Origin of the sequence: Arthrobacter sp. NPDC092385 (assembly GCF_044755105.1) — a bacterium.
Taxonomy (GTDB): Bacteria; Actinomycetota; Actinomycetes; order Actinomycetales; family Micrococcaceae; genus Arthrobacter_D.
This window is the reverse complement of record NZ_JBIVQL010000002.1, coordinates 226074-282240: the sequence shown is the minus strand read 5'-3', so window position 1 is coordinate 282240 and position 56167 is coordinate 226074. Positions and strand designations below refer to the sequence as shown.

The window sequence follows — 56167 nt, the reverse complement described above, 5'->3', positions numbered from 1 at the left end:
CCGCTTCCTCCAGCCGTCCCGCTGACGGCGGCCCGGCACGGCGGGGTGGCCACCACCGGGCGCGGAACCGGACCACAATGGGGACATGACTCCCGGTGCACCTGTCGCTGAACCGCTGCTCGGCGCCTGGGCCACGCTCGGCGAACCCCGACTGACGATCGAACTCGCCCGGTCCGGGCTCGCCTGGGTCGGCCTCGATGCCCAGCACGGGCACTTCGACGACCGCTCGCTCCGGGACGTCCTGGGCGGCAGGCCGGCGGACGGCGCCCCGATGCTCGTGCGGGTCGCGGCCAAGGACGCCGCACTGATCGGCAGGGCGCTCGACGCCGGGGCCGACGGCGTCATCGTCCCGCTCGTCGACAGCGTGGCCGATGCCGAGGCAGCGGTGGCAGCAAGCCACTACCCGCCCGGAGGATCGCGGAGCTGGGGGCCGCTGCACGGCAGCCGGCCGGCGTACCGTCCGGGCTCGGACGGCGGCGCCCACTCCGTGCCACTGTGTGCCGTGATGATCGAGACAGCCGCCGCCCTGGAAGCCGTCGAGGCCATCGCCGCCGTGCCGGGCGTGGACATGATCTTCGTCGGTCCGTTCGATCTGTCCCTCGCCCTGGGCCTGCACGTCGACGCCCTGCTGTCATCCGACGACGACGGCGCGCCCCTCGCGAGGATCGTCCGCGCGTGCAGCGCAGCCGGAATCCAGGCCGGCGCCTACGCCGGCACTCCCGAGCGCGCCGTGCTCCTCGCCGCCGCGGGCTTCCGCTGGATCGCCGCCACCACGGACGCCGCCCTGCTGTCCTTCGGCGTCGCGTCCGTCCGGCAGCACGTCCTCCCCGGCGGGCAGGGTCAGCCGGCCCAGGACGACCTCAAGGCGGGGAACGCCTCCTCGTAGCCCCTGAGCACCCGCGTGGCGGCGTGGAACGAGTCGACCAGGGGATGCCCGGCGAGGGCGCGGAGCGCCGCCGTCCGGTCCCGGTGCACCGCAGCCCGGACGGTGTCCTGCTCCACCGCCTTCACCGCCGACATGAGCCCGAGCTGGTGGGGTGTCAGCGGACCCGCCGATGGCAGCGGGCGGGCTCCCGAGCCGTCCACGACCGACGGCACCTCGACGATGCCGTCCTCCGGCAGGCCGGGGAACGTGGTGCCGTTGCGCACATTGAGGATCAGTTCCGCGCGCCGCCCCGTGAGCAGCGCACGCATGACCTGCAGTGCCACGCGTTCGTACCCGCCGCCGGCGAGGTCCGCCTCGTCGCGCTCCTCCTCCCGGGAACGTGCTTCGGCGAGGTAGCCGGATTCCCGCTCCAGCCGGGCGTCCTCCCACACGCCGAAGGGATCGGCGGATGCGGCCAGGCGCGGATAGAGATCACGCTGCTGGTCCCTGAGCACCTCCCCGCGCGTCCGGTCCGCGCCACCGATGGCGCGCAGCGCCTCACGGTGGAAGTAGTAGTAGAACAGGTACTCGTTGGGCAGGGCGCCGAGGACCCGGAGGAGGTCCGGACCGAACAGGCGGCCCTCCTCGAAACCGCCGAGGCGCACCGGATCCGCGAGCAGGCCGGGGAGGCGGTTGCTGCCGGGCTGTCCGTCGGGCCCGCGCCCCTTCGCGCCGTCGGAGAGCCCGCGGAGCCAGCCGAGATGGTTGAGGCCCACGTAGTCCACCCCGGCGAGGGAACCGCCGAGGTTCACGCCCGCCGCGAGAGCGGCCCGCGAGACGAGGCCCGACGCCGAGTCGCAGATGCCGATGACCCTGGTGCCGAGGACGGCCGAGAGCGCCTCGGTGACCATCCCCGCCGGATTGGTGAAGTTGATGAGCCAGGCGTCCGGTGCGAGATCCTGCATCGCCGTGGCGACGCGCATCATGTCCGGGATGGAGCGGAGGGCGTAGGAGATGCCGCCCGCCCCGACGGTCTCCTGCCCGAGCAGTCCGGCGGACAGGGCCACGCGCTCGTCGAGGATGCGCCCTTCCGCTCCGCCGCTGCGCACGGCGGCGAACACGATGTCCGCACCCGGCAGGGCGTCCTCGAGGCGGTTCTCCACGCGGACCGACGGCGCAGGCCGGCCCTCGGTGAGCGGCAGCGCGGAGAGCACCCGCGCGATGGCGTGCGCCCGCTCCGGCAGCGCGTCCAGCAGGACGACGTCGGACACGAGCCCGGCGAACGGTCCCTCGGAGAGCGCCCGGTAGACCAGCGGCACACGGAAACCACCGCCGCCGACGATCACCAGGGTGGCGCCTGTTCCGGTCGATGAGGTCAAGGAGGACCCGCTTCCGTGGTGGTGGGTGGATGCAGGCGGCCCGCATCCCGGGTTCTGCAAGTATTCTGCCGTACATGTCCCCACAGCACCGTTTCGATCCGCTGGCGGCCACGCGCGGCCCGGACGGACCCGAGTTCGACCTCCTCCTCGCCGGTCAGGTGTTCTTCGACATCATCTTCACGGGGCTCGAGCAGCTTCCCTCGCCGGGCACCGAGGTGTGGACCGACGGCATGGGATCAGGGCCGGGAGGAATAGCGAACCAGGCCATCGCCGCGAGCCGGCTGGGGCTCCGGACCACCCTCGCCGCAGCTTTCGGCGACGACGGGTACGGCCAGTCCAACTGGGACGTGCTGCAGGACCAGGAGCACGTGGACCTTTCCCGGTCGCGCGTCTTCGGGCACTGGCACTCGCCCGTCACGGTATCCCTCTCGGTGCACCACGACCGCTCGATGGTGACGCACGGTCATCCGTCCCCGCTCCGCGCCTCCGAGCTGATCGGCACGCCGCCGTCGTGCCGTGCCGCCGTCGTCAGCGTAGAGCGGGAGGTGGAGCCGTGGGCCCGGGACGTCGCGGCGCGTGGCACCAAGCTCTTCGGTGACGTCGGCTGGGATCCGGCGGGGGAGTGGGCACCGGAGACCCTCGCCTCGCTCGAGCACTTCTACGCCTTCATGCCCAATGCCGCGGAGGCGATGGCGTACACGCGGACCGACGATCCCTGGGCGGCCCTGTACTCCCTTGCAGACCGTGTGCCCGTGGCCGTGGTGACGGTCGGCCAGCAGGGGGCCATGGCCATCGACTCGGTCACGGGGGAGGAGGAGTGGGTGCCGGCGCTGCCGGTATCGGCCTACGATCCGACCGGGGCGGGTGACTGCTTCGGCGCGGCGTTCGTCATGGGCGACCTCGCGGGTTTCCCGCTCGCGGAGCGCCTCAGCTTCGCCAACCTGTGCGCCTCCCTCTCGGTCCAGCACGTCGGCGGTTCGCTGGCGGCTCCGGGCTGGGGTGACATCGCCGACTGGTGGCGGCGGGTCAGCGCGGGGCGCGACGGCGTGCGGAAGCAGTGGCTGCGCCGCTACGCCTTCCTGGAGGACCTGGTGTCCGACGTGCCGGTCGAGGCGGTACGGCGGGCGACGGCCACCATCGCACGGCACTCCGACGCGTCGCCGTCGGTGCGCCCGGCGACATGGCGCGGGGAGATGCCCGGAACCCTGTGAGGTGTGCGGGCCCTGTCGAGCGGGCTGCCCGCAGGCTCAACCGCATGGGCTCAACCGCATGGGCTCAACCGCACAGGCCTACCCGGGGAGGGCTACCCGCGCAGCCCCGCGGCCTCCCCGAGCCACCGCGCATAGCGCGCCCAGGGATCGACCACGCCTTCGGAGAGCAGGCGGATGTGGTCCTCGAGGTCCGGTGAGGGCCCGAACCACTCGGACCGGTCCAGGCGCGAGCCGGCGAACCGGACATGCCGGCGGTGCTCCACGAGGCGGTCGCCCCGCTCGAACGCGAGGACGTCGTCGTGCCAGATCCGGGCGAGCCGCTGCCGGGGGTTCGCCGTCGTCCCGATCTTGATGCGGTCCCGGAAACGGATGTAGTAGACGACGTCGACGCGTGGGGGCGGCAGGCCGCCGTCGAGGACGTCGCCGGTGCGCCACTCGCACGCGGCGCACGCCCAGCCGGACGGGTACCGCACCCCCAGCCTCGAGCCGCACGCGGGGCACGCCGAGGGCAGCACATCGGTGATGCCCTCCGTCGCCCCCGACCATTCCGCGACCAGCGCCACGTGCGCCGGGCAGAGCGCGAAGGGCGCCTCGCCGGTCGCACGACCGCAGGGCTGCCCGTCCTCCGTGGGCAGGACGCAGCCGGGGCCGGCGGGTGGAGTGTCGAACACGCCTTCGATTGTTTCCCTCCGCGCCTCCCGGCGCAACCCCACGGTGGACCTCCGCAAGCTGGCAGAATGGGCTGAGTGACTTCCACCGAACGCGTTGCAGAGATCGACCTCGATGCCCTGCGGCACAACATCCGGCACCTGCGCGACGTAGCCCACCCGGCCCGTGTCATGGCGGTCGTGAAGGCCAACGCGTACGGCCATGGAGCCGTCCCCGTCGCGCGCGCAGCCCTGGAGGCAGGAGCCGCCTGGCTCGGCGTCGCCCACATCAGCGAGGGTGTGGAGCTGCGGAGGGCCGGCATCGAAGCGCCGATCCTCGCCTGGCTGCACACCTCGCGGACCGACTTCACCGCCGGCGTGGAGCACGGACTGGACCTCGGGATCTCCGGGTGGGAACTCGAGCACGTCGTCGCCGCCGCGCGTGAACTCGAGCGCCCCGCCATCGTGCACCTGAAGATCGACACCGGCCTCGGCCGGAACGGCTGCCCTCCGGAGCAGTGGGACGCGCTGCTCGGCCGGGCCGTGCAGTACCAGGAGGAGGGACTGATCCGCGTGGTCGGGATCTTCTCGCACCTGGCGGTCGCCGACGAGCCTGCACGGCCCGAGACGGACCTGCAGGTGCAGGCGTTCCGCGAGGCCGTCGCCGCCGCGGAGAACGCGGGCATCGACGTGGAGGTCCGGCACCTCGCGAACACGCCCGCCACCTTCTCGAGGCCCGACTGCCACTTCGACCTGGTACGCGTGGGTCTCGGCATCTACGGCCTCTCGCCCTTCGCCGACCAGGGATCGGCCGATCTCGGCCTGCAGCCCGTCATGACCTTCAGCACCACCGTGTCCAACTGCAAGGAAGTACCCGCGGGGCAGGGCGTCTCCTACGGCTACGCCTACCGCACGCACAAGCCGACCACGCTCGGCCTCATCCCGGTCGGGTACGGTGACGGCGTCCCCCGCATCGCCACGGGTGCGCCGGTCCTCGTGGGCAACCGGATCTACCCCGTGGTCGGGCGGATCGCAATGGATCAGCTCGTCATTGATTTCGGCACCACGGGCCTGGCCGATTCGCCGGACTCCCCGCTGGGACAACGGGCCGTGCTGTTCGGCGGGGCCGGTTCTCCCGCCGTCGAGGACTGGGCCGCCGCGGCGCAGACCATCAATTACGAGGTGGTCACCCGCATCAGCGACCGCGTGGAACGCATCTACGTGGGATCACGGCAGGAGGAGCCGGGCGATGACCGCCGCGCCTGAGTGGAGCGTGGCCTACGATGTCGGGTCGGCCGCCCGCCTCCAGGCCCTCGCCGCGGGCCTCGCCCCTCACCTCCGCGCGGGGGACCTGCTGGTGCTGTCCGGGGAACTGGGCGCGGGCAAGACGACCTTCACGCAGGGGCTCGGGCGCGGACTCGCCGTCCAGGACCGCATCATCTCCCCGACCTTCGTGCTCGTCCGGCAGCATCCGGCGGCAGGCGGCGGGCCGGGCCTCATCCACGTCGACGCATACCGCCTGGAGAGCGCCGCTGCCGTCGACGATCTCGACCTCGAGGCGACCATGGGGGCCAACGTCACGGTCGTCGAGTGGGGTGCGGGCCGTGTGGAGCACCTGAGCGGGAGCCGGCTCCGCGTGGACATCGCACGTCCGCTCGGCGGCGGCGGGACCGGGGGGGCCGGTGCCGGCCTGATCACGGATTTCGACGACGACGGCGAGGACGAAGTGCGCACCATCACCCTCTCGGGCTTCGGCCCACGCTGGCACGGCGGCCCGCCGGCACTGTCGCTCGACTAGGCTTGCGGGGTGCTTCTCCTCGCCCTCGACACCTCCGCTGCCGCCACGGTCGCGCTGCTGCACGACGACGTCGTGCTCGGTCGGTTCGGCAGTGCCGATACCCGCTCCCACGCCGAGGTCCTCGCTCCCGCGGTGCAGCGCATCCTGGCCGACGCGGGTGTCACGGGACCGGAGCTCGACGCCGTCGTGGCCGGGGTGGGTCCCGGGCCCTTCACGGGACTCCGCGCGGGGCTCGTCACCGCACGGACGCTCGGCTTCGTCTGGGGCGTGCCCCTGCACGGCGTCATGAGCCTCGACGCGCTCGCCTTCGACGCCGTCGCGAGCGGCACGGTCACGGCCGGGAGCGAGTTCCTCGTGGGAACGGATGCGCGGCGCGGTGAGATCTACTGGGCCGCCTACTGTGCTCCGTCCGGCACCGCCGGGCTGCCTGCGTTGCTGGACGGCCCCCACGTCGACGCGGCCTCCGCCCTGCCGAAGGGCCTCCCGGTCGTGGGCCGCGCGGCGTCGCTGTATCCGGAGGACGTCGTCGGGGTCGCCGCCTTCGCCGGCTCCGATCCCGACGCCGCCTCGCTCGGCCTCGTCGCGCGGTCGGGCCTCGTCGCGGGGGAGCCGCTGCGGGACACCTCGCCCCTGTACCTGCGGGAGTCGGACGCCAGGGTCCCCGGCCCGCGGAAGCGGGCGACGGCGTGAGCTTCCTCCTGCGCGACCTCGTCTTCGAGGACATCGAGACGATCGGACGGCTCGAGAACGAGCTGTTCCCCACCGACGCGTGGCCGCTCGAGATGTTCTACTCCGAGTACTTCCAGCCGGACACCCGGCGCTACATCCTGGCGGAGGTCGACGGCCAGGCCGTGGGGTATGCGGGACTCATGGTCATCGACACGACGGCGGACATCCAGACCATCGGCGTGCTCTCCCGCTTCGAAGGCCAGGGGATCGGACGAGCCATGCTCACCGAACTGCTCGCCGAGGCCCGCCGCCGGGGTGCCGACAACGTGATGCTGGAGGTGCGCGCCGACAACCCGCGTGCGCAGAACCTGTACGCACGGTTCGGTTTCGAGAAGATCCACACCCGGAAGAAGTACTACCGCGACGGCGTCGACGCCTGGGTCATGCGGCTCGTCCTGCCGGCGGAAGGGAGCTGCACGCCATGAAGAACCCTGAGCCGCTGGTCCTCGGCATCGAGTCCTCCTGTGACGAGACCGGCGTCGGCATCGTCCGGGGCACGCAGCTGCTGACCAACACGGTGTCCTCCTCCATGGACGAGCACGTGCGCTTCGGCGGCGTGATCCCCGAGATCGCCTCGCGGGCTCACCTCGAGGCGTTCGTGCCGACCCTCCAGGCAGCGCTCGACGACGCCGGGGTGACGCTCGCGGAGATCGACGCCATCGCCGTCACGGCGGGCCCCGGCCTGTCCGGCGCCCTCATGGTCGGGGTCTCCGCCGCGAAGGCGCTCGCGGTCGCCACGGGCAAGCCGCTGTACGCGATCAACCACCTCGTGGCGCACGTGGGGGTCGGCGTGATCGGGGGCACCTTCGCCGACGGCCTGCCGGCCGGTCTGGGAGCGCTGCTGGTGTCCGGCGGCCACACGGAGATCCTCCGGGTCGGAAGCATCGCACGCGATGTCGAACTGCTCGGCTCCACGATCGACGACGCCGCGGGCGAGGCCTACGACAAGACGGCGCGCATCCTCGGCCTGGGCTATCCGGGTGGCCCGGCCATCGACAGGCTCGCGCGGGAGGGGAACCCGAAGGCCATCCGCTTCCCCCGGGGGCTGTCGCAGCCGAAGTACATGGGAACGGCGGAGGCGCCGGGGCCGCACCGCTACGACTGGTCCTTCAGCGGACTGAAGACCGCCGTCGCCCGCTCCGTGGAGCAGTACGAGGCAGCGGGGCTCGAGGTCCCCGTCGCCGATATCGCGGCGTCCTTCCAGGAGGCGGTGGTGGACATCATCACGTCCAAGGCCGTCCTCGCCTGCCGTGAACACGGCATCACCAACCTCCTGCTGGGAGGGGGAGTCGCGGCGAACCGACGGCTCCGCGAGCTGACCGCCGAGCGCTGTGCCGCAGCCGGCATCACCCTGACCGTCCCGGCGCCGTCGCTCTGCACCGACAACGGCGCCATGGTCGCGGCCCTGGGCGCGCAGATCGTGCTGGGCGGCGGTACGCCGAGTGGCATCGCGTTCGGAACGGATCCGTCCCTACCGGTCACGAGCATCCTGCTTCCCGATTCCGGCAACGAGAATCATCAGAGGGCTGAAAGTTAGACAATCTAGCTTTACAGGAATCGAACGAAAGGTTAGGTTGGAAACGGGTCGAGACAACGGCCCACTCCTCCTGACCTGAAGGTCACGCCATGACGATCACCGCCCCCGCCGCCTTGTCTGTCTTCCCCCCTGTCTTCCCCTCCGTCGATGACGACGGCATTTCCGCACACGCCACGCGCAGCGACGACGCCGCCTACGATTCCTGGCCGGGTATGGCGACCACCGGTCAGCTCGGCGCCGTGCCGCCGGAGGCCGACCCCATGGCCATCCCCCGGCTGCTCGACGACGCGACCACGCGGCAGCTCCGGCGCTGGGTCAACCATCTGTACAAGCAGCTGGACACGGAGTTCCCGCGATTCGGCGCCCGTGAGGACTGCGACCGCGTCCTCGACGAGCTGGAGCGGCGCCGGCAGCAGGAGCTCGAGGGTTCGACGCCGAGCCGGCGCCGGGATGCCTTCCGTGACAACCCCCTCAACGGGCGCTTCGAGCTGTTCCAGAACGGGATGCTGGCCGGCTACGTGACCTACTCGATGCGGGCGGGGAAGCTCCGCCTGCACCGCACGGTCGTGGCCGAAGCCTTCGAGGGGGCGGGGATCGAGCAGTTACTCATCCGGAACGTCCTGCTCAACGCCCACAAACGGCGTCTGGCCTCGCTGCCCTACTGCGCCCGGATCCAGGCCTTCCTCGCCGGAAATCCGCAGTATCGGGCCCTGCTCGGAGTGTAGGCGGCAGGGCGCACGCCCGGATCACCGGCCACGATGCGGCCGTGATCCTCGACGCCGTGATCCTCGACGCCGTGACGGAAGCCGCCCTGCGCGAGCAAGGGTCGCGCGATGCCGCGGCACGTTGGGGCAACATGTGCGCATGTCTGCACCTATAGTGGAGGGACCTGTCCCCGGCGAAACGGCTCATGCTCATGCTGTCTGTCCTACGGTGTCCTGCCTACCGTAATCTCTTCACCGCCCAGATCGTGGCGCTCCTCGGCACGGGGCTCCTGACCGTGGCGCTCGGCCTCCTGGCGTTCGATCTGGCCGGCGACAGGGCCGGAGCGGTCCTGGGCACGGCCCTCACCATCAAGATGATCGCGTACGTCTTCGTCGCGCCCGTCATGGCTGCGCTGATCGAACGACTGCCGCGCAAAGCGGTGCTCGTGGGTGCGGATCTGGTGCGGGCCTCGATCGCGCTCTCCCTGCCGTTCATCGACCAGGTGTGGCAGGTCTACGTGCTGGTCTTTCTCCTGCAGTCCGCATCGGCGACCTTCACGCCGGCTTTCCAGGCGCTCATACCGGTCGTCCTGCCCGCGGAGAAGGACTACACGAAGGCCCTGTCCCTCTCACGGCTCGCCTACGACGTCGAATCCCTCGTCAGCCCGCTGCTCGCGGCGGTCCTGCTGTCCGTGCTGTCGTACTCCAACCTGTTCCTGGGGACCATGGTCGGCTTCCTCGTGTCCGCGCTCATGGTGGTGGTCACCCGGCTCCCTGCCCTCCCCGCGAATGCGGGCCAAGGTTCGCTGCTGCACCGCACGACGCTCGGTTCTCGGATCTTCCTGCGGGAGCAGAGCCTTCGGGGACTCATGGCGCTGAATCTCGTGGTCGCCTCGGCCACCGCCCTCGTCCTGGTCAACACCGTGGTCTTCGCGCGGGATCTCTTCGACGGGACCAACGAGGATGTCGCCTTCGCGCTGGCGGCCTACGGGGCCGGATCGATGCTCGTGGCGTTCATCGCGCCTGCTGCGCTCGAGAGGATGCGGGACCGGACCTTCATGCTCGTCGGAGGCGGGATCCTCCCGGTCGGCCTGCTCTGTGCCGCCCTGATAGCACGTTTCGGATCCCCGTGGTGGGCGCTGCTCGCACTGTGGGTGGTCCTCGGGATCGGCACGTCGATGATCAGCACGCCGTCCTCGAGGCTGCTGCGACGCCTTGCCACGGACGCCACCCGGAGCTACCTCTTCACGGCGCAGTTCTCCCTCTCCCACGCATGCTTCATGCTGACTTACCCCATCGCAGGCTGGGTGGGGGCCCAGGCAGGCCAGCCCGCAGCAGCCCTCTGCCTTGCCGTGATCGCTGCCGGCGGAACGCTCGCCGCGCTGGCCCTGTGGCCGCACTCCACGGCATCAGCTGCTGCACCTCGTGCCGCAGCGCGTCCGGGCCAGTAGCGTAGGAGGACACGCAGGCGGGTTTCGACGGGGGAGTGCGGCATCAGTACCAGCGACACAGCAGGGCGCGGCTCTGAGGGGCAGGGGCCCGACGACGGACGCGGGAACGGCCATCCGCACACCGGCGGCACCGAGGGCCCGAGCCTCGTCCACGCGGTAGCACCTGACCACGCCCGGCTCGAGGCCGGTGCCGCTACCTTCCGGATGCTCGCCGATCCGACGCGGCTCCACATCCTGTGGCTGCTCACGCACGGCCCCGCCGACGTCGGCACGCTCGTCGATGCAACGGGCGCACCGCGCACCGCGGTGAGCCAGCACCTGGCCAAACTGAGGCTCTCGGGGCTCGTGTCCACCCGGAAGGAATCACGCAACGTCGTCTACAGCATCATCGACGGACACCTCACCAGGCTGGTCCGCGAAGCCATGAACCACGCGGACCACCGGGTTACGGGGGAACCGGTCCACGAGGAATGATGCCGGCGCGCGCGGGTCGGCGCGAGGAGGGGCCCACATGGCGGTGGGCCGGACCCCGAAGGAATCCGGCCCACCGTGTCGGGCGACCCAGGTACTAGAGCGTGCCCCGGCGGTCCGTCGTGCCGTCGGTCAGGGTGCCGTCCTGCAGGCCCTGGCTGTCGGCCGGGATGCCGGTACCCGGTACGCCGTCCACCGCGGGCAGGGGATCGACGTCGACGACGTCCACCTCGTCCACCACGGGTGTGGTCTCGGGTACTACGGGTGTGGTCGCGGGAACCACCGGGGCGGAGTCTACGACGGTGGCCGTCTCCACCTCGGTGTCCTCCTCCTTGCTGCCCTTGTTCGCGGCCGCTGCGGCCACGCCTGCCACGGCGGCTGCCGCAGCGACGCCCACTCCCGCGGCCACCTTGCCGGACACGCCGGCCTTGCCGCTGTCGCCGCGCGACTGCTCGGCGTCCTCGACGGTGGGGGTCCCGGGCTGTCCGGCTACCGTGCCGCGCCAGGCGCCGGTCGCGTAGCTCTCGGACTCGATGAATTCCTTGAACTTCTGGAGGTCGGCCTTCGCCTGGTTCTCGACGACGTTCAGCTTGTCGCCGATCTTCTCGACGAGGCCCTCGGGCTCGTATTCGAGGACGAGATTGACGCGGGTGGTCCCGCCGAGGTCCTCGAAGGAGACCGTGCCGGCGTTGGTGGCTCCTTCGGTGGCGGCCCAGGACACCTTGCGGTCGGGTACCTGCTCGAGGACCCTGGCCTCCCACTGGCGGCGGATGCCGCCGATTTCTGCAACCCACTCGAGGCGGTCGTCACTCAACTGGGTGATCTGCTTGATCCCGCCCATGAAGTGCGGGAATTCCTCGAACTGCGTCCACTGGTTGTACACGGTCGTCACTGGAAGATTCACTACTACGGTTTCTTCGACCTTCGTGCTCATCATGCCTCCCTGGGCTTGTGGATACGGTCACTGAATCACATCATCAGCATGCTTAGCTTATGGTGTGTTCGGGATTGCCGCCAGTGCCGGCCAGGCGATGCGCGCCGTGTCCTCAGGAGGGCAGGTCCCCGACGACGGCGTATTTGCGCCGCCAGTCGAGGCCTTCCTCGCCGCCGTACAGTGTCCAGTACTCACGCCCCGAGGTGATGACGCCGTCGGCCACGGTCCAGATCGACACGACACGGAAGATCCCCACGTCCTCCTGCGGCACCTGCACCTCCGACACCACGACCTCCCCGGCGTCGTAGACGTTCAGGACGTCGATGCTCCAGCCGTTCGGGTGCTCGGAGTTGACCGCGACGACGTTCGACCTGCCGCGGATGATCTCGCGCGTGACGGGCCAGAACACCTCCACGTCCTCCGCGAGCACCTCGCCCACGCCCTTCCAGTCCCTGCTCCACACCGACGACCAGTAGCGCCGGACGACCTCGGTAGATTCCATACGCCGATGCTACCGGCGGACCTCCGCGCCGTGGCCGAGATGCGCGGCGACGGTGGCTTCGAAACCCTCGACGGTGCGCGCGACGGCCGTGGCCGGTGCCGTGTCCCAGATCTCCTGGTTGAAGATCTCCACCTCCACGTCGCCCGCGTACCCGGCGGCCTCGACCTCCGCCGTGATGCGCGCGAAATCGATGACGCCGTCGCCGGGATAGTGGCGGGAGAGCAGGACGTCGGCGGCCAGCGGGGTGGCCCAGTCGCACACCTGGTAGCTCGCGATCCGGCCCTCCGCGCCCGCTCGGGCGATCTGCGCGGACAGCTCCGGATCCCACCACACATGGAAGGTGTCGACCACCACGCCGACGGTCGCGGGGGAGAACGGGGCGGCGAGGTCGAGTGCCTGCTTCAGCGTCGAGATGACGGCGCGGTCCGAGGCGTACATCGGGTGCAGCGGTTCGAGGGCCAGCGTCACGCCGGCGGCCTGCGCCTCGGGCACGAGTTCGGCGAGCGCATCCTGCACCATGTCACGGGCGCCCGCGACGTCCTTCGACCCCTGCGGGAGGCCCCCGGCCACCATGACGAGGACCGGGGCCGAGCCGGGAGCGCCCGATGCCGCGAGCTGCGCGGCCTCCTCGATGGCCTTCCGGTTGTCGTCCATGGCCGCGCGCCGTGCGTGGCCCTCGGGCACGGTGAAGAATCCTCCACGGCAGAGGCTCGAAAAGCGCAGGCCCGAGTCGGCCAGGAGCCGGGCGGCCGCGGGCAGGGACGCGGCCTGCACCGAGTCCCGCCACAGGCCGATGCTGGTGATCCCGGCGTCCGCCGTGACCCGGAGTGCCTCGGCGAGCGGCGCGTACTTCACGGTGGCCTGGTTGATGGAGAGGCGGGGGTGCGGCGCCGTCATGCCGGGACTCCGCTGACCCGCAGCAGCGAGTGCCAGCGCTCGCGGGCGAGTTCGGGCTGCTCGAGGCCCCCGCACTCGTTGGCGAGGCGGACGATCTCCGAGAGGTGCGGCAGGCTGCGTGCGGCATGCAGCCCACCGACCATCCCGAAGCCCTGCTGGTGCCCGTTCAGCCAGCTGAGGAAGGCGACGCCCGTCTTGTAGTAGAACGTGGGCGCGGAGAAGATCTGGCGCGAGAGGGCCTCGGTGGGGCCGAGGATCCGCGTGTAGGCCTCCTGGTCATCGGCGTCGAGTGCCTGCACCGCGGCCGAGGCGTGCGGGCCGAGCGCAGCGAAGGCGCCGAGGAGTGCGTCGGAGTAACCCGAGGAGTCTCCGCCCATCAGGGACACGTAGTTGAAGTCGTCACCGGTGAACATGCGGGCGGGAGCATTGAGCTGGGCCCGGACCGCCCGCTCCGAGTCCGCGTCCAGCAGGCTCATCTTGACGCCGGCCACCTTGTCGGGCGCGTTGGCGATGATCTTCAGCAGGGTCGAGGACGCCGCGTCCGTGTCCGGCGAGCCGAAGTACGTCCCCAGTTCGGGATCGAAGGCACTCCCGAGCCAGTGCAGGATCACCGGTGCGCCGGCGGCCGCCAGGACCTCCGAATACACCCGCTCGTAGTCCTCCGGCGTGCGCGCCGCACGCGCGAGGTGGCGGCTGGCCATGAGTACCACGGAGGCGCCGGCGTCCTCGGTGAAGTGGAGTTGCTCCTTGTAGGCGTCGATAACCGCCTCGAGCGGTATGACGGCGTCGTCGACGTGGTCGGTGTTCACGCCGACCACCAGCGCACCGTCCACGGAGCGGGCCTCCGCCGCGCTGCGCGAGATCAGCTCGCGCGTGGCAGCGGCATCGAGGCCCATGTTGCGCTGGGCGGTGTCCATGGCGTCCGCGACACCGAGTCCCCACGACCACAGGTGGTGGCGGAAGGCGAGGGTCGCGTCCCAGTCGAGGTCCGCCGGCGCCCCGGGAACGTTGTCCGCCGTGGTCCGGGGGACGACGTGCGCCGCGGCGTAGACGGTCCTGCTGGCCAGCGGAGCACTGGGCTTCGAGAACGACGGCGCAGGGTTCAGTTCCACGGCGGATGGCGACCCCGCCGCATCGACGAGCGTGATCATGCCGGGGTGACCGCTTCCTCCAGGGGCTGCACCGCGGTGCGCACGTCCTGCAGGTCCAGGCGGCGGCCGGCGCGCGAACTCTCGAGCCCCTGCTCCGCGAGGTACATGCCGCGGGCGCCGGCCAGGAAGTCGTACGGGTGCGGGGCGTCTTCCAGGACGTGGCGGAGGAAGTCCTCCCACTGGGTCTTGAAGCCGTTCTCGAACACCTCGTTGGTGGGGACGTCGATCCAGTCGGCGTCGTAGTCGTGCGTGTCCTCGAGGTCCGGGTTCCACACGGGCTTCGGCGTCGCGTTGCGGGGCTGGATCTTGCAGCCGAAGAGGCCGACGACGGCGGACCCATGGGTGCCGTCCACCTGGAACTGCACGAGTTCGTCGCGGTCCACGCGGACGGTCCAGCTCGAGTTGAGCTGCGCCACGATGCCGCCCTCCAGTTCGAAGACGGCGTAGGCGGCGTCATCGGCGGTGGCACGGTAGGGGAGGCCCTGCTCGTCGACGCGCTCGTCGATGTGCGTGACGGCGCGCGCGTAGACGGATTCGACCCTGCCGAAGAGGTTCTCCAGCACGTAGCTCCAGTGCGGGAACATGTCGACGACGATCCCCCCGCCGTCCTCGGCCCGGTAGTTCCAGCTTGGGCGCTGCGCATCCTGCCAGCCGCCCTCGAAGACCCAGTAGCCGAACTCGCCGCGCACCGAGAGGATGCGGCCGAAGAAGCCGGAGTCGATCAGGCGCTTGAGCTTCTGCATGCCGGGGAGGTAGAGCTTGTCGTGCACCACGCCGTTCTTGATGCCGGCCGCCTCGGCGAGGTTCGCGAGTTCGAGGGCATCGGCCGCCGTCTCCGCGGTGGGCTTCTCGGTGTAGATGGCCTTGCCGGCCGCGATGGCCTTGCGGATGGCCGCCGAGCGCGCCTTGGTCACGAGGAAGTCCGAGTAGATCTCCCAGGTCGGGTCCGCAAGGACGCTGTCGAGGTCCGTCGAGTAGTGCTCGATGCCGTGCCTGGCAGCGAGTTCGGCGAGTTTCGCCTCGTTCCGGCCCACGAGGATCGGCTCGACCTGGACGCGGGTTCCATCGGAGAGGAGCACTCCGCCCTGGTCCCGGATCGCGAGGATGGAGCGGACCAGATGCTGCCGGTACCCCATGCGCCCCGAGACGCCGTTCATGATGATTCCGATTGTCCTCGTTGACATTGATACTCCTTGGTTCCGGCGACATCGCTCCATTGGAAAACGCTTACCGCGAGTGTAGGGGAAGAAGGAGGGAGGGGCAATAAGGGCAGGATCGGGTTACGTCCCGGAGTCGGATCGCCCCGGGATGTCGCGGCGCGTGCACTGCTCCGGGAGGACCCATGCTTCGCGCGCGATGGAGAATTCCACCCATTGCGCGAGGACAGCGGAGGAGGTCCAGGCCATGGCGAATCCGCGGACCGTCTGGCGGGACCCGTCCGGGTACGCGAGGTCCACCCAGAGGGCCGGGGCGGGGGAGACCGACTCCGTGACGCCCTCGGTCGGGGCCTCGAGCTGGATCGGCGCAAGGAACTCGTGCGTGGTCGGCGGAAGCCCGTGCCAGCCGGCCGCCCTAGCCACGCGTGCCTGCCCGGGGAGCGGCGTACGGCGTCGGCTGGTCCATGCCACCACTCTACGAGGGGTGCCGCCGGCGGCACCCCTCGTCACGCCGAAGGGGTGGTGCTCGACGTGGCGCGGAAGGGGCTGCGGTCAGGCCGCGTGCGTCGGGCGTGGCTTCAGGTCCCGCCGCCGGCAGCGCGCCGCGTCCACCCACGCCTCACGGGCACGGGAGTATTCGATCCACTGCGCCAGGACCGCCGTGCCCGTCCAGGCCATGGCGAAACCCTTCATGGTGCGCCTGGAGCCGTCCGGGTATTCGAGGTCCACCCACAGCGCGGGCGACGCCAGCGGCTCCGTGACGCGGCCCGTGGGTGCGTCCAGCTGGAGTGGAGGAATGAACCTGTCAGCACTGGGTGGGATGCCGTGCCACCCCGGTCGTTCTGCCATGGCACGAGGGTATGCCGCGTCTCCGACGTCCTCGCGGCCAGCCGGCAGCGCACGCGTTCCGCGCTGCAGGACGCCGCCGGTCGGAGCCTCAGTGCGCCGCGGCACCTTCGGGTCCGGCATGGGCACGAGCCAGGTCGTCGCTGAAGGGGGCGCGCCTCCGCGGCGGGAGGTCGTCGATCAGTTCGTTCACGGCGAGGGCGAGCAGGTCGCACTCGAGGGCGGGCATCGGCATGAGGCCCGCGAGATAGGCCTCGACCTCGTACTCATCGACTTCCCCGCTCAGGGAGAAGTAGTGCAGCCACACCTCTCCCACCGAGAAACCCGACTCCGAGATGGCGGCGTTGATCAGGGCCCGCTGTTCGTCCGCATGCGGGAAGGCGCTCATCATGCCTGCCTTCTGCCGGGCGCACCGTGACCGTTCACGATGTTCGCGGTGAGGTGCCGGAAGGGGATGCCCGTGCTGCGTGCCCGCGCGGTGAGTGCCGCGAGGGCCTCGGCCTCGCTGAACCCTTCACGCTGCATGAGGATGCCCTTGGCGATGCCGACGACGTCGCGCGAGCGCAGCGACTCCCGCAGTTCGCTGCTGATCCGGGTCGACGTCTCCGATGTCTGCACATGGCCGAGCAGCGCCGAGGCGGCGACCGAGAGGCTCGTGAGCCGGGTGCGGTCGGGATCGTCGAACGCCGCCGGCACGCTCGAGTAGACCTTCATGGCGCCGATCGAATCGCGGCCCCGGAGGAGCGGGACGCTGTAGCAGGAGCGGATTCCCGCTTCCGCCGCCGCAGCGCTCCACTGCGGGAACCGCTGGTCGGCGGCCGTGTCCTCGATGGCCACGGGTGTCCGCGAGGACCACGCCGTCAGGCACGGCCCTTCGCCCAGGCTGTACTGGAGGTCGTCGGCGGTCCGGACGAGGTCGTCCGTCGAGCCGACGCTGACCCGTTCGGAGTGTCGGATGAGCGAGACGCCGGCCCCGGAGGCGTTGGGTATCGTCTCCTGGGAAACGCGGGCGAGGAGGTCCACGGCGTGCTGCGCGGTCTCCTGGGTGAGGACGAGTCCTCGAATACGACCGAGCGTCGCACCCAGCTCGGCGGAGGGGGGATAAGGGTCCATCGGTAGCCTCGAACGTCATGCCAGGCTTGATCCTGGCGCCGCGGGCCTTCTGCTAGACCACGATCGCGCGTTTCCGGCGATCCGCTTCCTTCATCCTAGCCGGGTGCAGGCGAATCGGGCGGTGAAGTGCACACAGCTGTTGCGGGGGCTTGCCTCACGCGTACATGCGACCTGCCGGTGAGCGCATTCCACCCCATGCCGGGGCCCGTCTGGTTAGGATGATGTCGACGATGTCACCGTCGCCGCCACGGACCCGTCCGCGGGGTGGACCGGCCAGCGTCCCGCCGTTGATCCACGATGCGTGAGGTATCCACAGCACCATGACGAATGACGATTTGCAGAAGATCCGGGTCGCCGCCGCGGACAAGGAGGACGTCGAGTTCGAACTCGACCGCGCGGAGCTCGTCCTCAAGGAAGCCGTTGCCGAGGCGATCAGCCATGGCGAGGACATCAAGGTGGTCGCGGAGGTCGCCGAACTGCCCCTGGACGACGTCGTGAAGCTCGCTGCCCAGGAGACCGACCCGAATCCGGTCCTGCCCTTCTGACATCCGGCTACCGCTGCGGCGTGCTTCCCCGGATGATCGTCTCGGTGGGAATCGGCGCAGGCCCGTCACCGGCGTCCTTCTGCGCTCCGTCGTAGGCGGTCCCGGTCGCCAACTGGAGGGCCCGCCGTCCCACGTCCTCGAGGGGGATCCGCACCGTGGTCAGCGCGGGCGTGATGTCGCGGACGGTGGGGATGTCGTCGAAGCCTGCCACGCCGATTCCCTCGCCCGGCACGATCCCGGCGTCGCGCAGGGCCGAGACGACGCCCACGGCCATGACGTCGTTCACGGCGAACACCAGGTCCACGGGAGCCTTCGACGCGAGGAGATCCTGGGTCCCGCGGTAGCCGCCGTCGCGCGTGAAGTCCGTGTGGATGATGCGTTCGGGTGGCAGGGGGATCCCGTGTTCGGCGAGCCCCTCAGTGAAGCCGTCGAGCCGCTCCTCCGCGGTCATGATCTCGGGTGGCCCGGCGATGACCGCGACATTCCTGTAGCCGAGCCCGGCCAGGGCCACCGCGAGGTCGCGGGCGCCTCCGCGGTTGTCGAGGAGGACCGTCGCGAAGGGTGACGCGTCCTGGCTGATGAACGCCACCTTGCCGCCCGTGTCCTCGAACGCCGACAGTTCTCCGCGCAACTGTTCCTCGAACGCGGAGCCCGTGGTCCGCGAGCCGGCGAGGATCATCACGCGGGGCCGCTGGCCGCGCAGCGCGCGCACGGTGTCCAGTTCCCGCTGGGCGTTGCGGCCGGTCACGGCGATGGTCACCACGAGGCCCTCCTCGCTCGCTGCGTCGATCACGCCGGCGGCGATGCTGGAGAAGTAGGGATCCGCGATGTCCGCGACGAGGAGCGCCACCGTGGTGGTGCTACCTTTGGCGACCGCCTGAGCGAAGAGGTTCGTGGTGTAGCCCAGGCGCTGGGCCGCTTCGACGACGCGCTGCCGATACGCCTCGTTGACCTTGCGCGCGCTGCCGTTCAGGGACCTCGACGCCGTTGCGAGCGAGACGCCCGCTTCCCTTGCCACGTCGTGCAGCGTCGCGGGATTCTTGCTTGCCGGTGCCGACATTGCTTCCACTCCTGGGGTGTGGGCGGCGGCTGCTCGGCCACGCCCTGCGAATTCCACGGAAAGGGCCATTCTTGCACGGCGCGAAGCGGCTTTCAGTCCGCCATCGCGCTTGGGTAAACGCTTTCTCTGGTACTGTTTCCGGGACCGCATTCCTGTCCAGCGTTGGAGGAACCGTGCCCCTGTCCAGTCCGGCTGCCCAGCCTCCTGCGGAACCGCGCGTGCCGCTGCGGGCGGCCATCCTGGGGACGGGCGGCGTCGCGCACCTCCACGCCGCCGCGTTACTGGGCCTTCCGGACGTCGAGCTCGTGGCGGCCGCTGATCCCTCGGAGCAGCACCTCGGCGCCTTCGCGGAGACCTACCGTGTCCCGTCCCGCTACTCCTCGCTCACGGCGATGCTCGCGGCGGAGCCCCTCGACGTCCTGCACATCTGCACACCGCCGGGTGGCCACGCCGAGCAGACGGCGGCCGCCTTCGCCGCGGGGGCGCACGTCGTCGTCGAGAAGCCCGCAGCCCTCAGCCTCGTCGAGCTCGACACCATGGTCGACGCCGGCCGCGCAGCGAGCCGCGGCCTCGCCGTCGTGTTCCAGCAGCGGTCCGGCTCTGCGGCTGCGCACGTCAGGGCGCTGCTCGATTCGGGAGCACTGGGACGGCCCCTCTCGGCACTGTGCCAGACGAACTGGTTCCGGACGGCCGAGTACTTCACCGTCCCCTGGCGCGGCACCTGGGCGAGTGAGGGTGGCGGCACCACGCTCAGCCACGGAAGCCACCAGATCGACCTGCTGGCCTACCTGCTCGGTGAGTGGTCCTCGGTCCACGCCACCATGTGGCGGCTGGAGCACGACGTCGAGACGGAGGATCTCTCCCACGCATCCCTCGTCTTCGCCTCGGGCGCCGTCGCGTCGGTGGTGTCGACCGTCCTCGCCCCGCGGCAGTCGAGCCTCCTGCGCATCGACACGGAGAACGCCACCATCGAGCTGGAGCACCTGTACGGGCATGGTCATGCGCACTGGAGGATCACGCCGGCACCCCACGTCGATGCTCGGACGGCGGGGTCCTGGGCGCTGCCGGACCAGGAGATCCCGAGCGGCCATGACGCACTCTTCACCGAGGTCTACGCCTCGCTCCTCGCGGGTCGCGGCATGCCGGACCTGGTGGGGCATCCGGCCCGGGCCCTGGAGATCGTGACGGGGATGTACGCCTCGGCGCGGGAAGGCCGCTGGATCCCCAGGGCGGACCTCGAGGACCCCGCACTGCGCGGGCCGCTCACCGCGCCGATCATCGACGCACGGCACCGTTCCCGGTCCGGCGGGTCCGCGGCGTGAGCGTGCCGGCGGCCCTGACGACCGTCGACGACCGGGTGGCGGGCGTCCTGCACGACGGCGGCGGTGAACCCTCCGGGCATTCACCGCGGCCCTTCCTGCATCCGGTGTCGACGCCGGGCGGACGGTCGGTCAGCGACTACCGGCCCGAGGACCACCCCTGGCACTGGGGGCTCGGCATTGCGGTCTCCACCATCGACGTCGTCGGCCAGGCGCATCCCGCGAACCTGTGGGGCGGCCCCACCTACCGTGACGGGGCGGGCTATGTGAAGCTGCCGAACAACGGTTCGCAGGAGGTGCGCGTCGAGGAAGGCCGGGACGACGGACGGGTCCAGCAACTCGACTGGCGGACCGCCGACGGCACCGTCTTCCTCGCCGAGACGCGGAGCTGGCACGCGGAGTCCGTCCGGGCAGGCGGCGTGGAATGGCTCGCCACGACCGTGCGGAGCAGGTGGGCCAACACCAGCGGCGGACCGCTGGCCTTCGGAAGCCCGACGACGTCGGGGCGCCCCGACGCAGGCTACGGCGGGTTCTTCCTCCGCCTCGCACCATCCTTCGCCGGGGCCTGCATCGTCGCGGCATCCACCGGTCCTGCTCCGTCCGATGTGCCTGCTCCGCCGGGTGGAGCGGGCACGCGACTGAGCGAGGCCGACGCGATGGGCAGCACGCGGTCCTGGCTGGGACTGAGGTCACCGGATGCCTCGGTACTCATGGTGCCGGCGGCGGACAACCCGGGCGGGAGTTCCCCCTGGTTCGTCCGGAGCACCGGCACGCCGATGCTGTGCGCCGCACCCTTTTTCCACCGCAAGCTGCACCTCGGCGTCGGCGGGGTCCTCCACTGGACGTGGTCCTTGCTCACCGCGGACGGGCCCGTGCAGGACGACGCGTTCGCGGCGGCGGCGGACGCGGTGTGAGGACCTGTTCCGCCTAGGCTGGCGACATGGCCCTCATCTACGACGTGCCCCTCCGACCCTCCAAGCTGGAACTGCTCGCTGCGTGGCTGCCGCGACAGCCGTGGGCCCACGGGCTGGACGGCGCCCTCGAGCGCACCGGGTCCTTCCGGTTCGACGACCCGGACGGTGAGGTCGGCGTGGAGACCCTCCTCGTCGGTACCGGCGATCGTGGGGATGCCGCCGCCGGTCCCGACGTCACCGTCCTGGAAACGCCCCGCGGACCCGTCCTGCTGTTCCGGCGCCTCCATCCCGGTGCTGCTATCCGGGGGCGATCGGCGCTGCTCGCCACGGGCAGTGCGGGAACCGTGCAACTCGCCGCCGGCGGGTAGCAGGAGGGGATTGTGGGATCTGGTTCTCGGAGTGCTCGGCGGGTAGTCTGCGGGCAGCGACCGCTCTGCGGTGAGCGCCGTCGAAACTTCGATCGGGGAGGCCCCTGTGGCACGCAGCGTGGTGTATTCGATGAGCATGTCCCTCGACGGCTACATCGTCGGGCCGGACGGCGGGTTCGGCTGGTCGGTTCCCGACGACGAGGTCTTCCGGCTGGCCCTCGACGAGGTGCGCGGGGTCGATGTCCACCTGCTCGGGCGGAAGCTCTACGAGACGATGCTGTATTGGGAGACCGCCGACCAGGAACCGCCGCTCGACGACAACGAGCTCGAGTTCGCGGACCTCTGGAAGAGGCTCCCGAAAGTGGTGTTCTCCAGGACGCTGTCGGCGGTGCAGGGGAAGACGCGGCTGGCGTCGGGCGGCCTGGGCGAGGAGATCGAGCGACTCAGGGCGGAGCCGGGGGAGGGTGACATCGCGATCGGCGGGGCGACCCTCGCCGCCGACGCCGCCTCCCTCGACCTGATCGACGAGTACCGGATCCGGGTCTATCCGGTACTCGTCGGTGGCGGCATCCCCTTCTTCCCCCGAGGAGGACGGCAGGTCCGGCTCGAGTACGTCGAATCCCGGACCTTCGCTTCGAGGGTCGTGTACCTCCGTTACCGCGTGGCGCGGTAGCAGCCCGGTGATGCTCCTCGAAGGCCGGACGTCCTAGAGCCCGAGCGCTTCCAGGACGGGCAGCTCGGCCCGCGCACAGGCCTTTGCCTCGGCTGCCGTCGGAGCAGCGACGGCGATCCCGGCGATCCGCTGCGCTTCCGCGAGGGTCACGCTGTTGAGGACGGCCCCGACGCCCGCGAGGGCACGCGGGGTCATCGAGAGCGTCGAGACGCCGAGCCCGACCAGGACGACGGCGAGGGCGGGATCCGCTGCCGCCTCACCGCACACGCCCACGGGCTTCGCGTGCCCTTCGGCTGCGGAGCCCTCGACCGTCAGCTTCACCATGCGGAGGACGGCCGGCTGCCAGGAGTTGTTGAGGGCCGCGAGGGAGCCGAGCTGGCGATCCGCCGCCATGGTGTACTGCGTCAGGTCGTTGGTGCCGAGGCTCGCGAAGGCGACCTCGCCGAGGATCGCCTCGGCCATGAGCGCTGCCGACGGCACCTCCACCATCACGCCCGGCGTCTGCAGGCCGGCGTTGCTGCACAGCTTGGCGAAATCAGAGGCTTCCTCGGCCGTGGAGATCATGGGAGCCATGACCCACACATCGGCCGTCGCCTGGGAGGCGGCGTCCGCGATGGCCTTGAGCTGACGCTCGAGGACCCCCGGTGAGGTGAGGTCGGTGCGGTAGCCGCGGACGCCGAGGGCCGGGTTGGGCTCGCTGGTGTCGGTGAGGAACGGCAACGGCTTGTCGGCGCCGGCGTCGAGCGTGCGCACCACCACCTTCTTTCCGGGGAAGGCATCGAAGACGCCCTTGTACGCCTCGATCTGTTCCGCAGCGGTCGGTTCCGTGTCACGCCCGAGGAAGCAGAATTCCGTGCGGAGCAGGCCCACGCCCTGGGCTTTCGCCTCCGCGGCCTTGACGGCGTCCTTCGCTCCGCCGACGTTCGCCAGGAGGGGCACCTCGTGCCCGTCGGCGGTGACGCCGACGCCGTCGAACACGGTGAGCGCCGCAGCGGCTGCCGCATAGGCCTCCGCAGCCGCTTCCTCCTCCGCGCCGGGGTCCAGGGCCACGGTTCCGGCAGCGCCGTCGACGTAGACGACTGCGCCGTCGTCGATGCCATCCACTCCCGAGGCGGCGACGACGGCGGGAAGGCCGAGGGAACGGGCGATGATCGCGGTGTGGGACTGGGGACCGCCTCCGGAGGTGACCAGGGCGAGGACCATCGCCGGATCCAGCGTGGCCGTGTCCGCGGGAGCGAGGTCCTCGGCCACCAGGATGAAGGGCGTGTCGGAGGACGGGATGCCGGGCGCGGGTAGTCCGCGCAGTTCGGCCACGATCCTGGCCCGGACATCGAGGACGTCCGCGGTACGCTCCGCCATGTATCCGCCGAGGTTGTGGAGCATCTCGGCGACGGATGCTCCTGCTTCCCACACCGCACGCGCGGGGGAGGTGCCGTTGTTGATGAGCTTCGTCGCCGACTTGAGCAGCATGGGGTCCGCCGCCATGAGCGAGGTGGCCTGCAGGACGGCCTTGGCGTCGCCCTTGGCGATCCCGGCCCTGCGCTTGAGTTCCTCCTGCACGGCCTTCGAGGCGGCCTTGAGTGCGGCGACGGCGTTCTCGGGGGCATCGGGAGAGTCGTGGCGTTCGCCTGCGGGAGGCTCGCCGACCGATTTCGGCATGTGGCGGACCGGGCCGATCACACGGCCGGGGCTGACTCCGACCCCTGCGAAATTCTCCATCGAATGTCCTCGTTTCCTTGCTGGTGGTCTCGGTCTAACACCATTGTGCCGCCCGGGGCAAAACCTTTTTGTGACCCAGTTCATATAACGTTGCTATAGGTGCTACGGTAGCAGGCATGAAAAAAGTAGGCGAACCAGCGCCTAAGATCAGGCTGCTGAGGGCCGCCGCGGCACTGCTCGCGGAGTCCAACGGCGAGCCCGTATCGACCCGGCAGATCACGGAGGCCGCCCGGGTCACCGCACCAACCCTGTATCACCACTTCGGCGACAAGGAGGGCCTCTTCGACGCCGTCGTTGCGGAGGGGTTCACCGAGTACCTCGACGCGGAGAGGAGTCTCCCGGCATCGGGTCAACCGATCGAGGACCTCCGGAACCACTGGGACAACCACGTGCAGTTCGGCCTCGACCATCCGCACCTGTACCTGGTGATGTTCGGCAACATCCGGCCCGAGCGCCGGCCATCCATGGTGGCCAGCGCGGAGGCCTTCCTCGAGGAGGTCCTGGCGCGGGCGGCAGCGGCAGCCCGCCTCGTGGTGTCCCCGCACGAAGCCGCGCGCAGCATGCTCGCCGCCAACATCGGCGTCACGCTCATGCTGATCTCGGAACCTGCCGCGAAGCGGAACCTCGAACTCTCCGCCATGACCCGGGAAGCGGTGATCTCCGCCGTGGCCACGGATCTCGAGGGTGATCCGACCACGGACACGGAGGGGACACCCTCGGTGGTCGTGGCGGCGATCGCACTGAACGCGGCACTGCAGTCCTCGCACCCCGACCAGCTCTCCAGCTCCGAACTGAAGCTCTTCCTCGAATGGCTCCAGCGCATCTCCACCAGATCGGGAAGCTGACGCTTCCCGATCTTCACCCATCCCTCTCCGCAGAGTTGCGGGGACAACGGTAAGGAATGAATGTGGCAACACAACTAGAAGCGAGGTCCGGCACCAGTGCCCGGGTCCGCGTGCAGAGGTTCGGGACGTTCCTGTCCGGAATGATCATGCCCAACATCGGGGCGTTCATCGCGTGGGGCCTCATCACGGCACTGTTCATCGAGGCCGGTTACTTCCCGGTGGGCGTGCTCGGCGGTTTCGGCGAGAACGCCGCCGGTGATCCGAACGTCGGGCTCGTCGGCCCGATGATCACCTACCTGCTTCCGCTGCTCATCGGCTACACCGGCGGCAAGATGATCTACGAGACCCGTGGTGGTGTCGTCGGCGCGGCCGCGACCATGGGCGTGATCGTCGGCACGAGCATCCCGATGTTCATCGGCGCCATGATCATGGGCCCGCTGACCGCCTACCTGATGAAGAAGATCGACAGCATCTGGGACGGCAAGATCCGCCCCGGGTTCGAGATGCTGGTGAACAACTTCGCCGCCGGTATCTTCGCCGCGCTCATGGCGGTCTTCGGCCTGCTCGCCGTCGGCCCCGTGGTCACGCTCTTCAGCGACGCGGCGGGCAAGGGCGTGGACTTCCTCGTCAGTTCGGGACTCCTGCCCTTCACGAGCATACTGATCGAGCCCGCGAAGATCCTGTTCCTGAACAACGCCATCAACTACGGCGTCCTCACCCCGCTCGCCACGGAGCAGGCGACCGAGACGGGCAAGTCGCTCCTGTTCTTGCTCGAGGCGAACCCCGGCCCCGGGCTCGGCCTCCTGCTCGCCTACGCGGTCTTCGGCCGCGGCATGGCCAAGTCCTCGGCTCCCGGCGCCATCATCATCCAGTTCCTCGGCGGAATCCACGAGATCTACTTCCCCTACGTCCTGATGAAGCCCCTCATGGTCCTCGCCGTCATCGGTGGCGGCATGGCCGGCATCTTCACGCTCGTGCTCACCGGTGCCGGCCTCCGTTCGCCCGCCGCACCGGGCAGCATCATCGCCGTCTACGCGGCGACCGCCCAGGACAGCTTCGTCGGAGTCACCCTGTCGGTCCTGATGGCCGCTGCGGTGTCCTTCCTGATCGGCTCGGTCATCCTGAAGACCACGAAGTCGACGGACGACGACATCGCCGGAGCTGCCTCCAAGATGGAGGGCCTGAAGGGCAAGAAGAGCTCCGTCGCCGGCAACTTCCGCTCCGCGTCCGCGACCGACGGTCCCATCCGCAACATCGTGTTCGCCTGCGACGCCGGCATGGGCTCCTCCGCCATGGGCGCCTCGGTGCTCCGCAACAAGATCAAGGCGGCCGGCTTCCCGGACGTCAAGGTCACCAACCTCGCCATCGCCAACCTGAAGGACGACTACGACGTCGTCGTGACGCACCAGGACCTCGCCGCCCGCGCCGAGCCCCTGACGCAGGGCGCCACGCACGTCACCGTCGACAACTTCATGAACAGCCCGCGCTATGACGAGATCGTCGAGCTGGTGCGCGCCAGCGCTGCAGCCGAAGGCGGAGTCGATCCGAAGAACCCGATGCCGGCCGCCGTCGCATCCGAGGCCGACGACGACGGCACGGCCACCGGCGCCAACGACGTCCTCGCCGAGGAGAGCGTCGTGCTCAACGGCAGGGCCACCACGCAGGAGGACGCCATCAACGAGGCCGGCCGCCTGCTGGTCGAACGCGGCGCCGTCGACTCCACCTACGTGGCAGCGATGCACGAACGCGAGAAGTCCGTCCCCACCTACATGGGCAACTTCCTCGCGATCCCGCACGGCACCAATGCGGCGAAGGACCTGATCAGGCGCTCGGCCGTGTCGATCGTCCGCTACCCCGAAGGCATCGACTGGAACGGCAAGCAGGTGAAGTTCGTGGTCGGCGTCGCAGGCGTCAACAACGAGCACCTGTCCATCCTGTCCGCGATCGCACGGGTGTTCTCCGACAAGGACCAGGTCGCCAGGCTCGACGAGGCGACCACGGTGGACGAGGTCCTCGCGCTCTTCGGAAAGGTCAATGCCTAGTGAAGGCAGTACATTTCGGTGCCGGCAACATCGGTCGCGGCTTCGTGGGGCTCCTGCTCCACGAGGCCGGGTACGAGGTGGTCTTCGCCGACGTCGCGGACGCCCTGATCGACCAGCTGGCCTCGACGCCCAGCTATGACGTCCACGAGGTCGGCGAGGACCCGGCGGTGAAGACGGTGGACAACTACCGTGCGCTCAATTCGCGCTCGCAGGAGGAGGACGTCGTCGCGGAGATCGCGACTGCGGACATCGTCACCACGGCGGTGGGCCCGAACGTCCTGAAGTTCCTCGCGCCGGTCATCGCCCGCGCGATCGCCCGGCGCGGCGACGAGCAGGCACCCCTGCAGGTCATGGCCTGCGAGAACGCCATCAACGCGACGGACATCCTGCGCCGCGAGGTCGAGCAGGCCTACGACGGCGCCGCACTGGACCTCGCGTCGAAGGCGGTCTTCGCCAACACGGCGGTGGACCGGATCGTCCCGAACCAGGCGGCCGGCCAGGGACTCGACGTCACCGTGGAGACCTTCTTCGAGTGGGTCATCGACCGCACCCCGTTCAAGGGCAGCGCGCCCGAGATCCCCGGTGCCACCTACGTCGACGACCTCGAACCGTACATCGAGCGGAAGCTCTTCACGGTGAACACGGGTCACGCGTCGGCCGCCTACTTCGGCTATGCAGCCGGCGTCGAGAAGATCGCGGACGCCATGGCCGACGAGGCGATCGCCGCCAAGGTGCGCGCCGTGCTCGACGAGACGAAGCAGTTGCTCGTCTCGAAGCACGGGTTCGACCCCGAGGAGCAGGAAGCCTATGTGCAGAAGATCCTGCGACGCTTCACCAACCAGCACCTCCCGGACACCGTGGTGCGGGTCGGCAGGGCACCACTGCGGAAGCTGAGCCGCAGGGAGCGCTTCGTCGGCCCGGCCGCGGAGCTGGCGGAGGCCGGCACCCAGCCGGTAGCGCTGCTCGACGCGATGCAGGCGGCGCTGTCCTTCTCGGCTCCGGATGATCCCGAGGTCGCGGCGCTCGCCGAGATCCTCGCCACCCAGGAACCGGGCGAGGCGACGACGTCCATCACGGGCCTCGAGCCGGATCACCCGTTGTATGGATCGGTACGGGACCTGATCGCGCAGCATGCGCCAGGACACCACGACTGATCGATCGACAGGAGGAAGAGGGAGCAGCCGCGGGCTGCTCCCTTTTTCGTTGCCGGACCTTGACGAAAGCAGCCCCGAATCCTAGCGTGTTAAGGAAAGCGTTTTCCAACCTAAGGATTCAATGATGAGTTCCGCCCAGAAAACAGCACTCTCGGCCTGCGTGGCCCTCGCCACCGGCGCCGTCCTCACCCTGGGCGGACTCTCCGTCCCGGCGATGGCCCAGGGCACGGGCAATGCGGCGCCGATCGGGGGAGTGCAGCTCGAACACCTGGACCGCGGGCTCGTCGGCGCAGCGACTCCGCAGGGCGTGTTCCTCTCCTGGCGGCTCAAGGCCACCGAGGTCACGGGTGCGACGGCGGAAGGGCTCACGGGCACGGACTTCACGGTCTACCGCGACGGTGCTCCCATCGCCACCGTCACGGACAGCACCAACTACCTCGACACCACCGTGACCGGGACGGCTGCCACGGGCGCCCGCTACAGCGTCGCGGCCGTCGTCGACGGTGTGGAGGTCGAGGTGAGCGCCGACGTCGCCCCGTGGTCGCAGGCGTCCACGGACCTGCCGCTGACCAAGCCGGCCGACGGCGTGACTCCGACGGGGGAGTCGTACACCTACTCCGCGAACGACATGAGCGTCGGTGATGTCGACGGCGACGGCTCCTACGAATACTTCGTCAAGTGGGACCCCTCGAACTCGAAGGACGTCTCCCAGGTCGGGTACACCGGCAACACCTACATCGACACCTACACGGCCGAAGGGCGCCTGCTGAACCGGATCGACCTCGGCGTCAACATCCGTGCGGGCGCCCACTACACGCAGTTCATGGTCTCGGACTTCGACGGCGACGGCCGCTCCGAGATGATGCTCAAAACGGCTCCCGGAACGAAGACGACCACGTACGGAGCCGACGGCGGGATCACCTCCGAGAGCTACGTGACGCTGCCGGAGGCGGATGTCGCGGCCGGCTACACCCACGGGGACGACTACCGGCTGGGCGCAGCCGGCTACTACGAGCACGTCGTCGGGATGTTCAGGAGCTGGCAGGACCACCCCGAGGTGGCGGCCGGCACCTGGCCGGCGACCCTCGAGGAGGCTTTCGGCATCCCGCAGCGCTACGACTACCCGCTGTCCGACGCCGATGCCCGCGCCATGGCGGACTACTTCATGGACGTCTACGCGCCCTCGCGCAGTGCTCGGAACAACCTGCGCGCCTTCGAGGGCTTCATCCTCGACGGCCCCGAATACCTGAGCGTGTTCGAGGGCGGCACGGGAACCGAACTGGAGACCGTCCCCTACGAGCCGGGCCGCGGTGACGACGGCCTGCTGTGGGGCGACTACGCGATGGCGCGGATCGAGCCGGGCAACCGTGTGGACCGCTTCCTGGCGGGCGTCGCCTACCTCGACGGCGAGAACCCGTCGGCCGTGTTCGCCCGCGGCTACTACACGCGTGCGAACGTCGTCGCCTACAGCTGGGACGGCGAGCAGCTGACGCAGGAGTGGCACGCCGACTCCGGCCACGTGGCCATGACCAACCCCTTCAACGACGGTCCGCACGGCGGACGTGGCAGCAGCGAGGAGTTCGGCTCGCTGGCCGGCCAGGGCTTCCACTCACTGAGCGCAGCGGACGTCGACGGCGACGGCCGGCAGGAGATCGTGTACGGCAGCGCCACCATCGACGACGACGGCTCGCTGCTCTACAGCTCGTCCGACACGCTCCCCGCGGGAAGTGCTGCTCCGGGTGCCGAGGCGAAGCTGGGGCACGGCGACGCCATCCACGTCACGGACATCGACCCCGACCGTCCCGGCCAGGAGATCTTCTCCGTGCACGAGGGTGCGACGGGGGCTCCCTACGGCTGGGCCATGCGGGACGCCTCGAACGGCGAGGTGCTGTTCGGCGGCTACACGGGCAGGGACACCGGGCGCGGGATGATCGGCGACGTCGACCCGGCCGTCCGCGGCATCGAGAACTGGGCCGTGGGGCTCCGTTCGGCGTCGGGCCGGCTCCTGCCGGGCAACGGCTACGGAACCAACATGAGCATCCGGTGGGCGGCCGACGGCACCACGCAGCTCGTCAACGGCACCGGCAACCAGGCCACCACCATCGACGATGCGCGGCGCGGGCGGCTCCTCACCGCGACGGACACCCGCACCAACAACGGCACCAAGGGCAACCCGTCGCTCGTGGCAGATGTCTTCGGCGACTGGCGCGAGGAACTGTTGGTGCGGACGGCGGACAGTTCGGCCATCCGGATCTTCACGAGCACCGAGGTCACCGACCGCAAGCTGTACACGCTCATGCACGATCCGCAGTACCGTGCGGAGATCGCCCGCCAGAACACGGCCTACAACCAGCCCGCGTACACCAGCTTCTACCTGGCCTCCGACACGGACTTCACGAGCGTCCCCGTGCCTGACGCCTTCGTGCCGGGGGCGCTTCCCGCCCTGCAGCGGCAGCTGGAGCAGGCCGTCACCGCCGGTGGCGTCTCCGGACCGGCCGCGCAGCAGTTGCGGGCCTCCCTGGACCAGGCCCAGCGCGCTGTGGAGCGGGACCAGGCCGGCAATGCGGCCAGGGCACTGAAGAAGTTCCTCGACCGGCTGGAGCAGGCGCAACCCGGCACGGTGTCCGACGACGCGCGGGCCCGGCTCGGCTACGCCGCATCGGAGATCCTCTCGACGCTGCAGTAGCGGCGCGGGCCGGAACTTCCGGCAGGACCGGGTGCGGACGGGCACGCGGTCCTGCCGGAGCTCGGCATGCCCGCGGTCGCAGACGTTGGGTAGATTGTCCCGTGTGAGCCGGAACCCCCATGACCTGCTGTCGATCGTCTACGCGAGCACCGCCGCCCAGCTGTTCGACGATGTGGAGCTCAGCGCACTGCTGGCCTCGAGCAGGGAGAACAATGCCCGGGCGCACCTGACGGGGATGCTGCTGTACCGCAGCGGACGATTCCTCCAGGTCATCGAGGGGCCCGCGGACGTCCTGCGCGAGCGCATGTCCATCATCGCCGCGGATCCCCGCCACCTGGACGTGCGCGTCCTCCTCCGGGAGACCATCGACGAACGGCAGTTCCCGGACTGGACCATGGCCTACGAGCCGGCCTCCGACGTGGCCGCGGAGGACATCCCCGGGTTCCGCACGACGTTCGCGGATATCGGGGGCGAGGACGATCCGCAGGGGTCCGTCGCGGCCCTGCGCGAGCTGATCCTCTGGTTCCAGGACCGCGCCGTGCAGCTGCGCCGAGCCTGACAGGCCCGCCCGGCGATTCCGGGGCGGGCCGGGAGAGTGCGCGCCCCCGCCGCCCTGCCCGGCTGCCGGGAGGGCCGGGAGAGTGCGTGATCCCGCCGTGGCGCCGGCTGCGGGGCGGGCCGGGAGAGTGCGATCCCGCCGTCGTGCCCGGCTGCAGGGAGGCTTCAGGAGCCGATGAGCTCCCGGACGAAGGCCAGGTGCTCGACGTCCTGGAAGGCGCCGCCCTGCTCATGGCCGTTGTACGGGTACACCTTCATGCGCTTCGGCCCTGCGTAGTGGTTGTGTGCGGCGAACACGCACGACGGCGGGCAGACGTCGTCGAGCAGTCCCACCGAGAACATCGCGGGGATGGTGCTGCGGGTCGCGAAATTGACGCCGTCGAAGTAGCTCAGGGTCCGGAAGACGCCCTCGACGTCCTTCCGCCGGGTACCGAGGTACGTCACGATCTCCGAGTACGGGGCGGTCCCGACGATCTCCGTGGCGTGGCGCATGTGGGCGAGGAAGGGGACGTCGACGATGGCGCCGATGGGCGGGCTCGGGTTGACCCGCTGCGTGAGCGCCGCAGTGGCGAGGGCGATGCCGCCACCCTGGCTCCCGCCCGAGATCACCACGCGGGCGGGATCGACGGCGGGATGCGACTGCGCGGCCTCGACGGCGTGCACGGCATCGACGAAGAGCCGCCGGTAGTAATAGGTCTCCGGGTCCCCGACGCCGAGGGTCAGAAATCCGCCGAGGTGCGGCCCTGTCAGGGCTCCGTCCGAGGTGTCGCCGGGCCGGTGGCCCGAGCCCTGCCCGCGGAGGTCCATGACGAAGTGGGCGAAGCCCGCACTGGGCAGCCCCGTCCACTCGCCGAGGAGTCCGCGCCCGCCTCCGTAGCCGATGAAGGTGACGACCGTCGGCAGGGGGCCGGAGAGGTGCCGCGGCCTCAGCAGCCAGGCCTTGACCGGCTGGCCGTCGTAGCCGGCGAACGTCACGTCCTCCGTGACCAGCTGGGTATAGCCCGCGTCCACCTCCTCGAACGACGGGGCCGCGGCGTGGACGCGCTGCTCGGCGAGGGTCTTGTCCCAGAAGGCGTCGTAGTCGGCGGGCTCGTCGCGCTCCGGCAGGTAGTTCCGCAGCTCGGACAGGGGAAGATCGAAGTGGGGCATGTGCTGCATCCTTTCACGGCGCGGATGGGCGAAGATAGAGCGCGGACAACCTCGTGGAGCCGGGCTGTTGACCATTGATACGATTCAATCTACGCTGTGGGATAACGCTTTCCCAAGGGCGTCCCACGATGGCTGACGAAGAAGTTTTCCAGGAGGACAAAGATGTTCCGAACACTCTCACGGCGCACGCTCGCAGGCGTAGCAGCATTCGCCGCCACCGGGCTGGTCCTGACCGGTTGCGGGGGAGGCGGGGGTGAACCCGCAGCCCTCGACACCGAGGAGCAGATCACCCTCAACTACACGTTCTGGGGCAACGACGACCGTGCCGCCCGCTACGACAAGGCCATCACGGCGTTCGAGGAGAAGTTCCCGAACATCACGATCAACGACACCTTCACCGACTACCCCTCCTACTGGGAGAAGCGCCAGACCGAGGCCGCGGGTGGCGGGCTGCCGGACGTCATGCAGTTCGACTACACCTACCTCCGCCAGTACGGCGACAACGGCCTGCTCCTGAACCTCGAGGACTACTTCGGTGACGCCATCACTACCGATGCGATCGACGAGAGCCTGCTGTCCACCGGCAAGCTCGACGACGGCACCTTCGCCATCCCCACCGGCTACAGCGCCTGGTCCGTGTTCCAGAACACGGGCCTGCTGGCCCAGGCCGGCGTCGAGCCCTACGAGGGCGGCACGAGCTGGGACGACTACAACGCGTACATGGCCTCAGTCACCGACGCCACGGGCGGAACGGTGTACGGAGGGACCGACACCACGCAGCGCATCCAGGACCTCGAACTGAAGCTGCGCCAGCAGGGCCGCGAACTCTTCACCGAGGAGGGCGAACTGAACTTCACCCAGGAAGAGCTCGCCGACCACTGGAAGGAGGGCCAGGCGAACCGCGACAAGGTCACGGTTCCGCAGAGCAAGCTCGAGGAGATCAACCCCGTCTCCGGCTTCGGCGGCAACCTGACCACCAGCGAGATGAGCTGGAGCAACTTCCTCGGCGGCTACCTCGGTGACTCCGGCGCGGAGGAGATCACCATCGTCGCTCCTCCGACCGACAGCCCGGACGAGAAGGACCTGTACCAGAAGGTCGGCCTCATGCAGGCGGCGTCCTCCTCCACCGAGCACCCCGAGGCAGCGGCGGCATTCGTCGACTTCCTGATCAACAGCCCCGAGGTCGGCGAAATCTTCGGAGCCACGCTCGGTATCCCCGCATCCGAGACGCAGCTCGAAGGTGCGAACCTCGAGGGACCGGACAAGGCCGTCAAGGACTACCTCGACTCCATCGAGGAACGCCTTGGCGACGCCCCCGCAGCGCCCGTGGCTGGCTTCGGCGCCATCGAGCAGACGTTCTGGGACCTCGGCAAGTCGATCGGCCTGGGCTCCGTGACGCCTGAGGACGCTGCAAAGCAGTTCTTCGACGAAGCCTCCGTCACGCTCGGTAGCTAGTCAGACAAAGGAGTTAGATCGTGACAACGGACTCGGCGCCCGCGCCCTCAACAGCCCGCACCGCCGAATCCGGTGCCCGTCCGGCGGCCCGCCGGACGGGCACGCCCCGGCCCCGACGTGGCCGCAGCCGCGACACCCTGGCCGGCTACGTCTTCCTCTCGCCGTGGCTGCTCGGGTTCATCGGTCTCACCCTCGGACCCATGGTGGCGTCGCTCTACCTGGCGTTCACCGACTACAACCTCTTCACCGCCCCCGAGTGGACCGGCCTCGAGAACATGACCCGCATGGCCGGGGACGAGAAGTTCTGGAGCTCGGTGCGGATCACGCTCATCTACGTGCTGGTGGGAACGCCCATCAAGCTCGCTGCCGCCCTCGGCGTGGCGATGCTCCTGAACTACAAGGCGCGCGGCACGGGCTTCTTCCGCTCGGCGTTCTACGCGCCCAGCCTCATCGGCGCGAGCGTCAGCATCGCGATCGTGTGGCGGGCCATGTTCTCCACCGACGGGCCGGTCGACGGCACGCTCAGCCTGTTCGGCATCAACCTCGGAGGCTGGATCGGCAACCCGTCGCTCATCATGCCGATGATGATCCTCCTCGCCATCTGGCAGTTCGGCGCCCCCATGGTCATCTTCCTGGCCGGGCTCAAGGGGGTGCCCGCCGAGCTGTACGAGGCGGCGTCGGTGGACGGAGCCCGGCCCTGGCGCAAGTTCGTCAGCGTCACGGTGCCGATGCTCTCGCCGGTCATCTTCTTCAACCTGCTGCTCGAGATGATCAACGCCTTCCAGGTGTTCGCCTCGGCCTACATCATCGGCTCCGGCACCGGCGGACCCGGCGGGGCGACGAACTTCTACACCGTCTACCTCTACACGCGGGCCTTCGCGAACAACCAGATGGGCTACGCCTCCGCGATGGCCTGGGTGCTGCTGCTCGCCGTCGGCGTCCTCGCGTTCATCCTGTTCCGCACCTCCAAGAGCTGGGTCCACTACGCAGGAGACTCCAAGTGACCACCATCGAATCCAACCCTGCCGTCCCCGTCCCGGTGAACCCCGACGCCCCCGGGCAACGGGCGCCCCGGCGCCGCCCGATGCGCCGCCACATCCCGACCGCCTTCTGGATCATCGGGATCGTGGCGCTGACGGCCATCGTGCTGTACCCGCTGCTGTGGATGGTCTCGGCATCGCTCAAGCCGAACGCCGAGTTCGGCAGCAACCAGGGCTTCCTGCCCGAGAACCCGACCTTCGACAACTTCGTCAAGGTCATGCAGGGCATCGCGGGTATCCCCACCTGGAAGTTCTTCCTCAACTCGCTGCTCCTCGGCATCGGCGCGGTGATCGGCACGGTCATCTCGTCCTCGATGGCGGCCTACGCCTTCTCCCGGATCACCTTCCGCGGCAGCAAGGTCCTCTTCGCGGCCATGATCGGAACGCTGCTCCTGCCGTTCCACGTGCTGATCATCCCGCAGTACATCATCTTCCGGAACCTCGGACTGATCGACACCTTCTGGCCGCTGCTGGCCGGGAAGTTCCTGGCCACCGAGGCGTTCTTCGTCTTCCTCATGGTCCAGTTCATCCGCAACCTCCCGCGGGAACTCGACGAGGCGGCCCGGATCGACGGCTGCGGCCACGGGCGCATCTTCTTCTCGATCACCCTGCCGCTCATCAAGCCGGCCATCATCACGTCCTCGATCTTCGCCTTCATCTGGAGCTGGAACGACTTCCTCGGCCCGCTCCTGTACCTGAACTCGCCGGACAAGTACCCCCTGCCGCTCGCGCTGCGCATCTTCAACGACCAGACGAGCACCTCCGACTACGGCGCAACGATCGCGATCTCCGTCCTCGCCCTGCTGCCGGTGATGCTGTTCTTCATCATCTTCCAGCGGTTCCTGGTGGACGGCGTCGCCACCCAGGGCCTCAAGGGATGAGCCGGCGCCAGCGCGACGCCGTCCGCGGGCGCGATGCCGCCGTCCGCGATGGCAGCGGCCTGCGCTGGCCCGGAGCAACCGCGAAGTTCGCGCTGTTCGGCGAAGTCCTGTGGGTCGGAGCACTGTGCTGCGTCGCGGGCCTCGCGATCATCACGATTCCCGCCGCCTTCGCCGCGGGGTCGGCGCACCTCCACCGCTTCCTGCGGGCCGAGGATTCGACGCTCCGGTCGTTCGCCGCCGATCTCGCCGCGGCACTCCGGACCGGCTGGCTCGTGGGACTGGGCGTCGCCGTGGCCGCGGGGCTCCTGCTGCTGGACATCGTCGTCGCCGGTTCCAAGCTCCTGCCCGGCTGGCAGGCTGTCCTCGCCGCCGGCGTCGTCCTGCTGGTCCTGCTGCTGGCGGGCCTCGCCGGAACGACGGCGCGCTGGCACCCGGCGGGCTCGTGGCGTGCCGCCGGGCTCGGGTGGCTCCGGGACGTCCGCGACGATCCGGCCGGCCTGCTGTGGCTCGTCGCGGCGGTCGTCCTCACCGGGATGGTCGCCTGGCAACTGCCGCCGCTCGTCATCCCGGGCATCGGATGCCTCGTCTTCGCCGCGCTGGCGACCTCGGTCCGCGAGCGCCGTCCGCGCTCCTGACACCATGACCTGTACGACCCGACTACCCCTGGAGTTCCCTTGCACTACGGCGGCGACTACAACCCGGAACAGTGGCCCGAGGAGGTCTGGCCGGAGGACGTAGAACGCATGCGGGAAGCCGGGGTCACGATGGTGAGCCTCGGGATCTTCTCCTGGGCACGCATCCAGCCCTCCGAACACGAGTTCGACTTCGAGTGGCTGGACCGGATCATCGGCCTCCTGCACGGCGGCGGGATCGCGGTGGACCTCGCGACGGCGACGGCGTCACCACCGCCCTGGGCCACGGTCGCCTACCCGGAGATGCTGGCCGCTGACGAGCACGGCTCCGCCTACTGGCACGGGAGCCGCCAGCACTACGCGCCGTCCTCGCCCGCCTACCGCAGGCTGGCCGCGGAACTCGTCACGAGGATCGCCGAACGCTACGCCCGGCACCCGGCCGTCGTCCTCTGGCATGTGAACAACGAGTACGGCTGCCACCTGAACGTGGACTACTCGGACGCCGCGCGGGACGCCTTCCGGCTCTGGCTGGAGCGGCGCTACGGGACGGTCGATGCGCTGAACGAGGCGTGGGGGACCATGTTCTGGTCGCAGCGCTACGGCACGTTCGCGGAGGTCTTCCCGCCACGCCATGCGCCGTACAGCCACAACCCGGGGCAGCTGCTCGACTACCGCAGGTTCACCTCCGACATGCTCCTCGAGTGCTACCGGATGGAGCGGGACATCATCCGGGCGGCGGGAGCCACGCAGCCCGTCACCACGAACTTCATGGGTGCCTTCAAACCGGCGGACTACGCGCAGTGGGCAGCGGAGCTCGACGTCATCTGCGACGACCTCTACCCGGACCCCAATGATCCGGAGGGCTTCCGCGAGGGCGCGTTCCACGGCGACCTCATGCGCTCGCTCAAGCCCGGGACGCCGTGGCTGCTGATGGAGCAGGCCTCCAGTGCGGTCAACTGGCGTCCCTCCAACGCCCCGAAGGCGCCCGGGCAGCTCGCCGCGCAGAGCATGCAGGCCGTGGCCCGCGGCGCGGACGGCATCCTCTTCTTCCAGTGGCGGCAGTCGCGGGCGGGATCGGAGAAGTTCCACTCGGGGATGCTGCCGCACGCCGGAACGCAGACCCGCACCTGGCGCGAGGTGGTGGCGCTCGGCGGCGAGCTGGCACGGCTCCCGGACCTGCCGGCCGACGACGGCTCCGCCAGGGTGGCGATCCTGCTCGACTGGGAGAACTGGTGGGCGATCGAGAACCCGGACCACCCCACGTCGCTGGACTACCTGTCCCTGGTACGGGGCTGGTACGACGCCGCCCACCGCCTCCACACCCAGGTCGACATCCTCCCGCCGACGGCCGCTCTCGCACGATACGACGTCGTCATCGCGCCACACCTCTACCTCCTGACGGAACAGGCGGCCGCGAACCTCGCAGGGTTCGTCGCGCAGGGAGGCCACCTGCTCGTCACCGCCTTCAGCGACGTGGTCGACGAGAGCGACCGCTTCCGGCCGGGCGGCTTCGGGACGCAGCTGCGGGACCTCCTGGGGGTCGTCATCGAGGACTTCGGCGCGCTGGTGCCTCCGGGGGCGCCCGGCCCCGGCCAGCAGCAAGCCCGGGTGGCCGGGAACGGGTTCGGCTTCGCCGGCTCCCTCCTCGCCGAGGAGGCGCACGCCGTCGACGCCGAGGTGCTGGCGGTGTTCGACGGCGGGCGTCAGCACGGCTCGCCCGCGCTGACGGTCCGCGTCGACGGGTCGGGGAAGGCCTACTACCTCGCCACCGTGCCCGACGACGACGGCGCCCGGCAGGTGCTCGCGCAGGTCTTCGCGGCGGCGGGCGTGGCCCCGGTGCTGCCGGGGCTCCCGCCGATGGTCGAGGCGATCCGCCGGGGGCGGCTGCTCACGGTCATCAATCACGGCCAGGACGCGGTGGCCGTCGACGTGCAGGGCGAGGATGCGCTCGGTGGCGGTGCCGTGGACGGCGTGACGCTGGAGCCCTATGCCTACGCCCTGGTGCTGACCGAGGGCTGATCCCACCCGTGGCACGTGCTGCCCGACCGGTACACCGCGCCCGCGGCACGTGCAAGAGCGGGTGGGCGGCGCATCCGGGGACTGCGGGGGGAGCGGCCGGCGGCTTACGCTCGGATGCATGGACCAGCCGACCGAAGAACATCACCTGAAGGACCTGGGCAGCACCGAGGGGATCGACCCGACGGACGTCGGTCAGATCCAGGACGGACCGCTGACCGCGGCGGACGAGGTGGACCTCATCTCCAACCAGGCCGTCCCGGACGCCGACCCCTCCGTCGAAGCGCTCGCCGGGAACCTCGGACTCGAGGACTCACCCGCCGACAACCCGACCACGGACGACCGCTTCACGGGCGGCTCCCGCTAGCCGGGGACCGGGAGCGGGAGAGCGGGCGGCACGGCGGCCGGTCGCCGGAACCGGACGCCTGCGGCCAGACCGCCGGTTCAACCGCGAGTCAGGACTGGCGGACCGACCTCTCGGCCGTTTCCTCTGCAGCATGTCCTGTGGCTTCCCCGGCTCGTTCCTCGAGCTGTCCCTCGGCAGCGGCCGGCGCGTCCCGGACGGCCTGGCGTCGATCCAGCTCCTCCCGGAGCTCGTGGTGCTGCCCCTCGGTCTCGGCATCGACCTCGTGGTGCTCGATGTACTGCTGGTCCCGTGAGCGGTGGTTCCTGCTGTTCAGGATGTCCAGGTCATCCCTGTCCACGGATGTCAGGTCCTCCGGGAAATCCTTCTCCGGGTCCAGTCTGCTGCTGTCTGCCACTGTCCAACTCCTCGAGAGCGCGTTGATGAATCTCCTTGAGTGTAAGGGGATGCGGTGCCCGCTATGCGCGCAACTGCTGCACCATGTCGAGGACCACGGCGCGGAGGTCGCCGTCGTTCTCGTCCGCGATCCGCCGCTGGCGCTGGTACCCGGCGCCGCGCCGCAGGATGCCCTCCACGTCCGCGAGCTCGCTGCTGCAGCCGAGCTTCGCCGCGATCGGCTCGAGGCGGTCGAGGACTTCGACGAGGTGCTCGGTGACGAGCTGCTCGTTGCCCTTCGCATCGAGGATGATGATGGCGTCGAGGCCGTAGCGGGCGGCCCTCCACTTGTTCTCCTGGATGTGCCAGGGCTGCATGGTGGGGATGCTCCCGCCGGCATCGAGTGTCTGGGAGAACTCGTGCACGAGGCACTGGGTGAGGGCCGCGACCGCACCGACGTCCTGCAGGGTCGAGAGCCCGTCGCACACGCGCATCTCCACGGTGCCGAGATTGCCGACCGGGCGGATGTCCCATCGGATCTCGCTGACGGCGTCGATCACTCCGGTGGTGTACATGTCCTGCACATAGGACTCGTATGCCGCCCAGTCGTCGAAGTGGAACGGCAGCCCGGCGGTGGGTAGCTGCTGGAACATGAGGGCGCGCTGCGAGGCGTATCCGGTGTCCTCGCCGCCCCAGAACGGCGACGACGCCGAGAGGGCCTGGAAGTGCGGGAAGTAATTGGTCAGGCCGTCCACCACCGGCAGGGCCTTGTCCCGGGAGTCGAGGCCCACGTGGACGTGGACGCCGTAGATGACCATTTGCCGGCCCCACCACTGCGTGCGGTCGATCAGCTTCGCGTAGCGCTCCTTGTCGGTGACCTGCTGGGCACGCGGGGCGCTGAAGGGGTGCGACCCGGCACAGAAGAGCTCCACGCCCATCGGATCGGTGACCTCGCGGACCGCGGCGAGCGAGCGGGACAGGTCCTCCTTCGCCTCCTCGACCGTGGTGCAGATGCCGGTGACGAGCTCGACGGTGTTGAGCAGGAGTTCCTGCTTGATGTGGGGGTGCTCGTCGTCGTCCTGCAGTTCGGGGTGGTTCCTGCTGACCCCGCGGAGCACCTCGCTGGCCACGGGGACCAGTTCCCCGTTGTAGCGGTCCACGAGGGCGAGCTCCCACTCGACGCCGAGCGTGGACTGGGCTGACTGCGCAAAGTCGATCTTCAAGGGTTTGCTCCTGGAACGGTGCGGGATGGTGGTGCCTCGGCAACGCGCCGTCGCGGAAGAGACTCGTCCCAATATTAGTGCCTCGCCTGCCACTGGGGGGTGTGACGGCTGGGCCGGGGGGAGCGCGCTGCTGGAAGAATGGTCGGGTGCCCATCCTTAACAAAGACATGACCCTCTGCATCTCCCTGGCCGCGCGCCCCAGCAACATCGGGACGCGCTTCCACAACTACCTCTACGAGGAGTTGGGCCTGAACTTCATCTACAAGGCCTTCACCACCACGGACCTGCCGTCGGCCATCGCAGGCCTGCGGGGGCTCGGGATCCGGGGCTGCGCCGTCTCGATGCCGTTCAAGGAGGACGTGATCGCGCTCGTGGACTCCCTGGATCCCTCGGCGAGGGCAATCGACTCCGTCAACACCATCGTCAACGACGACGGCGTGCTCACGGCCTACAACACGGACTACCTGGCGGTGGAGCGGCTCCTCCGGGAGCACGCCGTGCCCACGACGCACTCCGTCCTCGTGCAGGGTTCGGGCGGCATGGCCAAGGCTGTGGTCGCGGCGCTGCGCGATGCGGGTTTCACGCGGGTGACCGTCGTGGCGCGCAACGAGCACACGGGCCGCGCGCTCGCGGAGCTCTACGGCTTCGGCTGGCAGCGGGACGTGGGGGAGCTGACGGCGGACCTCCTTTTCAATGTGACGCCCCTCGGCATGGCCGGGCCCGACGCCGATGCCCTGGCCTTTCCGCAGGCCGTGATCGACGCCGCCCAGGTGGTGTTCGACGTCGTCGCCTCACCGTCGGAGACCCCGCTGATCCTCGCCGCCCGGGCGGCAGGGAAGCCGGTGATCACGGGAGCCGAGGTCGTCGCGCTGCAGGCCGAGGAGCAGTTCGTGCTCTACACCGGCGTGCGGCCGACGCCGGAGCAGGTCCGGGCGGCCGGGGAGTTCTCGCGCCTGCAGGCGTAGGGAGCTGCCGGCACCTACAGCCGGCACCTACAGCCGGTACCAGCGCACGCCGTGGGGTTCGAGGGTGATGCCTGCTGCCAGGAGGGTCTGCTGCCCGCCGATGAGTTCGAGCGCGGTTGTCGGCAGGCCGGACAGTGTCTCGGCGCTGACGTGCTGCGGGGTGTCGGCGACATTGGCAAGGGCGACGACGGTGGAGTCCTCGCCGTCGAGCAGGCCGGGGCGCTGGTAGCCCAGGACGTGCGGATTGTTCGTGTGGAAGGGGATCAGCCGCCCGCCGGCGAACTCGGGCGTCCGTTTCCGCACGTCGATGAGGTGGGTCAGCCCGGCGAAGACCTTTCCTGCGTCCGTCGCTGGATCCCGCCTGTCCGCATACCGGTCGGCGGGGTAGGCGGGCCTTCCCACCCACCGGCTGTCGCCGGCCTTGGCCGGGTCGGAGAGGTAGGAGTAGTCGTTGAGCTGGCCGACCTCGTCGCCCAGGTAGAGCAGCGGGATGCCGCCGGTGCTGAGGATGATCGAGTGGGCGAGGAGGATCCGGGCGACGGCGGCGCCGTCGCCGGCCTCCAGCCCGGCCAGGGACGCGGTGGTTCCGGAGATGCGGCAGTCCCCGGTGCGCGGGTTGTCCTGGAAGGGGACGCCGCGGGCGAAGCTTCCGGGGAAGCGGTTGACGAAGAAGGCGTTGAGGAACCTGCGGTGGTCGGAACCGTCGATGCCGAGCTCGGCGGCGTCCTCGTCGGAGAAGGTCCAGCCGATGTCGTCGTGGCTGCGCACGTAGTTGACCCACGCGGTGCCTTCGGGGATCTCGTGCCGGCGTTCGAGGGCCTGGGCGAGCAGGGAGGCGTCCCGGGTGGCCAGCGAGTTCCAGATCAGCGCCATCTGCAGGGGGTTGTAGCTGAGCTGGCATTCGTTCCGGTCGATGTACTGCACCACCTCGTCCGGGTGCACGATCGCCTCGGACTTGAACAGCAACGAGGGAGCAGCGAGCCGGCATACCGCGTTGAAGGCCTGCAGCAGCAGGTGCGCTTCGGGCAGGCTCTCGCAGGTGGTGCCGAGCTGCTTCCAGATGAAGGCGACGGCGTCCATGCGGACGATGTCCACGCCCTGGTTCGCGAGGTACAGCATCTCCCCGGCCATGGCCCGGAACACCCGTGGGTTGCGGTAGTTGAGGTCCCACTGGAACGAGTGGAACGTGGCCCAGATCCACCGGCCGTCCTCGAGCTGCACGAAGGAGCCCGGGTGGTCGTCGGGGAAGATCTCGCGGACCGTCTGCTCGTAGGCGTCGGGCATGTCCCGATCCGGGTAGATCCAGTAGAAGCCCTCGTAGTCGGGGTCCCCGGCGATCGCCCTGCGCGCCCATTCGTGCTCGTTCGAGGTGTGGTTGAAGATGAAGTCCACCACCAGCGCTATGCCGTTCTCGCGCAGCTCACGGGCGAGGTCCGCGAGCTCGTCCATGGTGCCCAGCGCCGGGTCCACGTGGCGGTAGCTGGACACGGCGTAGCCGCCGTCGGAGTTCTCCGACGGCGCGAGGAACAACGGCATCAGGTGCAGGTAGGTCAGGCCGAGTTCCCGGAAGGACGGGATCCGCTCGCGCAGCCCGGCGAAGTTCCCCGCGTACAGGTCCACGTAGCAGACCCCGCCGAGCATCCTGTTCGAGGAATACCACTCGGGGGCCATCGCCCGGGAGGCATCGAGTGCCTTCAGGTCCGCGGGCCGCTCCTGCCACGAGGTGGCGGCGTCCAGCACCACCTGGAGGAGCTCGTCGTCGGCTGCCGCACCGTAGATCCGGTGGAACAGCGACTGCAGGCGCGGGAACTCGGCGTCGAAGCGTGCCTCGAAGGACCCCCAGTCCGCGTCCGGCGTCGTGCTCCGGCGCGCAGCCCGGAGTTCGATGCGGATGCGGTCTTCGGTCAGGGCGCGCACGGAATCCATCCGGCAAGCCTATTCCAGTCGGGGCGGCAGGGCCCGGCGCACGAAACGCCGCGGCCCGTGCGGGCCGCGGCGCTTCAGAAGGGGCGGCTGGATGCCGCGGAGTGCGCCCTGGGCTACTCGGACACGGGGATGGACTGCGACTTCAGGGAGTCGATGGTCTTCTGCTGGCCGTTCTCGAGGGCGTCCAGCAGGGTGCCGGTGCCGCTGATGGCCGCGCCGAACCCGTCCGAGACGTCGGTGTAGGTCTGCGTCATCGTGGGGCCCCAGGTGAAGTCGGGGTTCACGTTCGCGGAGGCATCCGCGAAGACCTCGTAGATCTTCTGTCCGCCGTAGTAGTCGACGCCGCCCGCGAAGGCCTCGAGGTCGGTCGCGGACTTGGCAGCCGGGTACAGGCCGCCGAGTTCGTTGGCGAGGGCGAGGGCCTCCGGGTCGGTGTTGAGCCACAGGGCGAACTTCGCCGCTTCGGCCGGGTGCTCGGAGCCCTTCAGGACCGCGGTGGAGGACCCGCCCCAGTTACCGGCGGTCTCGCCGCCGTCCTCCCACTGCGGCATCGGGGCGACGGCCCACTTGCCGGCCGTGTCCGGTGCGCCGGAGGACAGCGTCGTCGCGCCCCACACGGCGGACACCCAGGTCCACTGCTGGCCCTCGTTGAAGGATGCGTTCCACTCGTCCGAGAACGAGGGCAGGGTGGAGACGAGGTCCTTGGACAGCAGGTCCTGCCAGTAGGTGGCGACCTCCTCCGACTCGGGGCCGGTCAGGTTCACGTCCCAGCTCTCGCCGTCGTTCGCGAACCACTGGCCGCCGTTCTGCCAGACCATGCCTGCGAACCAGTTCACGTCCGACTTCGGGAAGTTGGTGATGTACGAGCCCTGCGCCTTGATCTGCTCGGCTGCCGCGGCATATTCCTCCCAGGTGGTGGGAACCTCGATACCGGCCTGCTCGAAGAGGTCGGCGCGGTAGTACATCGCCATGGGTCCGCTGTCCTGCGGGATCGCGTAGACCGAGTCCTCCTCGCCGAAGGTCACCTGCCCCCAGGTCCAGTCCACGAACTGGTCCTGTGCGTCGGCCACGCCCTCGCACTCGGCGATGTTCTCGAGGCCGTCCTGGACCCGGAAGTTCGGCAGGGCGTCGTACTCGATCTGGCCGAGGTCGGGTGCATTGCCGGCCTGGATCTGGTTGAAGAAGTTCTGGTACGTGCCCGAGTTGCCGTTCGGCCCGGTCTGCACCGTGACCTGGATGTCCGGGTTCTTCTCGTTCCACAGCTCGACGACCTTGTCCATCCCCGGGACCCACGTCGTGAAGTTCAGCTCGACGGGTCCGTCGGATGCTTCACAGGGGGCTGCTCCTGCTCCTGCTTCAGAGCTGTCTCCGCCGGCTGAACAGCCGGAGAGAGCCAGCGCAGAGATCATGGCAAAGGCCGCGGTGACTTTTCCGTAATGCGCGCGCATTGTCTTTCCTATCGGTGGTAGTGCGGTGCGGGGGCGGACGCTCCCACACCTGTGATGCTGGTCGGAGGATTCAGGGGTGTTACTTGACGCCGCCGGCGCCGAGGCCACTGCTCCAGAAGCGCTGGAGCGCGAGGAAGGCGATGATCAGCGGGACGATCGAGACGAGCGCCCCGACGATGACGAGGGACCGCAGTTCGGGGATCTGGCTGATCTGGCTGTTCCACGCGTACAGGCCCAGCGTCACGGGGAAGAGCGCCTGGTCGCGGAGCATGATCAGGGGCAGGAAGAAGTTGTTCCAGATCGCGACGAACTGGAAGAGGAAGATCGTCACGAGGGCCGGAGCCATGAGGCGCGTGGATACCGTGAAGAACGTCCGGATCTCCCCCGAGCCGTCGAGGCGCGCGGCCTCGAGCAGTTCGCCGGGAACGCTGGCCGCTGCGTAGATCCGCGCCAGATACACGCCGAAAGGGCTGACGAGGCTCGGCAGGAACACGGCCCACATGGTGTTGGTCAGCTCCACCTGGCTGAAGATCAGGAACAGCGGCAGGGCCAGGGCCGTGGCGGGGACCAGCACGCCGCTGAGCACGACGTTGAAGATCGCCTCGCGTCCCCGGAACTCGTACTTGGCGAGCGCGTAGCCGCACATCGCGGCGATGATCGTGCCGATCAGGGCGCCCACGCCCGCGTAGAGGGCCGAGTTGAGCAGCCACCGGCCGAAGAGGCCGTCCCCGTAGGAGAAGAGGCGCCCGAGGTTCCGGAAGAACGTCCCGAGGGAGTCCGCCGTGAACCACAGGGGAGCCGTCGAGGTGATCTCGCCGCCCGTCTTCGTGGACGTGGTGAGCAGCCACCAGATGGGGGTCAGGAAGTAGAGGGTGAAGACACCCATGATGAGCATCGCCGCGCTGCGGGACATGATGCTCTGCCGGGGTCCGCGCGCGCGGTCGCCGGCGCTGCTCGCCGTCGAACCCGCTCCGCGCTGTCGCTTGGGGGCGGTGGCTGGGGCTGCCGTCACTGGGAGACCTTCCGCTGGGTCGACTTCAGGAAGATGAAGGAGAGGATGAACGTGGCGAGCGCGAGGACCACGGAGAACGCCGCGGCAAGGTTGTAGTTCGGTACCGACGCCGTGGTGTAGACCGCGAGGTTCGGGGTGAACGTGCTGTTGATCGCCGAGCTGAAGCTGCGCAGCGTCTGCGGTTCGGCCAGGAGCTGGAGCGTGCCGATGATCGAGAAGACCGCAGTGAGGATGATGGCGGGGACCACCAGGGGGATCTTGATGCGCCAGGCGATCTGCAGGTTGCTGGCGCCGTCGAGGCGGGCCGCCTCGTAGATCTCCGTGGGGATGGCGAGGAGTGACGCGTAGATGATCAGCATGTTGTACCCGACGTACACCCACGTCACGATGTTCGCGATGGCCCAGAGGACGAGGTTGCCGCCGAGGAAGTCGACGTTCGAGGTCACGGCTCCGAAGGGCGAGAGGGACGGCGAGTAGAGGAAGCCCCACATGATCGCGGCGATGACGCCGGGGACGGCGTAGGGGGCGAAGAACGCGAGCCGGAAGAACTTCTTGCCCTTGAGCAGCGGTGAATCCAGCAGGAGCGCGAACAGCAGGGCGAGGCCGAGCATGATCGGGACCTGCACGACACCGAACAGCAGCACGCGTCCCACGGATTCCCAGAACGCCGTGTTCTGGAAGACCTGCTCGTACTGGACGAGGCCGCCGAAGACCTGGCGGGGCTTGCCGAAGGTGCCCTCGCGCTCGACGGTGAGGAGCGACTGCACGACGGCGTAGACGATCGGGATCGCGTAGAAGGCGAGGAACAGAAGAGCGAAGGGGGCGATGAACAGTGCCACGGCCCGGCGCTGCGCCCCCGACGATCGGTTCTTCCTCGTGGCCGGAGGCGCCTTCGGGGCCCCCGCCGGAGTGCTAATGACTGTCATTGCCTGCGTCCTTTCGGCCCTGCGCGGAGCCGTCGGTGTCGGGTTTTCCTGGGGTGGTGCGGACGACGCGGACCGCGCCGGCGGGAACGACGACGACGTCGGCCACGGCCTCCGCGGTCAGGAGTTCCAGACCGCTGACCCGGTGCTTGCGGTCCTCGGTGGAGTGGTTGATGAGGAAGACGTAGTCGTGGCCGCTGCCGTGCCGCGTGACGGACTCGAGGCCGGGCTGCGCGTCGGGCAGTTCGATCCCGGCGGTGAGGGCGGCCCGCAGCAGCAGGTCCTTGAGCACGGAGCCGTCGAGCACCGTGCCGGCGTACCACGCCTCGCCCGCGCCGAAGCCGTTGCGGGTGACGGCCGGGCCGCCCGCATGGTGGCCCGTCGCGAAGCGGAGCACGGCATCGGCCGTGGTGAGGTGGAGCGCCTCGGACCACAGCGAGGCGGGCGAGCCGTTGTCCAGCACCAGGGGGTGCGCAGGATCCAGCGGGAAGAACTCCTCGGAGCGGATTCCGAGGAGTTCACGGAAGGCGCCGGGATAGCCTCCGGGCCGCACCCGCTCGTTCTCGTCGACGATCCCGCTGAAGAAGGTGATGAACGCGGATCCGCCGTTCTCGACGAAGGCCTCGATGACGGAGGCGTGCTCGTCACGGATCAGGTAGAGGTTCGGGACCACCACGAGCTTGTAGGCGGAGAGGTCCGCGCCCGGGGCGACGACGTCGACGGTGATGCCGGCGTCCCACAGCGCCTTGTAGGCGGCGTGGACCTGCTCGATGTAGCGGACGTCCCCGGAGGGGTGGGACTCCTGGTCATGCGCCCACCAGGCCTCCCAGCTGAACACGAACGCCACGTCGGCGCGCACCGTGGTGCCGGCGAGCTCGCGCAGCTTCCCGAGCGAGGCACCGAGTTCGACGACGTCGCGCCAGATCCGCGAGTCCGTGCCGGCATGCGGCAGCATGGCAGAGTGGAATTTCTCGCTGCCCTGCAGGGAGGCCCGCCACTGGAAGAAGCAGAGGCCGTCCGCGCCCCGGGCGAGGTGCGTGAGGGAGTTCCGGAGCATCTCCCCGGGCCCCTTGGCGAAATTGCGGGGCTGCCAGTTCACGGCCCCGGTGGAGTGCTCCATGAGCAGCCAGGGCTCGCCCTGCGCCAGTCCTCGCGTGGTATCGGCGGCGAAGGCCAGCTCGGCGAGCGGGGCCGCGAGGCGGTGGTCGAGGTAGTGGTCGTTGGCGATCACGTCCATCTCCGGAGCCCACGTCCAGTAGTCCTGGTTGCGGATGTGCGCGGCGACCATGAAGTTGGTGGTCACCGGAACGCCGCTGTTGCGCCGGAGGACGGCTTCCTCGGCCCTGTAGTGCGCGAGCAGCTCGTCCGAGCTGAAACGGTCGAAGTCGAGCGTCTGCGTAGGGTTCGTGGCCGAGAGGGTGAGCCTGGGCGGCAGCACCTGTTCCCACGCCGAGTAGCGCTGGCTCCAGAAGGCGGTGCCCCAGGCGGCGTTGAGCGTGTCCAGGGTTCCGTAGCGCGTGCGGAGCCAGCGGCGGAAGGCCTCGGCGGAGACGTCGCAGTAGCAGAGTGCGTTGTGGCAGCCGAGCTCGTTCGAGACGTGCCACAGGCGGAGGGCCGGGTGGCTGCCGTAACGCGCCGAGACCTGCTCCACCAGTGCCAGGGCATGCTGCCGGTAGACGGGGGAGCTGGGGCAGAACGCCTGGCGGCCACCGGGCCAGCGGGCGGTGCCGTCAGCCGTGCGGGGGAGGACCTCCGGGTACGCCGTGGTCAGCCAGGCGGGGGTCGAGGACGTTCCGGTACCGAGGTTGACGCCGATACCGTTCTCGGCCAGGAGGTCCATCACGGCGTCGAGGTTCTCGAAGCGGAAGGATCCCTGTTCGGGTTCCAGTTCCGCCCAGCCGAAGATGTTCACGGCCACGAGGTTGACGCCGGCCTCCTTCATCAGCCGGACATCCTCGTGCCAGACGGCTGCGTCCCACTGCTCCGGGTTGTAGTCGCACCCGTAGACGAGCTGCCCGTCGGACAGTCCTGCGACAGTGGTTGTGCGTGCCAAGCCTGCTCCTCCATGGTGCGGTGCCGGTTTCCCGGCCGATGCGGATGGAGAGGTTGCCCGCGTCCTGTGAACGCTCCCAGAACCGGGCGGCTTCGCTCTCCATCGAGTATCTGTGAACGTTCCCAGAGTAATGGCGGTCACATCGGGTGTCAACGTGCCCAGCCCATTTCCAGCTCGCCCGTCCGGTGCTGCTGCGCGGCGTCGTGCTCGCGCTTCCGAGCGGATGGGCCCTGATAATCGGCGTGTCCCGCCGCGACGCGCGCTTCCACCGGCCAGGCACGTGCACGACGCCGCAGCGAGGAGGGTGGGGCGCCGGGGCTGCCGAGCAGATACGTCCAACCCGGGCGGCCGGGACCGGCGGCGGCCGCCCGGATCCTGTCAGCTTTCGGAGGAGAGCCGCCCACCCAGCAGGGCCACTCCGGGCCCGTCGGGTTCCTCGAGGTAGGCGGGCTGCCCCGCCAGGCACATCACGAGGGCGAGGAGGTTGCCGCGCACGTCCGGCCCGCGCCGACGGCGAAGGGAACATCGGTCGCCTCCAGCCGCAGGCCCGCGGCGTTGCGCCGACTCGGCACCGTGAAGTCCTTCGCCGTGAAGTCCTTCGCCGTGAAGAACCCGGCCACGGGCAGGAGGGCCTCGATGCTCGGCCGTGTCGGGATACCGAGCGGATGGCGGATGTCCTGTGCATGCACCACGACCTCCCCGAGGTAGGCGGGAACATCCGACGACGGCGCTATCGACAGGTCGACGACGCTCCGGAAGAGGGCGAGCGTCTCAGCGGGCGACCCACCCCCGCACTCCGTCAGCCGGCGCCGGTTGTGCTGATCGGGGCCGCGGCAGTCAGGCCGGCTGCTGCTCGCCGTACTTGGCCTGGACGGCTTCCCAGTCGCCGGTCCGGGCAATGGGATCCATCCACATGATCTCCCACGTGTGCCCGTCGGGATCGGAGAAGGAGCGTGAGCGCATGAAGCCGAGCTCCTGGGACGTACCCTCGACGGCGCCGGCGGCAACGGCCCGGCCGACCAGCGTGTCCACGTCGTCCGACGCGTCGACGCCGATCGCGTTGATGACGGCGGAGGTGGAGGCGGTGTCAGCCACGGCCTTGTCGGTGAACCGGGACCAGTGCTGGTGGGTCAGGATCATCACGTGGATGGTGTCGCTGATGGTGATGGCCCCGGCGTCGTCGTTCGAGAAGTTCGGGTCCAGCATCCAACCGACGCCGGTGTAGAACTCCTTGGACTTCGCGAGGTCGCGGACGGGGAGGTTGATGAAGACGTTCGTGGCCATGGCCGTTCTCCTGTTCGTGGATGCTGCTGCGATTCTCCGGAAGGTGCCCCCGGTGGGCTCCTGTACCTCTTGGACGGTCGGTCGCCCGTGAAATCATCGGCCTGCCGGAGCCCGACCGAGCCGACGTGTCCGGCCGCACTGCCGGACGACGGGCGGAACCGGCCGGCGCCACTGCCGGGATTGTGCCCGCTACCCCTTGCTAAGCAGGCTGAAGACGACCACAGTGAGGTGGAAAACCTAGGGGAGGCCGACCATGAGTACTTCTGCCGAGCACGTATCCGACGCACCCTCGACCACCGGCGAACCGGAGCTCAAGCGGGTCCTCGGTCCGAAGCTGCTCCTCCTGTTCATCGTCGGCGACATCCTCGGTGCGGGCGTGTATGCCGTCACCGGGACCATGGCCGGGACGGTCGGCGGGCTGGTCTGGCTCCCGTTCCTGCTGGCCTTCATCGTGGCGACGATGACCGCGTTCTCGTACCTCGAACTCGTGACGCAGTATCCGCAGGCGGCCGGTGCCGCCCTCTACACCCACAAGGCGTTCGGCATCCACTTCGTCACCTTCCTGGTGGCGTTCGCCGTCGTCTGTTCCGGCATCACCAGCGCCGCCACGTCCGCCAACGTCCTGGCGCAGAACTTCTTCGGCGGGCTCGAGGTCAACGGCTGGATGGACATGCCGGGGCAGGGCGTCATCACCGCCGTCGCACTCGGGTTCATGCTGCTGCTGGCCGTCATCAACCTGCGCGGTGTCGGCGAGAGCGTGAAGTTCAACGTTGTGCTGACGCTCGTCGAGGTGGCGGCACTGTGCATCGTGATCGGCGTCGGCTTCTTCGTGATGGCGCAGGGCAACGGCAACGTGGGCCAGGTCTTCGTGTTCACGGACTACCAGGACAAGGGCATGTTCCTCGCGGTGACCGCCGCGACCTCGATCGCGTTCTTCGCCATGGTGGGCTTCGAGGACTCCGTGAACATGGTCGAGGAGACCCAGAACCCCGAGCGCATCTTCCCGCGCACCATGCTCACCGGCCTCGGGATCGCCGTGATCTTCTACATGCTGGTCGCGATCTCGGTGGTCACGGTGCTGAGCCCCACGGAACTGGAGGGCATCAGGGAGGCCGAGGGTGCAGCCCTGCTCGAAGTGGTGCACAAGGGATCACCCGATTTCCCGATCGACAAGATCTTCCCGTTCCTGGCCGTCTTCGCCGTCGCGAACACCGCACTGATCAACATGCTGATGGCGAGCCGGTTGATCTACGGCATGGCCCGGCAGGGCGTCCTGCCCCGGCCGCTCGGCAAGGTCCTTCCGGTGCGCTGCACTCCCTGGGCCGGTATCGCCTTCTCGACGATCCTCGCCCTCGGCCTGATCCTCTACGTGACCAGCGATCCGGACAGCAACATCGTGGCGAACCTCTCGGGCACCACGGCCTTCCTGCTCCTGTGCGTCTTCACCGTGGTGAACGTCGCCTGCGTGGTGCTGCGACGCAAGCGGGACGTCAACCGCAAGGTCTTCTTCACGTCACCCGGCCCGCTCCCCATCGTGGCCGCGGTGCTGTGCGCATTCCTCGCCGGGCCGTGGGTGGGGCGCGACGTCGTGCAGTACCAGATTGCCGGCGGCCTGATGGCTATCGGCGTGGTCCTGTGGTTCGTCACCTGGCTGATCAACCGGAGGACCAACACCAGGGCCGGCGATCCGTCGGCCGTCGACGGCTGAGGATCCGGCCCGGGCGGCGGCTAGCATCGGCAGCATGGAGACTCTTCGCTACGCAGCCTTCACCGACCGCGCCGATGGTGGAAACCCTGCCGGGGTGGTGCTCGACGCCGACGGCCTGACGCCGCAGGAGATGCAGGCCATCGCAGCCCGGCTCGGCTACGCGGAGAGCGCCTTCCTCTCCCGCCGCTCCCCGGGTGGTGCCACGATCCGCTACTTCGCGCCCGAGGCCGAGATTCCGTTCTGCGGCCATGCGACGATCGCCACCGGCGTCGCGCTCGCCGAGCGCGGGGGAGTCGGGACGCTGGTCCTGTCGACGCCGGTGGGTCCGCTCGAGCTCAGGACCGAGCGGGTGGGCGGTCGCGTCGTCGCCTCCCTCGTCACGGTCGAGCCGTGGGTCGACGGCATCGACGACGACGTCCGCGCGGAGCTCCTGCAGCACCTCCGCCTTGGCGAGGAGGAGGTGTCGGCGGACCTGCCCGTGATGCTGTCCTTCGCCGGCAACATCCACCCCATCGTGCCCGTGCGCGACGCCGCCGTCCTGCGGAGCCTCGACTACGACTACGAGGGGCTGAAGCGCCTGATGTCCGCGCGGGGGTGGGGCGCGACGATCGCCGTCGTGCACCGGCTCGGTCCGGATGTCTTCGAAGCGCGGAACCCCTTCCCGCCCGGCGGGGTGCGCGAGGATCCCGCCACGGGCTCGGCTGCGGCCTCCCTCGGCGCCTACCTGCGTGCTCGGGGCGAGGTTCAGCCGCCGGCCACCCTCACCGTACACCAGGGGGCCGACGTCGGGCGCCCGTCGGTCATCACGGTGCTCATACCCGAGAGCGGGGGCATGACGGTGTCCGGCGGAGCGGTCCGGATCCCCGGCTAGGTGGATGCACCGGATCACCGGCGGGCAGCCCGCGCTCAGGCCCCGGTCGGGGCCTCCCGTGCCGTCGCCTTCGGTGCCGATCCGATGGACCAGACCCGCGGGGGTACCGCACCATTGACCGAGTGGTCGCCGATGATCCTCGCCTTGAAGACCCACGGGTTGTGGTTGGCGGCGGTACGTGCGTTCCGCCAGTGGCGGTCGAAGTTCTTCGCCGTACTCACCCCGGACGCCGCGAGCGCATTGAAGACGTCCGACGTCGCCCGGGTGGCGAGCGCCGACAGGATCACCTGGGCCTTCGCCGTCTCGAGCTCGGCGACGTCGTTGCGCCGCTCGTCCTCGACCTCGTCGTCGAGGAAGGCACCCTCGTACGCGTGCTGCAGGGCCCTCGCGGCCCGCTCGACCGTCGCGTCGGCCGCGTACGCTGCCGCGGACACCTCGCCGATGACCTGCAGGATCTGCGGGTCGGCCGCGAACGACGACGCATTGCCGTGGCTGAAGATGCGCGTGCGGTTCCGTACCTCGTGGGCGACGTCCCGCTCCGCGGCCGTGATGGTGCCGGCGAGGACGGCGAGCAGCACCGCCTGGTAGAACGCCGTCTGGTACTTGAACCGCGTGTCGAAGTCGATGACGTTCTCGGCGTCCACGCGTGCGCCGTCGAAGGTCGACGTCCCTGAGCCGGTGGTCTGCTGGCCGAAGCCGTCCCAGTCGTCCGCGTGCGTGACGCCGGGCTGATGGGTGCTGACCACGGCGATCACCTTCACGCCGTTGTCGGTGCGCTGTGCGAACGTGTCGATCCAGTCCGCGAAGATGCTCCCGGTCGAGTAGTACTTGGTGCCGGTGATGCGGAAGCCGCCGTCGTTCCTGTCCGGGTCCGGGCTGACCTTCGTGATGACGTCGCCGATCGTCACGCCGCCCACCTCGGTCCAGGAGTTACCGATCGTCTCGCCGTCCACGAAGCGCTTGAGCCACGTCTCGCGCTGCCGTCCGGTCGAGACGAGGCGGTCCTCCACGAAGGCGAAGTGTGCTCGCAGGGCCTGCGGGATGTTGGAATCCGCGGCTGCGAGCTCGGTGAGCAACCGGAACAGCTGGGGCAGGGATGCTCCGAAGCCGCCGTCGGCCACCGGTACCCTGAGGGCGCCGAAGCCGGCCTCGATGAGCGACCGGATCTCCTGTCGGGGCAGCTCGTGGTCGCGTTCCCGGCGGGAGGCGCCCTCGGCGATCCTCGCGAAGAGGGGACGGAAGCGGGCGGCCAGGAGTTCGTAGTCCGCGTCGGCGGTGGGAGGAGTGTGCGTCAGGGTGGTCATGGTGGACCTTTCCGGGAGGGATGGTGACTGATGGGGGACGGAGAGGACAGGCGGAGGGCGCGGGCGGGCGGAGCGGTGGAGTATCAGGCGGAGACGGGGGTGCGGGGTGCAACGGCGGGTGCGGGGCGCGTACTGAGCGTTGCGGCCGCGACGAACAGGACCCCCAGCACCGCGGCGGCCGCGATGACCGAGGATCCGCCCGTCGGCCAGGCACCGTTCAGGCCGAGGACCGCCGGGATCACCGTGCCGGCCGTGCCCACGAGGATCGCGCTCCAGCCCGTGATCCGGGTGAGGCGGGCTGCGCCGCGGGCGAGCAGCAGGAAGAAGAGCGCCCAGAGCACCGCCCAGCTGAGCCACAGCACCGAACTGACGGGATCGCCGTCGGCCGCCGTGCCTGCGAAGACGAGGGCCAGCACGGCGACGAAGCCGCAGAACCAGCCGACACCGGCGGATCCGAGGCCGGCCACCGAGCTCAGGCCCACGTACAGGTAGGTGAGTCCGAAGAGGACGATCCCACCGGCCGAAGCGGCGGTGCCGGGCCCACCGGCCGACGCGATGAGCAGCGCGAAGACCAGTTGCAGTGTGCCGATGGCGAGGTTGAAGAAACCGGAATCGCGCGGCGCCACCCGGCCCAGGAGGCCGAGGCCGTTGATCAGGAGGGCTGCTCCGGAGAGCAGGAGGCAGATGTACGACATGGGTGTCCCATCGACGGGACGCGGACCCGCAGGTACGCGCCGTGCTTGCCCCGGCACGGTCCGCACGGGGCCTGATCTTCACCTGGGGCACCCCACCACGGAGGGGGTTGCCGCCCGACGAGCCAGGGCTTCGCGTCGGGACTCTTGATCTGTGGTCCCCAGACTAGGTGGTCCAAGGGGCCGGGCACAGGGATGCGACGGCGGATAACGCGCCGTGACGCCCCGTGACTCTCCGTGCTCCCGCGCTGCCCCGTCGTCGTCGGAGCGCAGCAGCGGGTGACGCGGAGGTCAGGTCACGGCCGGTAGCCGAAGGCCGCCAGTCCGAGGTCGGGGTGGGCCTGGAAGCCCATCGCACGATAGAACGGGTGCGACCGCGCTCCGTCCTCGGATCCGTCCGCGTCGGTACTGAGTGCCACGAACATGCAGTGGCCGTAGCGCGAGCGGACCTCGTGCATCAGGGCACGGCCTACCCCGCGGCGCTGCGCTCCGGGGTGCACGAGGATGTCCTGGACGTAGCAGATGGACTCTCCGTCCGAGACGGTGCGCGCGAGGCCGAGCAGGCGGCCGTCCTCGTCCCGTGCGGCAAGAACGAGGTGTGAGCCTGCAAGGCTGCGCCGCAGCCTGTCGGGGTCGCGGGTGTAGGCGGTCCACCCGACGGCTTCGTAGAGTGCGAGCGCTTCCGCGAGGGGCGGGATCTGCCCGGCGATGATGTCCACGTCGCCCACCCTAGCCGCCGGCCCTCACGGCTCTACGGTGCGGCGATCGGAGCGGTCCGTGCCTTCGTGGCGGTGATCAGGTCGCCGGGCGTCAACTCGATGTCCAGCCCTCGCTGGCCTCCGGACACGAAGACCGTGGGGTGGTCGAGGGCGGTGGCGTCGAGGACCACGGGGGAGGGCCGGCGCTGCCCGATCGGGGAGATGCCACCGAGGACGTACCCGGTCTTCCGCTGGGCGACGGCGGGATCGGCCATCGTCGCCTTCCTTCCGCCGAGCGCGGCGGCCAGGGCCTTCAGGTCCAGTGTTCCGCTGACCGGGACGACGGCGGCCACGAGCGAACCGTCGACGCTGGTCATGAGGGTCTTGAAGACCCGCGCGGGTGCCACGCCCAGCGCGGCGGCGGCCTCGAGCCCGTAGCTCGAGACGCCGTCCTGGTGCTGGTAGGGCCGGGCGGTGAAATCGATTCCGGCTGCCGAGAGGGCAGCGAGCGCGGGGGTGCTGCGGGAGCCTGTCGGTTTCCTGCCCACTGCACCTCCTCGGGGTATCACGACACCGAAGCGACGTCCCGAACCGCCACGGAATCCAGCTCCGGCCGGCCCCAGGCTCCGGCGAAGTCGCAGGACAGGATGAACCCGGCCATGATTGGGCCCGTCAGGACGAGCCCTTCGACGTAATCTACGCCGTCGCGCTGGACGGGTTCCACTCCGCGCGACTGGAGGGCCTCGAGCAGGACGTCGGTGTCCAGCGCGTCGTCAGCCCGGAGGGAGCACCAGTACACGTACAGGCCTTCCACCTCGTCGAGGGTTGCATGGGAGCCGTCGCCGGTGACGGTGGTGCAGTCCTGGAGGAAAT

General features: G+C 69.6%; 58 protein-coding genes and 1 riboswitch (2 of these 59 only partly in view). Of the genes, 30 read left to right on the top strand and 28 right to left on the bottom strand.

All coding sequences use genetic code 11. From position 1 onward, the window contains the following. Both ACIQCY_RS04440 and ACIQCY_RS04435 read left to right on the top strand, forming a co-directional pair. Nucleotides 1-25, top strand: partial view of a GNAT family N-acetyltransferase gene (locus ACIQCY_RS04440; RefSeq protein WP_400482684.1) — the final stretch only. 497 nt of this gene lie to the left of the window's left edge; 25 of the gene's 522 nt are visible here — the last part of the coding sequence; its start codon lies off the left edge, out of view; it ends in the stop codon at nt 23-25. A 60-nt stretch (nt 26-85) separates the two neighbouring features. Further along, nucleotides 86-886, top strand: a complete 801-nt coding sequence (locus ACIQCY_RS04435; RefSeq protein WP_400482683.1) for an HpcH/HpaI aldolase/citrate lyase family protein — start codon at nt 86-88, stop codon at nt 884-886. Here the strand turns inward: ACIQCY_RS04435 and ACIQCY_RS04430 are convergent. After that, the gene (locus ACIQCY_RS04430) at nt 841-2244 is read right to left on the bottom strand and encodes a 6-phospho-beta-glucosidase (protein WP_400482682.1); all 1404 of its coding nucleotides are present in this window, start codon (nt 2242-2244) and stop codon (nt 841-843) included. The two genes, ACIQCY_RS04435 and ACIQCY_RS04430, sit on opposite strands and share 46 nt — an antisense overlap. A gap of 74 nt (nt 2245-2318) precedes the next feature. Here ACIQCY_RS04430 and ACIQCY_RS04425 point away from each other — a divergent pair, with 74 nt between their 5' ends. Further along, nucleotides 2319-3455 (top strand): carbohydrate kinase family protein, encoded by a 1137-nt coding sequence (locus ACIQCY_RS04425; RefSeq protein WP_400482681.1) that lies wholly within the window; start codon nt 2319-2321, stop codon nt 3453-3455. 92 nt (nt 3456-3547) lie between these two features. On the opposite strand, the gene ACIQCY_RS04420 is transcribed toward ACIQCY_RS04425, so the two are convergent. Further along, nucleotides 3548-4126 carry a GIY-YIG nuclease family protein gene (locus ACIQCY_RS04420; RefSeq protein ID WP_400482680.1) on the bottom strand — a complete coding sequence of 193 codons (579 nt, stop codon included), beginning with the start codon at nt 4124-4126 and terminating at the stop codon, nt 3548-3550. Between the two features lie 75 nt (nt 4127-4201). Here ACIQCY_RS04420 and alr point away from each other — a divergent pair, with 75 nt between their 5' ends. The 8 genes from alr (at nt 4202) to ACIQCY_RS04380 (ending at nt 10795) form a co-directional block, all read left to right on the top strand. Next, nucleotides 4202-5368 (top strand): alanine racemase, encoded by a 1167-nt coding sequence (gene alr, locus ACIQCY_RS04415; protein WP_400482679.1) that lies wholly within the window; start codon nt 4202-4204, stop codon nt 5366-5368. Next, entirely contained in the window at nt 5352-5900 is a 549-nt protein-coding gene (tsaE, locus tag ACIQCY_RS04410; RefSeq protein ID WP_400482678.1) for a tRNA (adenosine(37)-N6)-threonylcarbamoyltransferase complex ATPase subunit type 1 TsaE, read from the top strand. The genes alr and tsaE overlap by 17 nt, the downstream gene beginning before the upstream one ends. A 9-nt stretch (nt 5901-5909) precedes the next feature. Further along, nucleotides 5910-6590, top strand: a complete 681-nt coding sequence (gene tsaB / locus ACIQCY_RS04405) for a tRNA (adenosine(37)-N6)-threonylcarbamoyltransferase complex dimerization subunit type 1 TsaB (protein WP_400482677.1) — start codon at nt 5910-5912, stop codon at nt 6588-6590. After that, complete coding sequence (gene rimI / locus ACIQCY_RS04400; protein ID WP_400482676.1) at nt 6587-7054, top strand: ribosomal protein S18-alanine N-acetyltransferase; 468 nt, start codon at nt 6587-6589, stop codon at nt 7052-7054. The genes tsaB and rimI overlap by 4 nt, the downstream gene beginning before the upstream one ends. Next, nucleotides 7051-8166, top strand: coding sequence for a tRNA (adenosine(37)-N6)-threonylcarbamoyltransferase complex transferase subunit TsaD (gene tsaD, locus ACIQCY_RS04395; protein ID WP_400482675.1), 1116 nt, complete (start codon nt 7051-7053; stop codon nt 8164-8166). Before rimI ends, tsaD begins: the two co-directional genes overlap by 4 nt. 89 nt (nt 8167-8255) lie before the next feature. Beyond that, nucleotides 8256-8891 carry a GNAT family N-acetyltransferase gene (locus tag ACIQCY_RS04390; protein WP_400482674.1) on the top strand — a complete coding sequence of 212 codons (636 nt, stop codon included), beginning with the start codon at nt 8256-8258 and terminating at the stop codon, nt 8889-8891. Nucleotides 8892-9082: 191 nt separating this feature from the next. Beyond that, nucleotides 9083-10321 (top strand): MFS transporter, encoded by a 1239-nt coding sequence (locus ACIQCY_RS04385; protein ID WP_400482673.1) that lies wholly within the window; start codon nt 9083-9085, stop codon nt 10319-10321. Between the two features lie 42 nt (nt 10322-10363). Next, the gene (locus tag ACIQCY_RS04380) at nt 10364-10795 is read left to right on the top strand and encodes an ArsR/SmtB family transcription factor (protein WP_400482791.1); all 432 of its coding nucleotides are present in this window, start codon (nt 10364-10366) and stop codon (nt 10793-10795) included. Nucleotides 10796-10889: 94 nt separating this feature from the next. Here ACIQCY_RS04380 and ACIQCY_RS04375 read toward each other — a convergent pair whose 3' ends face one another. The 9 genes from ACIQCY_RS04375 to ACIQCY_RS04335 all read right to left on the bottom strand — a co-directional run bounded on the left by ACIQCY_RS04375 (nt 10890) and on the right by ACIQCY_RS04335 (nt 17392). Next, a complete protein-coding gene (locus ACIQCY_RS04375) occupies nt 10890-11696 on the bottom strand; it encodes an SRPBCC family protein (RefSeq protein ID WP_400482672.1) in 807 nt (268 codons plus the stop codon). Nucleotides 11697-11838: 142 nt separating this feature from the next. Further along, entirely contained in the window at nt 11839-12228 is a 390-nt protein-coding gene (locus ACIQCY_RS04370; RefSeq protein WP_400482671.1) for a nuclear transport factor 2 family protein, read from the bottom strand. 9 nt (nt 12229-12237) lie between these two features. Continuing rightward, nucleotides 12238-13125 carry a sugar phosphate isomerase/epimerase family protein gene (locus ACIQCY_RS04365; RefSeq protein ID WP_400482670.1) on the bottom strand — a complete coding sequence of 296 codons (888 nt, stop codon included), beginning with the start codon at nt 13123-13125 and terminating at the stop codon, nt 12238-12240. Beyond that, entirely contained in the window at nt 13122-14276 is a 1155-nt protein-coding gene (locus ACIQCY_RS04360; RefSeq protein ID WP_400482669.1) for a dihydrodipicolinate synthase family protein, read from the bottom strand. Before ACIQCY_RS04360 ends, ACIQCY_RS04365 begins: the two co-directional genes overlap by 4 nt. Next, nucleotides 14273-15460, bottom strand: a complete 1188-nt coding sequence (locus ACIQCY_RS04355) for a Gfo/Idh/MocA family protein (RefSeq protein ID WP_400482668.1) — start codon at nt 15458-15460, stop codon at nt 14273-14275. Before ACIQCY_RS04355 ends, ACIQCY_RS04360 begins: the two co-directional genes overlap by 4 nt. A gap of 96 nt (nt 15461-15556) precedes the next feature. Then, nucleotides 15557-15856 (bottom strand): hypothetical protein, encoded by a 300-nt coding sequence (locus ACIQCY_RS04350; protein ID WP_400482667.1) that lies wholly within the window; start codon nt 15854-15856, stop codon nt 15557-15559. A gap of 129 nt (nt 15857-15985) precedes the next feature. Further along, nucleotides 15986-16282 carry a hypothetical protein gene (locus ACIQCY_RS04345; protein ID WP_400482666.1) on the bottom strand — a complete coding sequence of 99 codons (297 nt, stop codon included), beginning with the start codon at nt 16280-16282 and terminating at the stop codon, nt 15986-15988. An 88-nt stretch (nt 16283-16370) separates the two neighbouring features. Continuing rightward, a complete protein-coding gene (locus ACIQCY_RS04340) occupies nt 16371-16670 on the bottom strand; it encodes a hypothetical protein (RefSeq protein ID WP_400482665.1) in 300 nt (99 codons plus the stop codon). After that, entirely contained in the window at nt 16667-17392 is a 726-nt protein-coding gene (locus tag ACIQCY_RS04335; protein ID WP_400482664.1) for a GAF domain-containing protein, read from the bottom strand. The genes ACIQCY_RS04340 and ACIQCY_RS04335 overlap by 4 nt, the downstream gene beginning before the upstream one ends. A gap of 320 nt (nt 17393-17712) precedes the next feature. On the opposite strand from ACIQCY_RS04335, the gene ACIQCY_RS04330 reads away from it, so the two are divergent. After that, the gene (locus tag ACIQCY_RS04330) at nt 17713-17937 is read left to right on the top strand and encodes a hypothetical protein (protein ID WP_400482663.1); all 225 of its coding nucleotides are present in this window, start codon (nt 17713-17715) and stop codon (nt 17935-17937) included. 7 nt (nt 17938-17944) lie between these two features. Here the strand turns inward: ACIQCY_RS04330 and ACIQCY_RS04325 are convergent, their stop codons facing one another. Continuing rightward, on the bottom strand, nt 17945-18997 hold the full coding sequence (locus ACIQCY_RS04325) for a LacI family DNA-binding transcriptional regulator (RefSeq protein WP_400482662.1): 1053 nt from the start codon (nt 18995-18997) through the stop codon (nt 17945-17947). A 173-nt stretch (nt 18998-19170) separates the two neighbouring features. Between ACIQCY_RS04325 and ACIQCY_RS04320 the strand changes: the two genes are divergently transcribed. From ACIQCY_RS04320 to ACIQCY_RS04305, 4 genes are all read left to right on the top strand, one after another. Then, a complete protein-coding gene (locus ACIQCY_RS04320; RefSeq protein WP_400482661.1) occupies nt 19171-20319 on the top strand; it encodes a Gfo/Idh/MocA family protein in 1149 nt (382 codons plus the stop codon). After that, nucleotides 20316-21230, top strand: a complete 915-nt coding sequence (locus ACIQCY_RS04315) for a DUF6807 family protein (protein ID WP_400482660.1) — start codon at nt 20316-20318, stop codon at nt 21228-21230. The genes ACIQCY_RS04320 and ACIQCY_RS04315 overlap by 4 nt, the downstream gene beginning before the upstream one ends. 26 nt (nt 21231-21256) lie before the next feature. Next, nucleotides 21257-21598 carry a hypothetical protein gene (locus ACIQCY_RS04310; RefSeq protein WP_400482659.1) on the top strand — a complete coding sequence of 114 codons (342 nt, stop codon included), beginning with the start codon at nt 21257-21259 and terminating at the stop codon, nt 21596-21598. A gap of 106 nt (nt 21599-21704) precedes the next feature. Continuing rightward, complete coding sequence (locus ACIQCY_RS04305; RefSeq protein ID WP_400482658.1) at nt 21705-22271, top strand: dihydrofolate reductase family protein; 567 nt, start codon at nt 21705-21707, stop codon at nt 22269-22271. A 33-nt stretch (nt 22272-22304) separates the two neighbouring features. Here ACIQCY_RS04305 and ptsP read toward each other — a convergent pair whose 3' ends face one another. Further along, a complete protein-coding gene (gene ptsP, locus ACIQCY_RS04300; RefSeq protein ID WP_400482657.1) occupies nt 22305-23990 on the bottom strand; it encodes a phosphoenolpyruvate--protein phosphotransferase in 1686 nt (561 codons plus the stop codon). Nucleotides 23991-24106: 116 nt separating this feature from the next. Here ptsP and ACIQCY_RS04295 point away from each other — a divergent pair, with 116 nt between their 5' ends. From ACIQCY_RS04295 to ACIQCY_RS04275, 5 genes are all read left to right on the top strand, one after another. Further along, nucleotides 24107-24835: a TetR/AcrR family transcriptional regulator gene (locus ACIQCY_RS04295; RefSeq protein WP_400482656.1), complete on the top strand. Its 729-nt coding sequence runs from the start codon at nt 24107-24109 to the stop codon at nt 24833-24835. Between the two features lie 62 nt (nt 24836-24897). Further along, nucleotides 24898-26877: a PTS mannitol transporter subunit IICBA gene (locus tag ACIQCY_RS04290; RefSeq protein WP_400482655.1), complete on the top strand. Its 1980-nt coding sequence runs from the start codon at nt 24898-24900 to the stop codon at nt 26875-26877. After that, nucleotides 26877-28031 carry a mannitol-1-phosphate 5-dehydrogenase gene (locus ACIQCY_RS04285; RefSeq protein WP_400482654.1) on the top strand — a complete coding sequence of 385 codons (1155 nt, stop codon included), beginning with the start codon at nt 26877-26879 and terminating at the stop codon, nt 28029-28031. The genes ACIQCY_RS04290 and ACIQCY_RS04285 overlap by 1 nt, the downstream gene beginning before the upstream one ends. Nucleotides 28032-28155: 124 nt before the next feature. After that, a complete protein-coding gene (locus ACIQCY_RS04280; RefSeq protein WP_400482653.1) occupies nt 28156-30717 on the top strand; it encodes a rhamnogalacturonan lyase in 2562 nt (853 codons plus the stop codon). A 103-nt stretch (nt 30718-30820) separates the two neighbouring features. Further along, nucleotides 30821-31276, top strand: a complete 456-nt coding sequence (locus tag ACIQCY_RS04275) for a BLUF domain-containing protein (protein ID WP_400482652.1) — start codon at nt 30821-30823, stop codon at nt 31274-31276. Between the two features lie 164 nt (nt 31277-31440). Here the strand turns inward: ACIQCY_RS04275 and ACIQCY_RS04270 are convergent, their stop codons facing one another. Then, nucleotides 31441-32424, bottom strand: a complete 984-nt coding sequence (locus tag ACIQCY_RS04270; protein ID WP_400482651.1) for an acetylxylan esterase — start codon at nt 32422-32424, stop codon at nt 31441-31443. 162 nt (nt 32425-32586) lie between these two features. On the opposite strand from ACIQCY_RS04270, the gene ACIQCY_RS04265 reads away from it, so the two are divergent. The 6 genes from ACIQCY_RS04265 to ACIQCY_RS04240 all read left to right on the top strand — a co-directional run bounded on the left by ACIQCY_RS04265 (nt 32587) and on the right by ACIQCY_RS04240 (nt 38815). Next, entirely contained in the window at nt 32587-33879 is a 1293-nt protein-coding gene (locus tag ACIQCY_RS04265; protein WP_400482650.1) for an ABC transporter substrate-binding protein, read from the top strand. Nucleotides 33880-33899: 20 nt separating this feature from the next. Then, nucleotides 33900-34883: a carbohydrate ABC transporter permease gene (locus ACIQCY_RS04260; protein ID WP_400482649.1), complete on the top strand. Its 984-nt coding sequence runs from the start codon at nt 33900-33902 to the stop codon at nt 34881-34883. Beyond that, complete coding sequence (locus ACIQCY_RS04255) at nt 34880-35800, top strand: carbohydrate ABC transporter permease (RefSeq protein ID WP_400482648.1); 921 nt, start codon at nt 34880-34882, stop codon at nt 35798-35800. Before ACIQCY_RS04260 ends, ACIQCY_RS04255 begins: the two co-directional genes overlap by 4 nt. Then, complete coding sequence (locus ACIQCY_RS04250) at nt 35797-36435, top strand: hypothetical protein (RefSeq protein ID WP_400482647.1); 639 nt, start codon at nt 35797-35799, stop codon at nt 36433-36435. The genes ACIQCY_RS04255 and ACIQCY_RS04250 overlap by 4 nt, the downstream gene beginning before the upstream one ends. Before the next feature lie 39 nt (nt 36436-36474). After that, nucleotides 36475-38451, top strand: a complete 1977-nt coding sequence (locus tag ACIQCY_RS04245) for a beta-galactosidase (RefSeq protein WP_400482646.1) — start codon at nt 36475-36477, stop codon at nt 38449-38451. 118 nt (nt 38452-38569) lie between these two features. Next, entirely contained in the window at nt 38570-38815 is a 246-nt protein-coding gene (locus ACIQCY_RS04240; protein ID WP_400482645.1) for a hypothetical protein, read from the top strand. 88 nt (nt 38816-38903) lie between these two features. Here the strand turns inward: ACIQCY_RS04240 and ACIQCY_RS04235 are convergent, their stop codons facing one another. Then, nucleotides 38904-39209: a hypothetical protein gene (locus ACIQCY_RS04235; RefSeq protein WP_400482644.1), complete on the bottom strand. Its 306-nt coding sequence runs from the start codon at nt 39207-39209 to the stop codon at nt 38904-38906. A gap of 61 nt (nt 39210-39270) precedes the next feature. After that, complete coding sequence (locus ACIQCY_RS04230; protein WP_400482643.1) at nt 39271-40410, bottom strand: glutamate--cysteine ligase; 1140 nt, start codon at nt 40408-40410, stop codon at nt 39271-39273. A 146-nt stretch (nt 40411-40556) separates the two neighbouring features. On the opposite strand from ACIQCY_RS04230, the gene ACIQCY_RS04225 reads away from it, so the two are divergent. Continuing rightward, the gene (locus ACIQCY_RS04225) at nt 40557-41375 is read left to right on the top strand and encodes a shikimate 5-dehydrogenase (protein WP_400482642.1); all 819 of its coding nucleotides are present in this window, start codon (nt 40557-40559) and stop codon (nt 41373-41375) included. A gap of 27 nt (nt 41376-41402) precedes the next feature. On the opposite strand, the gene ACIQCY_RS04220 is transcribed toward ACIQCY_RS04225, so the two are convergent. The 7 genes from ACIQCY_RS04220 to ACIQCY_RS04190 all read right to left on the bottom strand — a co-directional run bounded on the left by ACIQCY_RS04220 (nt 41403) and on the right by ACIQCY_RS04190 (nt 50021). Continuing rightward, nucleotides 41403-43301 carry an amylosucrase gene (locus ACIQCY_RS04220; protein ID WP_400482641.1) on the bottom strand — a complete coding sequence of 633 codons (1899 nt, stop codon included), beginning with the start codon at nt 43299-43301 and terminating at the stop codon, nt 41403-41405. Between the two features lie 113 nt (nt 43302-43414). Then, nucleotides 43415-44749: an ABC transporter substrate-binding protein gene (locus ACIQCY_RS04215; protein WP_400482640.1), complete on the bottom strand. Its 1335-nt coding sequence runs from the start codon at nt 44747-44749 to the stop codon at nt 43415-43417. A gap of 79 nt (nt 44750-44828) precedes the next feature. Further along, nucleotides 44829-45662, bottom strand: a complete 834-nt coding sequence (locus ACIQCY_RS04210) for a carbohydrate ABC transporter permease (protein ID WP_400482790.1) — start codon at nt 45660-45662, stop codon at nt 44829-44831. Nucleotides 45663-45757: 95 nt separating this feature from the next. After that, entirely contained in the window at nt 45758-46687 is a 930-nt protein-coding gene (locus tag ACIQCY_RS04205; RefSeq protein WP_400482639.1) for a carbohydrate ABC transporter permease, read from the bottom strand. Next, on the bottom strand, nt 46674-48737 hold the full coding sequence (locus tag ACIQCY_RS04200) for a beta-galactosidase (protein WP_400482638.1): 2064 nt from the start codon (nt 48735-48737) through the stop codon (nt 46674-46676). The genes ACIQCY_RS04205 and ACIQCY_RS04200 overlap by 14 nt, the downstream gene beginning before the upstream one ends. 467 nt (nt 48738-49204) lie before the next feature. Further along, nucleotides 49205-49429: a hypothetical protein gene (locus tag ACIQCY_RS04195; RefSeq protein ID WP_400482637.1), complete on the bottom strand. Its 225-nt coding sequence runs from the start codon at nt 49427-49429 to the stop codon at nt 49205-49207. Between the two features lie 145 nt (nt 49430-49574). Beyond that, a complete protein-coding gene (locus ACIQCY_RS04190) occupies nt 49575-50021 on the bottom strand; it encodes a VOC family protein (protein ID WP_400482636.1) in 447 nt (148 codons plus the stop codon). A 253-nt stretch (nt 50022-50274) separates the two neighbouring features. Here ACIQCY_RS04190 and ACIQCY_RS04185 point away from each other — a divergent pair, with 253 nt between their 5' ends. Both ACIQCY_RS04185 and ACIQCY_RS04180 read left to right on the top strand, forming a co-directional pair. Then, nucleotides 50275-51729 carry an APC family permease gene (locus ACIQCY_RS04185; RefSeq protein WP_400482635.1) on the top strand — a complete coding sequence of 485 codons (1455 nt, stop codon included), beginning with the start codon at nt 50275-50277 and terminating at the stop codon, nt 51727-51729. A 34-nt stretch (nt 51730-51763) separates the two neighbouring features. Next, nucleotides 51764-52600 (top strand): PhzF family phenazine biosynthesis protein, encoded by an 837-nt coding sequence (locus ACIQCY_RS04180; RefSeq protein WP_400482634.1) that lies wholly within the window; start codon nt 51764-51766, stop codon nt 52598-52600. Between the two features lie 35 nt (nt 52601-52635). Here ACIQCY_RS04180 and ACIQCY_RS04175 read toward each other — a convergent pair whose 3' ends face one another. From ACIQCY_RS04175 to ACIQCY_RS04155, 5 genes are all read right to left on the bottom strand, one after another. After that, entirely contained in the window at nt 52636-53904 is a 1269-nt protein-coding gene (locus ACIQCY_RS04175; RefSeq protein ID WP_400482633.1) for an acyl-CoA dehydrogenase family protein, read from the bottom strand. 83 nt (nt 53905-53987) lie between these two features. Then, a complete protein-coding gene (locus tag ACIQCY_RS04170) occupies nt 53988-54599 on the bottom strand; it encodes an AmiS/UreI family transporter (RefSeq protein ID WP_400482632.1) in 612 nt (203 codons plus the stop codon). 36 nt (nt 54600-54635) lie between these two features. Continuing rightward, nucleotides 54636-54749, bottom strand: a riboswitch (SAM riboswitch). Nucleotides 54750-54892: 143 nt separating this feature from the next. Next, nucleotides 54893-55315 carry a GNAT family N-acetyltransferase gene (locus tag ACIQCY_RS04165; RefSeq protein WP_400482631.1) on the bottom strand — a complete coding sequence of 141 codons (423 nt, stop codon included), beginning with the start codon at nt 55313-55315 and terminating at the stop codon, nt 54893-54895. 32 nt (nt 55316-55347) lie between these two features. Beyond that, nucleotides 55348-55842 (bottom strand): Cys-tRNA(Pro) deacylase, encoded by a 495-nt coding sequence (gene ybaK, locus ACIQCY_RS04160; RefSeq protein ID WP_400482630.1) that lies wholly within the window; start codon nt 55840-55842, stop codon nt 55348-55350. 17 nt (nt 55843-55859) lie between these two features. Further along, nucleotides 55860-56167: the 3' portion of a hypothetical protein gene (locus ACIQCY_RS04155; protein ID WP_400482629.1), read on the bottom strand. The gene runs 19 nt beyond the window's last position; the window shows 308 of its 327 coding nt (coding positions 20-327); its start codon lies beyond the right edge, outside the window — the gene reads right to left on this strand; its stop codon occupies nt 55860-55862.

Bases quoted from the DNA above. Each gene is read 5' to 3' on its own strand.
- ACIQCY_RS04435 (WP_400482683.1), top strand. From the start codon at position 86: ATGACTCCCGGTGCACCTGTCGCTGAACCGCTGCTCGGCGCCTGGGCC.
- ACIQCY_RS04425 (WP_400482681.1), top strand. From the start codon at position 2,319: ATGTCCCCACAGCACCGTTTCGATCCGCTGGCGGCCACGCGCGGCCCG.
- tsaE (WP_400482678.1), top strand. From the start codon at position 5,352: ATGACCGCCGCGCCTGAGTGGAGCGTGGCCTACGATGTCGGGTCGGCC.
- tsaD (WP_400482675.1), top strand. From the start codon at position 7,051: ATGAAGAACCCTGAGCCGCTGGTCCTCGGCATCGAGTCCTCCTGTGAC.
- ACIQCY_RS04390 (WP_400482674.1), top strand. From the start codon at position 8,256: ATGACGATCACCGCCCCCGCCGCCTTGTCTGTCTTCCCCCCTGTCTTC.
- ACIQCY_RS04385 (WP_400482673.1), top strand. From the start codon at position 9,083: ATGCTGTCTGTCCTACGGTGTCCTGCCTACCGTAATCTCTTCACCGCC.
- ACIQCY_RS04370 (WP_400482671.1), bottom strand. From the start codon at position 12,228: ATGGAATCTACCGAGGTCGTCCGGCGCTACTGGTCGTCGGTGTGGAGC.
- ACIQCY_RS04365 (WP_400482670.1), bottom strand. From the start codon at position 13,125: ATGACGGCGCCGCACCCCCGCCTCTCCATCAACCAGGCCACCGTGAAG.
- ACIQCY_RS04360 (WP_400482669.1), bottom strand. From the start codon at position 14,276: ATGATCACGCTCGTCGATGCGGCGGGGTCGCCATCCGCCGTGGAACTG.
- ACIQCY_RS04355 (WP_400482668.1), bottom strand. From the start codon at position 15,460: ATGTCAACGAGGACAATCGGAATCATCATGAACGGCGTCTCGGGGCGC.
- ACIQCY_RS04345 (WP_400482666.1), bottom strand. From the start codon at position 16,282: ATGGCAGAACGACCGGGGTGGCACGGCATCCCACCCAGTGCTGACAGG.
- ACIQCY_RS04340 (WP_400482665.1), bottom strand. From the start codon at position 16,670: ATGATGAGCGCCTTCCCGCATGCGGACGAACAGCGGGCCCTGATCAAC.
- ACIQCY_RS04335 (WP_400482664.1), bottom strand. From the start codon at position 17,392: ATGGACCCTTATCCCCCCTCCGCCGAGCTGGGTGCGACGCTCGGTCGT.
- ACIQCY_RS04330 (WP_400482663.1), top strand. From the start codon at position 17,713: ATGACGAATGACGATTTGCAGAAGATCCGGGTCGCCGCCGCGGACAAG.
- ACIQCY_RS04325 (WP_400482662.1), bottom strand. From the start codon at position 18,997: ATGTCGGCACCGGCAAGCAAGAATCCCGCGACGCTGCACGACGTGGCA.
- ACIQCY_RS04310 (WP_400482659.1), top strand. From the start codon at position 21,257: ATGGCCCTCATCTACGACGTGCCCCTCCGACCCTCCAAGCTGGAACTG.
- ptsP (WP_400482657.1), bottom strand. From the start codon at position 23,990: ATGGAGAATTTCGCAGGGGTCGGAGTCAGCCCCGGCCGTGTGATCGGC.
- ACIQCY_RS04295 (WP_400482656.1), top strand. From the start codon at position 24,107: ATGAAAAAAGTAGGCGAACCAGCGCCTAAGATCAGGCTGCTGAGGGCC.
- ACIQCY_RS04280 (WP_400482653.1), top strand. From the start codon at position 28,156: ATGAGTTCCGCCCAGAAAACAGCACTCTCGGCCTGCGTGGCCCTCGCC.
- ACIQCY_RS04270 (WP_400482651.1), bottom strand. From the start codon at position 32,424: ATGCCCCACTTCGATCTTCCCCTGTCCGAGCTGCGGAACTACCTGCCG.
- ACIQCY_RS04265 (WP_400482650.1), top strand. From the start codon at position 32,587: ATGTTCCGAACACTCTCACGGCGCACGCTCGCAGGCGTAGCAGCATTC.
- ACIQCY_RS04250 (WP_400482647.1), top strand. From the start codon at position 35,797: ATGAGCCGGCGCCAGCGCGACGCCGTCCGCGGGCGCGATGCCGCCGTC.
- ACIQCY_RS04240 (WP_400482645.1), top strand. From the start codon at position 38,570: ATGGACCAGCCGACCGAAGAACATCACCTGAAGGACCTGGGCAGCACC.
- ACIQCY_RS04220 (WP_400482641.1), bottom strand. From the start codon at position 43,301: ATGGATTCCGTGCGCGCCCTGACCGAAGACCGCATCCGCATCGAACTC.
- ACIQCY_RS04215 (WP_400482640.1), bottom strand. From the start codon at position 44,749: ATGCGCGCGCATTACGGAAAAGTCACCGCGGCCTTTGCCATGATCTCT.
- ACIQCY_RS04210 (WP_400482790.1), bottom strand. From the start codon at position 45,662: ATGTCCCGCAGCGCGGCGATGCTCATCATGGGTGTCTTCACCCTCTAC.
- ACIQCY_RS04205 (WP_400482639.1), bottom strand. From the start codon at position 46,687: ATGACAGTCATTAGCACTCCGGCGGGGGCCCCGAAGGCGCCTCCGGCC.
- ACIQCY_RS04190 (WP_400482636.1), bottom strand. From the start codon at position 50,021: ATGGCCACGAACGTCTTCATCAACCTCCCCGTCCGCGACCTCGCGAAG.
- ACIQCY_RS04185 (WP_400482635.1), top strand. From the start codon at position 50,275: ATGAGTACTTCTGCCGAGCACGTATCCGACGCACCCTCGACCACCGGC.
- ACIQCY_RS04180 (WP_400482634.1), top strand. From the start codon at position 51,764: ATGGAGACTCTTCGCTACGCAGCCTTCACCGACCGCGCCGATGGTGGA.
- ACIQCY_RS04175 (WP_400482633.1), bottom strand. From the start codon at position 53,904: ATGACCACCCTGACGCACACTCCTCCCACCGCCGACGCGGACTACGAA.
- ACIQCY_RS04170 (WP_400482632.1), bottom strand. From the start codon at position 54,599: ATGTCGTACATCTGCCTCCTGCTCTCCGGAGCAGCCCTCCTGATCAAC.